Origin of the sequence: Nocardia sp. NPDC058633 (assembly GCF_042717045.1) — a bacterium.
Taxonomy (GTDB): Bacteria; Actinomycetota; Actinomycetes; order Mycobacteriales; family Mycobacteriaceae; genus Nocardia.
The window spans coordinates 115,344-171,581 of sequence record NZ_JBHXRA010000003.1; the positions used below are offsets into that span (position 1 = coordinate 115,344).

Annotated in this window: 56 protein-coding genes and 1 pseudogene (2 of these 57 running past the window's edge); 21 read left to right on the forward strand and 36 right to left on the reverse strand. The window is 66.5% G+C overall.

The features are described 5' to 3' along the window. The 5 genes from ACFWUR_RS04420 to mftA form a co-directional block, all read right to left on the reverse strand. Positions 1 to 439, reverse strand: partial view of a GAF domain-containing protein gene (locus ACFWUR_RS04420; RefSeq protein ID WP_378901753.1) — the start only. It extends 926 nt beyond the left edge of the window; only the first 439 of its 1,365 coding nucleotides appear in the window; the start codon lies at positions 437 to 439; its stop codon lies off the left edge, out of view. A gap of 105 nt (positions 440 to 544) precedes the next feature. Then, entirely contained in the window at positions 545 to 2,062 is a 1,518-nt protein-coding gene (locus tag ACFWUR_RS04425) for a GMC family oxidoreductase N-terminal domain-containing protein (RefSeq protein WP_378901756.1), read from the reverse strand. Positions 2,063 to 2,072: 10 nt separating this feature from the next. Continuing rightward, the gene (mftF, locus tag ACFWUR_RS04430; protein WP_378901759.1) at positions 2,073 to 3,470 is read right to left on the reverse strand and encodes a mycofactocin biosynthesis glycosyltransferase MftF; all 1,398 of its coding nucleotides are present in this window, start codon (positions 3,468 to 3,470) and stop codon (positions 2,073 to 2,075) included. A gap of 140 nt (positions 3,471 to 3,610) precedes the next feature. Beyond that, entirely contained in the window at positions 3,611 to 5,086 is a 1,476-nt protein-coding gene (mftC, locus tag ACFWUR_RS04435) for a mycofactocin radical SAM maturase (protein ID WP_378902486.1), read from the reverse strand. A 2-nt stretch (positions 5,087 to 5,088) separates the two neighbouring features. Continuing rightward, positions 5,089 to 5,193: a mycofactocin precursor MftA gene (mftA, locus tag ACFWUR_RS04440; RefSeq protein ID WP_101468422.1), complete on the reverse strand. Its 105-nt coding sequence runs from the start codon at positions 5,191 to 5,193 to the stop codon at positions 5,089 to 5,091. A gap of 328 nt (positions 5,194 to 5,521) precedes the next feature. Between mftA and mftR2 the strand changes: the two genes are divergently transcribed. Together mftR2 and ACFWUR_RS04450 are read left to right on the forward strand one after the other, a co-directional pair. Further along, the gene (mftR2, locus tag ACFWUR_RS04445; RefSeq protein WP_378901762.1) at positions 5,522 to 6,160 is read left to right on the forward strand and encodes a mycofactocin system transcriptional regulator MftR2; all 639 of its coding nucleotides are present in this window, start codon (positions 5,522 to 5,524) and stop codon (positions 6,158 to 6,160) included. A gap of 48 nt (positions 6,161 to 6,208) precedes the next feature. Next, positions 6,209 to 7,264 carry a 2Fe-2S iron-sulfur cluster-binding protein gene (locus ACFWUR_RS04450; protein WP_378901765.1) on the forward strand — a complete coding sequence of 352 codons (1,056 nt, stop codon included), beginning with the start codon at positions 6,209 to 6,211 and terminating at the stop codon, positions 7,262 to 7,264. Here ACFWUR_RS04450 and ACFWUR_RS04455 read toward each other — a convergent pair. From ACFWUR_RS04455 to ACFWUR_RS04465, 3 genes are all read right to left on the reverse strand, one after another. Beyond that, positions 7,261 to 8,001, reverse strand: coding sequence for a DNA alkylation repair protein (locus ACFWUR_RS04455; protein ID WP_378901768.1), 741 nt, complete (start codon positions 7,999 to 8,001; stop codon positions 7,261 to 7,263). The genes ACFWUR_RS04450 and ACFWUR_RS04455 overlap by 4 nt on opposite strands. A gap of 119 nt (positions 8,002 to 8,120) precedes the next feature. Further along, positions 8,121 to 8,885, reverse strand: a complete 765-nt coding sequence (locus tag ACFWUR_RS04460; RefSeq protein WP_378901771.1) for a glutamate racemase — start codon at positions 8,883 to 8,885, stop codon at positions 8,121 to 8,123. Between the two features lie 126 nt (positions 8,886 to 9,011). After that, positions 9,012 to 10,211 (reverse strand): NAD(P)/FAD-dependent oxidoreductase, encoded by a 1,200-nt coding sequence (locus tag ACFWUR_RS04465; protein WP_378901774.1) that lies wholly within the window; start codon positions 10,209 to 10,211, stop codon positions 9,012 to 9,014. A 214-nt stretch (positions 10,212 to 10,425) separates the two neighbouring features. On the opposite strand from ACFWUR_RS04465, the gene ACFWUR_RS04470 reads away from it, so the two are divergent. Then, positions 10,426 to 10,782, forward strand: coding sequence for an SPW repeat protein (locus ACFWUR_RS04470; RefSeq protein ID WP_378901777.1), 357 nt, complete (start codon positions 10,426 to 10,428; stop codon positions 10,780 to 10,782). Then, positions 10,782 to 11,399, forward strand: coding sequence for a TetR/AcrR family transcriptional regulator (locus ACFWUR_RS04475; protein WP_378901779.1), 618 nt, complete (start codon positions 10,782 to 10,784; stop codon positions 11,397 to 11,399). Before ACFWUR_RS04470 ends, ACFWUR_RS04475 begins: the two co-directional genes overlap by 1 nt. A gap of 6 nt (positions 11,400 to 11,405) precedes the next feature. Here ACFWUR_RS04475 and ACFWUR_RS04480 read toward each other — a convergent pair whose 3' ends face one another. Continuing rightward, the gene (locus ACFWUR_RS04480; protein WP_378901782.1) at positions 11,406 to 12,932 is read right to left on the reverse strand and encodes an MFS transporter; all 1,527 of its coding nucleotides are present in this window, start codon (positions 12,930 to 12,932) and stop codon (positions 11,406 to 11,408) included. A gap of 104 nt (positions 12,933 to 13,036) precedes the next feature. Here ACFWUR_RS04480 and ACFWUR_RS04485 point away from each other — a divergent pair, with 104 nt between their 5' ends. Next, positions 13,037 to 13,930, forward strand: coding sequence for a helix-turn-helix transcriptional regulator (locus ACFWUR_RS04485; protein WP_378901785.1), 894 nt, complete (start codon positions 13,037 to 13,039; stop codon positions 13,928 to 13,930). Positions 13,931 to 13,975: 45 nt separating this feature from the next. On the opposite strand, the gene fusA (ACFWUR_RS04490) is transcribed toward ACFWUR_RS04485, so the two are convergent. Beyond that, positions 13,976 to 16,054, reverse strand: a complete 2,079-nt coding sequence (gene fusA / locus ACFWUR_RS04490) for an elongation factor G (RefSeq protein WP_378901788.1) — start codon at positions 16,052 to 16,054, stop codon at positions 13,976 to 13,978. A 273-nt stretch (positions 16,055 to 16,327) separates the two neighbouring features. Here fusA (ACFWUR_RS04490) and ACFWUR_RS04495 point away from each other — a divergent pair, with 273 nt between their 5' ends. Then, positions 16,328 to 16,759 (forward strand): PPOX class F420-dependent oxidoreductase, encoded by a 432-nt coding sequence (locus ACFWUR_RS04495; RefSeq protein WP_378901791.1) that lies wholly within the window; start codon positions 16,328 to 16,330, stop codon positions 16,757 to 16,759. Between the two features lies 1 nt (position 16,760). On the opposite strand, the gene ACFWUR_RS04500 is transcribed toward ACFWUR_RS04495, so the two are convergent. The 12 genes and pseudogenes from ACFWUR_RS04500 to hppD all read right to left on the reverse strand — a co-directional run bounded on the left by ACFWUR_RS04500 (position 16,761) and on the right by hppD (position 26,257). Then, positions 16,761 to 17,582, reverse strand: coding sequence for an alpha/beta fold hydrolase (locus tag ACFWUR_RS04500; protein WP_378901794.1), 822 nt, complete (start codon positions 17,580 to 17,582; stop codon positions 16,761 to 16,763). A gap of 101 nt (positions 17,583 to 17,683) precedes the next feature. Next, on the reverse strand, positions 17,684 to 18,238 hold the full coding sequence (locus ACFWUR_RS04505; protein ID WP_378901797.1) for a hypothetical protein: 555 nt from the start codon (positions 18,236 to 18,238) through the stop codon (positions 17,684 to 17,686). Positions 18,239 to 18,455: 217 nt separating this feature from the next. Continuing rightward, positions 18,456 to 18,581: pseudogene (locus ACFWUR_RS04510) on the reverse strand (elongation factor Tu); the annotation flags it as partial. 58 nt (positions 18,582 to 18,639) lie between these two features. Continuing rightward, on the reverse strand, positions 18,640 to 18,975 hold the full coding sequence (locus ACFWUR_RS04515; protein ID WP_378901800.1) for a DUF5615 family PIN-like protein: 336 nt from the start codon (positions 18,973 to 18,975) through the stop codon (positions 18,640 to 18,642). Beyond that, positions 18,972 to 19,226, reverse strand: coding sequence for a DUF433 domain-containing protein (locus tag ACFWUR_RS04520; protein ID WP_378901803.1), 255 nt, complete (start codon positions 19,224 to 19,226; stop codon positions 18,972 to 18,974). The genes ACFWUR_RS04515 and ACFWUR_RS04520 overlap by 4 nt, the downstream gene beginning before the upstream one ends. An 88-nt stretch (positions 19,227 to 19,314) precedes the next feature. Further along, positions 19,315 to 20,505: an elongation factor Tu gene (gene tuf, locus ACFWUR_RS04525; protein WP_358109020.1), complete on the reverse strand. Its 1,191-nt coding sequence runs from the start codon at positions 20,503 to 20,505 to the stop codon at positions 19,315 to 19,317. A gap of 136 nt (positions 20,506 to 20,641) precedes the next feature. Beyond that, positions 20,642 to 22,744, reverse strand: coding sequence for an elongation factor G (gene fusA / locus ACFWUR_RS04530; RefSeq protein WP_378901806.1), 2,103 nt, complete (start codon positions 22,742 to 22,744; stop codon positions 20,642 to 20,644). 33 nt (positions 22,745 to 22,777) lie between these two features. After that, on the reverse strand, positions 22,778 to 23,248 hold the full coding sequence (gene rpsG / locus ACFWUR_RS04535) for a 30S ribosomal protein S7 (RefSeq protein ID WP_056814216.1): 471 nt from the start codon (positions 23,246 to 23,248) through the stop codon (positions 22,778 to 22,780). A 1-nt stretch (position 23,249) separates the two neighbouring features. Next, entirely contained in the window at positions 23,250 to 23,624 is a 375-nt protein-coding gene (gene rpsL, locus ACFWUR_RS04540; RefSeq protein ID WP_056814220.1) for a 30S ribosomal protein S12, read from the reverse strand. Positions 23,625 to 23,895: 271 nt separating this feature from the next. Next, the gene (locus ACFWUR_RS04545; RefSeq protein WP_378901809.1) at positions 23,896 to 24,477 is read right to left on the reverse strand and encodes a DUF3558 domain-containing protein; all 582 of its coding nucleotides are present in this window, start codon (positions 24,475 to 24,477) and stop codon (positions 23,896 to 23,898) included. Next, positions 24,474 to 25,001, reverse strand: a complete 528-nt coding sequence (locus ACFWUR_RS04550) for a DUF3558 domain-containing protein (RefSeq protein WP_378901812.1) — start codon at positions 24,999 to 25,001, stop codon at positions 24,474 to 24,476. Before ACFWUR_RS04550 ends, ACFWUR_RS04545 begins: the two co-directional genes overlap by 4 nt. A gap of 113 nt (positions 25,002 to 25,114) precedes the next feature. Then, entirely contained in the window at positions 25,115 to 26,257 is a 1,143-nt protein-coding gene (gene hppD, locus ACFWUR_RS04555; protein ID WP_378901815.1) for a 4-hydroxyphenylpyruvate dioxygenase, read from the reverse strand. Between the two features lie 132 nt (positions 26,258 to 26,389). Between hppD and ACFWUR_RS04560 the strand changes: the two genes are divergently transcribed. Then, a complete protein-coding gene (locus ACFWUR_RS04560; protein ID WP_378901818.1) occupies positions 26,390 to 26,905 on the forward strand; it encodes an Lrp/AsnC family transcriptional regulator in 516 nt (171 codons plus the stop codon). Positions 26,906 to 26,941: 36 nt separating this feature from the next. On the opposite strand, the gene ACFWUR_RS04565 is transcribed toward ACFWUR_RS04560, so the two are convergent. The 3 genes from ACFWUR_RS04565 to ACFWUR_RS04575 form a co-directional block, all read right to left on the reverse strand. Then, the gene (locus ACFWUR_RS04565) at positions 26,942 to 28,072 is read right to left on the reverse strand and encodes a winged helix DNA-binding domain-containing protein (RefSeq protein ID WP_378901821.1); all 1,131 of its coding nucleotides are present in this window, start codon (positions 28,070 to 28,072) and stop codon (positions 26,942 to 26,944) included. Positions 28,073 to 28,161: 89 nt separating this feature from the next. Beyond that, positions 28,162 to 29,136 (reverse strand): NADPH:quinone oxidoreductase family protein, encoded by a 975-nt coding sequence (locus ACFWUR_RS04570; RefSeq protein WP_378901824.1) that lies wholly within the window; start codon positions 29,134 to 29,136, stop codon positions 28,162 to 28,164. 54 nt (positions 29,137 to 29,190) lie between these two features. Beyond that, positions 29,191 to 31,233, reverse strand: a complete 2,043-nt coding sequence (locus ACFWUR_RS04575; protein WP_378901827.1) for a protein kinase — start codon at positions 31,231 to 31,233, stop codon at positions 29,191 to 29,193. A gap of 190 nt (positions 31,234 to 31,423) precedes the next feature. On the opposite strand from ACFWUR_RS04575, the gene ACFWUR_RS04580 reads away from it, so the two are divergent. Further along, positions 31,424 to 32,197 (forward strand): acyl-[acyl-carrier-protein] thioesterase, encoded by a 774-nt coding sequence (locus ACFWUR_RS04580; RefSeq protein ID WP_378901830.1) that lies wholly within the window; start codon positions 31,424 to 31,426, stop codon positions 32,195 to 32,197. A gap of 77 nt (positions 32,198 to 32,274) precedes the next feature. Here the strand turns inward: ACFWUR_RS04580 and ACFWUR_RS04585 are convergent, their stop codons facing one another. Next, positions 32,275 to 33,942 (reverse strand): FAD-dependent oxidoreductase, encoded by a 1,668-nt coding sequence (locus ACFWUR_RS04585; RefSeq protein ID WP_378901833.1) that lies wholly within the window; start codon positions 33,940 to 33,942, stop codon positions 32,275 to 32,277. A gap of 154 nt (positions 33,943 to 34,096) precedes the next feature. Between ACFWUR_RS04585 and ACFWUR_RS04590 the strand changes: the two genes are divergently transcribed. Further along, positions 34,097 to 34,588: a SixA phosphatase family protein gene (locus ACFWUR_RS04590; protein WP_378901836.1), complete on the forward strand. Its 492-nt coding sequence runs from the start codon at positions 34,097 to 34,099 to the stop codon at positions 34,586 to 34,588. Between the two features lie 20 nt (positions 34,589 to 34,608). Here the strand turns inward: ACFWUR_RS04590 and ACFWUR_RS04595 are convergent, their stop codons facing one another. Next, positions 34,609 to 34,812 carry a hypothetical protein gene (locus tag ACFWUR_RS04595; RefSeq protein WP_378901839.1) on the reverse strand — a complete coding sequence of 68 codons (204 nt, stop codon included), beginning with the start codon at positions 34,810 to 34,812 and terminating at the stop codon, positions 34,609 to 34,611. Between the two features lie 106 nt (positions 34,813 to 34,918). Between ACFWUR_RS04595 and ACFWUR_RS04600 the strand changes: the two genes are divergently transcribed. The 5 genes from ACFWUR_RS04600 (at position 34,919) to ACFWUR_RS04620 (ending at position 38,706) form a co-directional block, all read left to right on the forward strand. Further along, entirely contained in the window at positions 34,919 to 35,287 is a 369-nt protein-coding gene (locus ACFWUR_RS04600; RefSeq protein ID WP_378901841.1) for a VOC family protein, read from the forward strand. 88 nt (positions 35,288 to 35,375) lie between these two features. After that, on the forward strand, positions 35,376 to 35,840 hold the full coding sequence (locus tag ACFWUR_RS04605; protein WP_378901844.1) for a MerR family transcriptional regulator: 465 nt from the start codon (positions 35,376 to 35,378) through the stop codon (positions 35,838 to 35,840). Further along, the gene (locus tag ACFWUR_RS04610) at positions 35,837 to 36,853 is read left to right on the forward strand and encodes an aldo/keto reductase (RefSeq protein WP_378901847.1); all 1,017 of its coding nucleotides are present in this window, start codon (positions 35,837 to 35,839) and stop codon (positions 36,851 to 36,853) included. The genes ACFWUR_RS04605 and ACFWUR_RS04610 overlap by 4 nt, the downstream gene beginning before the upstream one ends. 55 nt (positions 36,854 to 36,908) lie before the next feature. Continuing rightward, complete coding sequence (locus ACFWUR_RS04615; protein ID WP_378901850.1) at positions 36,909 to 37,724, forward strand: N-acetyltransferase; 816 nt, start codon at positions 36,909 to 36,911, stop codon at positions 37,722 to 37,724. Then, entirely contained in the window at positions 37,717 to 38,706 is a 990-nt protein-coding gene (locus ACFWUR_RS04620; RefSeq protein WP_378901853.1) for a pirin family protein, read from the forward strand. The genes ACFWUR_RS04615 and ACFWUR_RS04620 overlap by 8 nt, the downstream gene beginning before the upstream one ends. An 11-nt stretch (positions 38,707 to 38,717) precedes the next feature. On the opposite strand, the gene ACFWUR_RS04625 is transcribed toward ACFWUR_RS04620, so the two are convergent. Together ACFWUR_RS04625 and ACFWUR_RS04630 are read right to left on the reverse strand one after the other, a co-directional pair. Continuing rightward, on the reverse strand, positions 38,718 to 39,200 hold the full coding sequence (locus ACFWUR_RS04625) for an SRPBCC family protein (protein ID WP_378901856.1): 483 nt from the start codon (positions 39,198 to 39,200) through the stop codon (positions 38,718 to 38,720). Beyond that, complete coding sequence (locus ACFWUR_RS04630; RefSeq protein ID WP_378901859.1) at positions 39,197 to 39,529, reverse strand: ArsR/SmtB family transcription factor; 333 nt, start codon at positions 39,527 to 39,529, stop codon at positions 39,197 to 39,199. The genes ACFWUR_RS04625 and ACFWUR_RS04630 overlap by 4 nt, the downstream gene beginning before the upstream one ends. Before the next feature lie 125 nt (positions 39,530 to 39,654). On the opposite strand from ACFWUR_RS04630, the gene ACFWUR_RS04635 reads away from it, so the two are divergent. Continuing rightward, positions 39,655 to 40,911, forward strand: a complete 1,257-nt coding sequence (locus ACFWUR_RS04635) for an FAD-dependent oxidoreductase (protein ID WP_378901862.1) — start codon at positions 39,655 to 39,657, stop codon at positions 40,909 to 40,911. Positions 40,912 to 41,021: 110 nt separating this feature from the next. Then, positions 41,022 to 41,663 (forward strand): hypothetical protein, encoded by a 642-nt coding sequence (locus ACFWUR_RS04640; RefSeq protein ID WP_378901865.1) that lies wholly within the window; start codon positions 41,022 to 41,024, stop codon positions 41,661 to 41,663. On the opposite strand, the gene ACFWUR_RS04645 is transcribed toward ACFWUR_RS04640, so the two are convergent. Further along, positions 41,664 to 41,831 carry a hypothetical protein gene (locus tag ACFWUR_RS04645; protein ID WP_378901867.1) on the reverse strand — a complete coding sequence of 56 codons (168 nt, stop codon included), beginning with the start codon at positions 41,829 to 41,831 and terminating at the stop codon, positions 41,664 to 41,666. Between the two features lie 65 nt (positions 41,832 to 41,896). Here ACFWUR_RS04645 and ACFWUR_RS04650 point away from each other — a divergent pair, with 65 nt between their 5' ends. Beyond that, entirely contained in the window at positions 41,897 to 42,565 is a 669-nt protein-coding gene (locus tag ACFWUR_RS04650; RefSeq protein WP_378901869.1) for a hypothetical protein, read from the forward strand. Positions 42,566 to 42,782: 217 nt separating this feature from the next. On the opposite strand, the gene ACFWUR_RS04655 is transcribed toward ACFWUR_RS04650, so the two are convergent. Further along, positions 42,783 to 43,313, reverse strand: a complete 531-nt coding sequence (locus ACFWUR_RS04655; RefSeq protein WP_378901871.1) for a CGNR zinc finger domain-containing protein — start codon at positions 43,311 to 43,313, stop codon at positions 42,783 to 42,785. A 38-nt stretch (positions 43,314 to 43,351) separates the two neighbouring features. On the opposite strand from ACFWUR_RS04655, the gene ACFWUR_RS04660 reads away from it, so the two are divergent. The 4 genes from ACFWUR_RS04660 (at position 43,352) to ACFWUR_RS04675 (ending at position 46,197) form a co-directional block, all read left to right on the forward strand. Further along, positions 43,352 to 44,353 carry a DMT family transporter gene (locus tag ACFWUR_RS04660; RefSeq protein WP_378901874.1) on the forward strand — a complete coding sequence of 334 codons (1,002 nt, stop codon included), beginning with the start codon at positions 43,352 to 43,354 and terminating at the stop codon, positions 44,351 to 44,353. A gap of 42 nt (positions 44,354 to 44,395) precedes the next feature. After that, the gene (locus ACFWUR_RS04665) at positions 44,396 to 44,764 is read left to right on the forward strand and encodes a type II toxin-antitoxin system RelE/ParE family toxin (RefSeq protein WP_378901877.1); all 369 of its coding nucleotides are present in this window, start codon (positions 44,396 to 44,398) and stop codon (positions 44,762 to 44,764) included. After that, a complete protein-coding gene (locus ACFWUR_RS04670) occupies positions 44,764 to 45,093 on the forward strand; it encodes a helix-turn-helix domain-containing protein (RefSeq protein WP_378901880.1) in 330 nt (109 codons plus the stop codon). Before ACFWUR_RS04665 ends, ACFWUR_RS04670 begins: the two co-directional genes overlap by 1 nt. A 240-nt stretch (positions 45,094 to 45,333) precedes the next feature. After that, on the forward strand, positions 45,334 to 46,197 hold the full coding sequence (locus tag ACFWUR_RS04675) for a formate/nitrite transporter family protein (protein WP_378901883.1): 864 nt from the start codon (positions 45,334 to 45,336) through the stop codon (positions 46,195 to 46,197). A gap of 87 nt (positions 46,198 to 46,284) precedes the next feature. Here the strand turns inward: ACFWUR_RS04675 and ACFWUR_RS04680 are convergent, their stop codons facing one another. The 5 genes from ACFWUR_RS04680 to rplJ form a co-directional block, all read right to left on the reverse strand. Beyond that, positions 46,285 to 50,238, reverse strand: coding sequence for a DNA-directed RNA polymerase subunit beta' (locus ACFWUR_RS04680; RefSeq protein WP_378901886.1), 3,954 nt, complete (start codon positions 50,236 to 50,238; stop codon positions 46,285 to 46,287). Positions 50,239 to 50,352: 114 nt separating this feature from the next. Next, positions 50,353 to 53,853: a DNA-directed RNA polymerase subunit beta gene (locus tag ACFWUR_RS04685; protein WP_378901889.1), complete on the reverse strand. Its 3,501-nt coding sequence runs from the start codon at positions 53,851 to 53,853 to the stop codon at positions 50,353 to 50,355. 555 nt (positions 53,854 to 54,408) lie between these two features. Then, positions 54,409 to 55,488: an ABC transporter ATP-binding protein gene (locus ACFWUR_RS04690; RefSeq protein WP_378901892.1), complete on the reverse strand. Its 1,080-nt coding sequence runs from the start codon at positions 55,486 to 55,488 to the stop codon at positions 54,409 to 54,411. A gap of 234 nt (positions 55,489 to 55,722) precedes the next feature. Next, on the reverse strand, positions 55,723 to 56,106 hold the full coding sequence (gene rplL / locus ACFWUR_RS04695) for a 50S ribosomal protein L7/L12 (protein ID WP_378901895.1): 384 nt from the start codon (positions 56,104 to 56,106) through the stop codon (positions 55,723 to 55,725). Positions 56,107 to 56,166: 60 nt separating this feature from the next. Then, positions 56,167 to 56,238: the final stretch of a 50S ribosomal protein L10 gene (gene rplJ, locus ACFWUR_RS04700; RefSeq protein ID WP_378901898.1), read on the reverse strand. 462 nt of this gene lie beyond the right edge of the window; only the last 72 of its 534 coding nucleotides appear in the window; the start codon falls outside the window, past its right edge; the stop codon is at positions 56,167 to 56,169.

Sequence of the window (56,238 nt, forward strand, 5' to 3'; positions counted from 1 at the left end):
CGCTGAGATCGTCGCCCTCGCGCACGCCGATCTCGGCGGCGGCGGCAACCTGCTCGGGATGACCGTGTACCGACAGCACGCGACCGAACTGGTCGGCCACGGTCACGATCAATCCAGCCTGCGATGCGTCCTGGACCAGCAGTTTGTCGATCAACGGCATGAGCGCGGCGATGGGATGGGCATCGCGATACCGCGCCAAATCGGCACCACGCAGCCCGCGGCCGTCGATGACGTCGGTCGGATCGACACCGCCGCGCACACTGCGCAGCCATGATTCGAGCACGAGCGGACGTAAGAGGCCGGCCAGCTGAGTCAGCTGTTCACCACCGGCACTGAGATATCCATGGGCCTGTGCGGCATAGGCTTCCAGAGCTCCGAGCTGTGCGCCCGACTCCGATGCCTGCCGTGGGGGCCTCCCACCTGCAAGATTGCTGACCATTTGCCTTTCTTTCCCGCTACAAACTGTACCGGGCAGATATCGGGCAAAACGCCATAAGTCAGGGTTTGTCCCGCAGGTCACATCGTGGTATCGGACGTCACTTCGTCACACGACCATTAGGTCCGCTATGGCTGCGGCGAGCATCACCGTGGTGGCTTGCGGACCGCGGCGCAGCGAGACCGGCACTGTCGACAGATCGGCGACCATCAGCGCTTCGATGCCGTGGACACGGCCCCGCGCGTCGACCACCGCTCGCTCGTCGCGCTCGGGGCCCATGCGGCAGGTACCACAAAGATGCTGGGAGGTGGCGAGGTTGGCGTGCAGCCAGGCGTCGTCCACGGGGCCGATTCGTCGACCGAACAGGTCCGCTGCGACCTCCACTCCGGCCCGCGAACGTGCCCTGTCTCGCGCACTGCGCAGGTAGCGCTGGTCGACCCGAGCGGGGACGGTCGGATCTGTCGAGACCAGTGTCAGCTCACCGGTCGACTCGGGATGCATCAGGGCGACCCCGATTCGACGACGACCCGGTGTGAACATCTGGGTGTACGGGCGGAGTTCGAGGTCGTCGATCTCGAGGACGTACTCGAGCGGGGCGGCGGGTTCCTCGGGCCCGTCGTCGGCGAATTCGACGCCGACCTCCGGGTGATCGGTGCACCACGCACCGACCGGAGAAGGCCGCACGATCGGTACACCGAGTGAGCGCAGCAGCGGCTCGGGGCCGATCCCGGAGCGGATCAGCAGTGCGGCCGACTCCACCGCACCCGCGCACAACACCGTCTGATCGGCATAGGTACGTCCGCGCTCACGACCCCGCGACCACTCCACTCCGATCACCCGGGTCCCGCGCAGCAGTAACCGGGTCACCATGGTGTCGCTGGTGACACAGAGGTTGGGTCGCTCCATCGCTGGATAGAGATGAGTGAGAGCCGGCCCCGATCTGAACCCGTGCGACACGGTCAACGGCACTCGGCCGTAACCGTCCGTGTGGTCGGCTCCCGACCGCGAGCGGATGTCGACGAATCTCGCCGGGTCGACGTCGGGCACTCCGGGGAATTCGAGGATCGGCGGGCGTTGGCTCCGTAGGGCGCCGCGGCCCTCGGCCGACGTGGATCGTGGCTGTTGCGACCCGGCCGGTGCGTTGAGGTCGGAGATCTCGGTGAATCCCGCTGCCGCGCAGCGTTGCGCGAATTCGACGCTGAACTCGGTGCAGTGGTTGGTTCGCTCGATCGGGATCGGGCCGCCGACGCCGTGGCCGGGTGCCGTGCCGAAATCCCTGTCATCTTCCAGGGCGCAGAAAATGGGCAGGACCGATTCGAAGGACCACTGTGGGCCTGCCACCGCACTCCATGCCGCGAAGTCGGTGGCCGGTGGGCGGATGAAGTAGCTGCCGTTGATCGCACCGGAGCCGCCGACCAGCTTGCCGCGCAACAGGTTTCCCGGATAACGCCACACGACTCGCGACGCTGGGCCGACCGGGAGGTGACTCGGGTCGGTCATCTCCCCTACTGTCCGGACAACTGGTCCGGCTTCGAACACACGCACCGAACGCGCCGGATCCGCGCTGAGCCGGGCGGCGAGCACACACCCCGCCGACCCTGCCCCGACGATGAGAGTGCTCGTCACGTGACCGTTTTCAGCGGGGTGGCACGCTCGGCTTGAGCGCTTCGAAGCTGCGTGCGCGGATGACGCCGAGCCACAGGCCCGTGCCGTAGGCCACGTCGTCGAGACGTTTGTAGGCCACGTAGCGCAGCGGGTCGAGGCCGCCGGAGTCGCGATGGGTGAACCAGTCGGCCAGCCCGTCGGCGAGTGCCATGGTGATGGCGATCTTGCGGATCCGGCTCGACGCGATGACCGCCAGTAACGTCACCGGCCAGTAGTCGCGGCACATCGCCGAGGCCAGCCGCCACATCCCGGCGAAGTAACCGCGCGCGAGATAGACCGCGGCGATCCGCGTCGGGTTGTCGAGTTCGGTGAAGACCCGGCGCAAGCGAACCAGCGCCATGGCCAGGGTGACGAGTCCGCCGAGCAGACCCCACTTCGACAGGGTCGCGAACAGCAGACTGGCCAGCACGGTCCAGGTCGGTACCGACAGCGGCGAGACCAGGCCCGAGTGCCGTTTCCCGAGCGGTGCGGCGCCGGTGCCGTAGAACAGCTTTCGCCCGAACCAGGCCCGGAAGGCGACTCGGTGATCGTGGGCGACGTGGGCGGCGGGCTCGTAGCGCAACCGCCAGCCCGCGCGTTCGAGCCGCCAGCACAGGTCGACATCCTCGGCCACCTGCATCGATTCGTCGAATCCGCCTTCGCCGAGCAGTGCGGCGCGCCTGGCCAGCAGCGCGGCGCTCGGGACATAGGACACGATGCCGCGCGCGTGCACCGCCGACTCGCGACGGCCCAGGTCGAGCGAGGAGCGGGTGTGTTCGTAGCGGGCGAGTGCGTTGGATTCGGTGTCGAGTGCGACGATGCGCGGCGCGACCAACGCCACCTGCGGATCGCTGAAATGGCCCAGCATCACTTCGAGCCACCCGCTGCGCGGCACCACATCGGAGTCGAGGAACGCCACGAAGCCCGTTGTCGCGGCCTGTAATCCGGCATTACGGGCGGCCGCGGGGCCGAGCGGGCTTTCGTGCCGCAGCACCGTCACCTGGCCGCGACCCGATCGCGGCGGGATACGGACCGGCTCGTCGGAACCGTCGTCGACGACGATCACATTGTGCCCGCGCAGCACCGCCAACAGACGTAACAGCCCGTCGGCGTTGTTGTAGAGCGGGATGACGACGGTGACGTCGTCGAGGGACGGTTCGAGCCGCGGTCGCGGGTTGGCCACGCCGGAATCGAGCAGCCGGCGGGCGACGATCGCGGACTTGGTGTCGGTCACCTCCAGGTATCCGTCGCCGATCAACTCGGCGGCCTCCGGGGCCAAGCGCAGCATCCGTGCGGGCGATCCTCCGATCAGGATCCGACCCCCGGAAAATGCGCGTACCCGTGGATCGATCCGTACCCCGAAGCCGTCGGGCAGACGATCATGGCGCATTCCTCGCATGCTATGCGCAGTTGGGCTCTCAGACATCATCACCCCACAAAAAAGGAGGAAAGTCTGCCTGAAATGCGGCCCTGACCGGTTGCCGGACGTGTCAACAAGATCGGCAGCGCATTTTCGGCAACCGGCCTCGTTCAGCCGAGCGGACTCTCGTTGCACGCCTTGGCAGGTGGACGCTTCACGGTCAGCGGCAGCGACACTCTGGCACGGCTGCGAACCGGGCGTGAGTGGTCCACGGCAGGGCGCGGAATGGTGCGACCCGGCGCTGTCAATGCCGCTTCACCGTAGCCCTGCACGCATTCCGGATCGGGTCCGTTGGCGGGCAGACCGGTGAAGAACTTCGCCGCCATGCAGCCGCCGCGGCAGGAGTCGTAGTGCGAGCACTTCGTGCACGCGCCGCCGTCGACCGGTTCGCGCAGCTCGGCGAAGAGCTCCGAGTCGGTCCAGACCGCGTCGAAACCACCGTCGGCGACGATGTTTCCGGCCTTGAAGCGGTCGTGGATGGCGAAGGGGCAGGCATAGACGTCGCCGACCGGGTCGACCAGGCAGACCACCCGGCCCGCGCCACACATGTTCAAACCCGGTAGCGCCGAGCCGAATGCGGACAGGTGGAAGAACGAATCGCCGGTGAGCACGCCCTCTCCGTTGCGGACGAGCCAGTCGTAGAGCTCGCGTTGCTGTTCGGGCAGTGGGTGCAGTTCGTCCCACACGTCCGCGCCACGGCCCGAGGGCCGAAGGCGGGTCAGTCGCAAGGTGGCGCCGTACTTGTCGGCGATGGCCTTGAACTCGTCGAGCTGGGAGATGTTGTGGCGGGTGGCGACCACGGAGAGCTTCGCGTCCTTGAAACCCGCCGCCGACAGGTTCGACAGTGCCTTGATCGCGGTGTCGTAGGAGCCGGGTCCGCGCACGGCATCGTTGACCGCGGCGTCGGCGCCGTCGAGGGAGATCTGCACATCGACGTAATCGCTGGCGGCCAGGCGCGCGGCGACCTCTTCGTTGATGCGAACGCCGTTGGTGGAGAACTTGACCCCCACATTGTGCGCGGTGGCGTAGTCGACGAGTTCCCAGAAGTCCGGGCGCACGGTCGGTTCACCGCCGCCGATGTTGACGTAGAAGATCTGCATGCGCTCGAACTCGTCGATCAGCGCCTTGCACTGTTCGGTGCTCAGTTCGTTCGGGTCGCGGCGGCCCGAGGACGACAGGCAGTGCACGCACGACAGATTGCAGGCGTAGGTGAGTTCCCAGGTGAGGCAGATCGGTGCGGCCAGACCCGACTCGAAACGGTCGATCAGCCTGCCGCCCTGGGTCGCGTCACCCGCGGCCAAGGCTTGCGGTGCGGCGGTGACCGGGCCGGGCGTCGCCACGATCATGTCGGTGTCGGCCAGCTGCGCGAGGGCTTTGACGTGCGCGTCGGAGGCGTCGATGCCGTTGGCACGCAGCGCGTCGCGCACCGAGGGGTGCGCGGGCAGCGACCGGACCACGTCGACGAGATCGCGGCTCTTGAGGAACGAGAGCTTGCGGGTCCCGAAGTGGTACAGCAGCGCGCCGAAGGATTCCGGGCGCAACGAGACCCGAGGGTGCAGCGTCCAACGGGTGTCGAGATCGAGCATGGTCAGTACACGCCGCACATGCCGTCGATGCTGACCTCTTCGATCAGCGTCTCGGTGACCAGGTCCTCGTCGGATTCGACGGTCGCGGGCGTGGTGTTTTCAGGCATGACTACCTCCATTGTGTTTCCGGTCACCGCCAACCTTAACGTCAGTGACTGCCATAAAGGACGGAATCGGAAAATCTTTCTCTGAGCACACCCCGCCCCCTCGGGTGCGAACCCCTCTAGACTTCCGGGGGCAGAACGGGAAAGGGCTGATGGCCCGTAGCAGCTACAGGTGAGGCAGAGGCGTGCGTAACCATGGTGGGGCGGGCGTTGGTTCGACGGTGCGCCGCGAGTCCGGGCCCCAGAGGAGGAAGCTTGCGTAACCACGGAGGGGCGGGGAGCGGCGCGAGTTCGACAGGGCGCCGCGAGCTTCAGCCCCGGAGGAGGAAGCTTGCGTAACCACGGAGGGGCGGGGAGCGGCGCGAGTTCAACACTGTCCGAGGCCGAGATCGTCGACGCGGCGCTGAAGGTAGTACGCGAGGACGGGGTCGAGAAGCTATCGATGCGGCGACTCTCGCGCGAGCTCGGGGTGTCGCCGATGGCCCCGTACTACTACGTGGCCGACAAGCGCGAGCTGCTCGACCTCGTCGCCAGTGCCGCACTGGCCGGGGTGCGCAAGCCGCCGCGCGAGTCCGGTCCGTGGCAGCAGCGCCTGCGCGATCTGATCGACCAGATAGACGATAAACTCCGCACGCATCCCGGCCTGGGCGACATCCTGCTCGAGCAGATGCTCGGCAAGCAACTCGACCTGATCGACGCCGTGATGGAGATCTTGTTCGACGCGGGCTTCAACGACCGCAACGTACTGGCCGCCTACGCGACCATCCACACCTACCTGTTCGGCCGCAGCAGAGTGAACCCGCGCGACCGTTCCGCGCCGGCGGACGTGCTGCTGCCCGAGGCGGTGGCCCGAGCCACGAAGTACATGTCCGACCTGCGCGGCAAGTACTCCTACGACTTCGGGATGGAGGTGCTGGTCGCCGGACTCGAGGCGCAGCTTGCCTTGCAGGCGCGTCCCGGCCTAGCATGAAACTGAAACACGTTCTAGTTTTTGGCTGGTTCTGCTCGAGAGGACGACATGACCACAGTCGAGGTTCCGCACGGCTCGCGATCGGTAGTGCTGCGCGTCGCCGCGGTGATCGCCGAAACGGCCGACACCCACTCCGTGGTCTTCGAGGTGCCCGCCGAACTGCGCGAGCGCTTCAGCTACTCCCCCGGCCAGTTCCTCACGCTGCGCATCCCGAGTGAACAGACCGGATCGGTCGCGCGCTGCTATTCGCTGGCCAGCTCGCCGTTCACCGACGATCTGCCGAAGGTGACCGTCAAGCGCACCGAGGGTGGGTACGGCTCGAACTGGCTGTGCGACAACATCGCCGCAGGCGACCAGCTCGAGGTGCTGCCGCCGTCGGGGGTGTTCACCCCCAAGAGCCTCGACGAGAACATGATGCTGTTCGGGGCGGGCAGCGGGATCACGCCGGTGATGTCGATTCTGAAATCGGCGCTGTCGCAGGGGTCGGGCAAGGTCGTGTTGGTCTACGCCAACCGCGACGCGAACTCGGTGATCTTCGCCGACGAACTCCGCGATCTCGTGGGCAAGCATCCCCAGCGCCTCACCGTCATCCACTGGCTCGAACCGCTGCTCGGCCTGCCGACCGCGGACATGCTGGCCACTCTGGTCGCGCCCTACACCAGCTACGAAGCGTTCATGTGTGGGCCGAAGCCGTTCATGGATCTGGTGCACGACGCATTGGCCTCGCTCGAGGTGCCACGCAACCGGACCCATGCCGAGGTGTTCAACTCCCTCGCGGGCGACCCGTTCGCCGACCACGCACCGGTCGCGGTGTCCGAAGCCGAGGCCGCCGACGCGGCTACGGTCGAGGTGGAACTCGACGGGCAGGTGCACGAAATGTCGTGGCCGCGCAAGCAGACGCTGGTCGACATCATGCTCGACAAGGGTCTCGACGTGCCGTATTCCTGCCAGGAGGGCGAGTGCGGGTCGTGTGCCTGCACGGTGCTGGAAGGCAAAGTGGAGATGGCCAATTCGGAGATCCTGGATCCCGAGGACATCGAGAACGGCTACATCCTCGGCTGCCAGGCGCGGCCGGTGACCGATCGGTTGCGGATCCAGTTCTAGCGCATCGCCCGGTAGGCGGCGCGTTGCTCCGGATCGAGATGTTCGGTCGCGTAGCTCAGCGCGGTACGGCCCAATTCGGGGGCGTTGACGTTGAGGTAGTCGGTGAGCGCGGTCGGGTCGACGCGTTTGCCGATCTCACGCAGCATCCAGCCGAGAGCCTTTTGGATGAGATCTCGGCGGTCTTCTTTGAGGATGTCGGCGAGTTCGAGAGTGGTGCTCGGGTCGCCTGCCTTGATGAAAGCGAAGGTGGACAGCAGGGCCACTCTTCGCTCCCACAGTGAATCCTGTTGGGCCAGCTCGAAAAGCAGGGTGCGATCCCTGTCGAGCAGCCAGGGACCGATGATGTTCTCGGCGGAGGCGTCGACCAGATCCCAGTTGTTGACCCGGCCTCGCCTGACCGCGGCGAGATAGAGGTCGACCATGTCCGCGCGGGCCTTGTCGTCGCGGGTGCGTGGTTTCGACGCGTCGGCGAAGCGGGCGTTGAGGATGAACAGGGCGGCCAGGCGCTCCTCGTGCAGGGGGCTGTCGAGGAGTTCGTCGATCTGCGACAGCGCGAGCGTGGCGAACTGTTTCGCCACTTTCCTGGTGACGGGCACTCGGATGCCGAGAAAGATGTCGCCCTCGCCGTATTCGCCGGGGCCGGATTTGAAGAAGCGCTGGAGATGATGGGCATCAGTGGGGTTCGCCAGGTCGGCGAGGACCTTGCGTACTTGCGCAGCGGTAGGGAGTTCGGACACACGCACCTCCGGATCGACGGATTCCCCCGCATTCAACACGGGTGCGGTGACATGTTCACGCAGGCTTTCGCCGCGGCGCGGCCGCCGATGCACTGCTCGATCGCCGGGCTGCCCGCCGATCAGGCAGGAAGCGCGCCGAGCAGGCGGCCCGACTCGAAGGCGGCGGCACCGGAGGGCAATTCGCCGGGCCTTCCGCTGGTGCGCACGGTGACGGTGCCGGTGCCGGTGGTGGGTCGACCCAGTTCGTCCATCTTGCGCACGGTTTGCGCGGCGACGGCCTGGGCGCTGTCGAACAGGCGAACGCCGTCGGGCAGGGCCGCGACGATCGCGTCGACCACCAGCGGGTAGTGGGTGCAGCCGAGGACCACACCCTCGACATCGGCCGGGGTGCGGGCCGCCGAGTCGGCGATCGACGCGCGGATCGCCGGGATGTCACCGCGGTCGATCGCATCGGCCAGCCCGTGGCAGGCGACCCCCACGACTTTCGCGTCACCGCCGAAGCGGGCGATCAGGTCGGCTTGGTAGCGACTCGCGGTGGTCGCCGCCGTCGCCCAGACGGCCACCGAATTGCATTGCGCGGCAGCAGGTTTGATGGCGGGAACCGTCCCGATCACCGGCACCGACGGCCCCACCTGCGCACGCACGTGATCCAACGCGGTGACACTGGCGGTATTGCACGGCAGCACGATCACCTCGGCCCCCGCCTCGACCGCCTGCCGCGCCGCCCCGACGACTCGCTCGATCACCCACGGCTCGGGCTTGGGTCCCCACGGCGCGCCATCGGGGTCGAGCAGCAGCAGCAGGTCGACATCGGGCCGCAGTTTGCGCAACCACGAAGCCGTCGGCAGGAGGCCGAGGCCGGAATCGATGAGCGCGACGATCACAAGCCCACCGTATTACAACGCCGCACAGCGACCACCATTAGCGCACTCGGTCAGACGATCACCAGGCCATGAGGGATTTTCGCTCTCGGGCGATGCCTCCCTGTGGGCCTGGTGATCAATTGACCATCAACCGGTGACAGTGAGGAGGTCGGCTACGGGGGTGGGAGTGGCCAGCTTCGCGCGCAGTTTCATCACCTGGGCGGTCATGCCCGCGCCGAGGACGGCGGTGAGGATGCCGTCGCGGGAGTAGTAGGCGAGGAACTTGCGGCCGTCGTCGGTGACGATGGTGACGTCGTCGTCGGGTGACGGGGTGCCGAGGGCCTGGATCTTGACGTCGTACTGGTCGCTCCAGAAGTACGGGACGCGGGCCATCGTGGGAGGTGCGCCGCCGAGCAGGGCGGTGACCAGGAGTTTGGCCTGTTCACCCGCACTGGTCCAGTGTTCTACCCGCTTGCGGACGCCGGTGTCGTGCTGCCAGGCGGCGACGTCGCCGACGGCCCAGACAGCGTCGGCGGAGGTGCGGCCGACTTCGTCGGCGAGGACGCCACCGCCCGCGGTCCGGTCGGCCAGTTCGATGCCGGACTCCGCCAGCCAATCGGTGACCGGAACCGAGCCGACGCCGACCACGACCAGGTCGGCGTCGATTTCGGTGCCGTCGGTGAAGACCGCGCCACGCACCCGGCCGGAGTCGTCGGCACGCAAGGTGTCGACGCCGACGCCGCAGCGCAGGTCGACGCCTTCGTCGCGGTGCATCCGCGCCACCATGCCCCCGATCTGCTCGCCGAGAACCGAGGCCAGCGGGGTCGGCTGCGGTTCGACGAGGGTCACCTCGACTCCGGCGGCGCGGAAGCTGGCGGCGAGTTCGCAGCCGATGAAGCCGGCGCCGATGATCAGGGCGCGGTTCGCGCCGTCGAGTTCGCTGCGCAGGGTCTGGGCGTCCTCGTGCGCGCGCAGCACGTGTACACCCTCGACCGCGGGCAGGCCGGGAAGGCGGCGGGGGCGCAGACCGGTCGCGATGACGAGCTGGTCGTAAGCGAGGGTGCTGCCGTCGGCCAGGGTGATCGTGCGGGCGGCGGTGTCGACGCCGGTGACCGCGGTACCGAGGCGCAGTTCGATGTTCTTGTCCGCGAAGAACTCCGGCGGGCGGAGAGTGGTGTCGTCGGTCTCGCCGCGCACGAACTGCTTCGACAGCGGCGGTCGATCGTAGGGCGGGCGCGTCTCGTCACCGAGCAGCAGTACACCGCCCTCGTACCCGGCCCGACGCAGTTCCTCGGCCGTGCGCAGTCCTGCCAGACCCGCTCCGACGATCACGATGGGCGCGCTCATGTTGTGTCCTCTCGGCCTGCGCGGTCACCGACCGCACCCCGCCATGTTCTGCTGTGTCGCGGACCACTACGGCCCCCCGATGTTTGTACCAGTGCGCCGAGCGCCTGTGATACCCACGTCGCAACCCAACCGTGCCGATTTCGATGTCGACCGGGCGGTCAATCAGGAGTAGACCGAGGTCAGAGGTATTTTCGTCTCAACGAGGAGGCTTTCCATGTTCACCAACAGTCGCGCACAAGATTTCCTGGCTGTCGTGCTCGGCGCGTTCACCGCACTGTCGCCCCTGTGGCTCGCCACCAACGACAACGCCCGCTGGACTCTCATCGTGCTCGGTGTGCTCATCGCCGCGACCGGTCTGATCCAGATGGCCAGGCACGATCTGGCCGTCGCGGACTACGCGATGGGCGTGTTCGGCGTGCTGCTGTTCATCTCGCCGTGGGCCATGGACTTCACCGCTTACCGCGGCGCATCCTGGACCGCATGGGTGGTCGGAGTGGTGACGGCGGTGGTGGCGGTCGCCGCACTACCCGCGATGAACCAGCGCCTGCACAACATGGCTCCCCATCACTGATGCCGGGCCGACGAGTCGGGCGCCGCAACGCGAAACGCGATGGCGACGCCCGGCAACTCATTCTGGATGCCGCCGAGAACCTGTTCGCCGCGCAGGGATTCGATGCCACGCCCACAGCTGCCCTCGCCGCCGCCGCGGGGGTGCCGAAAGGACTGGTCTTCTACTACTTCCCCACCAAGAACGCGATCCTGTCCGCGCTCATCCGCGAACGCGTCCCGGAACACCCGTTCGACGATCTCGCCGCGGTGGTCGCTCCGGGCGATCCGGCAGCCAGCCTCGTCAACCTCGACACCGCGATCAACCTGCGCGACCACCATTCGTCGGTGCTGCGGGTGATCATGTGGCGTGAGGCCGACACCCACCCCGACGTCCGCCACAAGCTCCGCAATCTGCGCGACCAACTCCTCGACGTCACCACCCGCGTCCTGCAGGCCAGCACGCCGGTGCCCGTTCGGCCCGGCACCCTGCACGCCTGCGCCGCCGCCTGGGTGTCGGCGATGTTCGCCATCGCCAGTACCGACCGTCTGCATGCCCTCGACGGCCTCCCCGTTCCCACCACCGACGACCTGATGAACGTCGCCCAGGTGGTCGCGGCGGGGATGACCCAACTCGGCTGAGGACCGTCAGCTTCGGATGTCCGCCGGGCGCCGTCGACGAGATGGCGTTGCGGTCGGCGTCGAGTCCGATTTCCCCGGGGCCGGCGCCCCGCTGCGGAGAAGGCGGATCGCCACCGCGCCGAGGATGCCGTGCAGGGCGGCCGCGGTGCCGGCGACGACGTGCAATCCGCTGACGAAGGCGCTGCGGGCGTCGTCGAGCGCGGCGGTGGCGAGACCGGGCAGGTGCAGGGTTTCGGTGAGGGTGGGGGCGAGGTCGGGGCCGTTGACGCGGAACAGGGCGGCGGCCAGGGAGCCGAACAGGGCGATGCCGAGTGCGTTGCCGAGTTCGTTGCCGGTTTCCGCCAACGCGGCGGCGGAGCCCGCGCGTTCGGCGGGGACCGCGGCGACGGCGATGTCGGCGACCACGCTGAACGAGATGCCGTAGCCGATCCCCGCTACCGCGGTCGCCGCGATGTACCAGCCGATACCGGCGCCGATACCGGTCGGCAACAGCAGCAACAGGCCTGCCGCGATGGTGAAGTGGGCGGTGATCAGGGCCGCCGAGCGGCCGATGCGGGTGACGACGGCCGGGGTGACGACGGCGGCGACGGTGAGGACGAGGGCGCCGGGGACCGCGAGCAGTGCGGCGTCGGCGATGGACAGGCCGAGCACGGATTGCAGGTAGGTCGCTGCCAGGTATGCCGTCGCCGACCAGGCTGCCAGTGGCAGGAATCCGGTGATGATCGCGATGGTGAAGACGGGATTGGCGAACAAGGTGAAGTCGACGAGCGGGTTGTCGATGCGCCGCTGCCTGCGGCCGAACGCCACGAGCACCACCACACCGGCCGAACCGACAACCAACGATCCGACCGAAACACCGTCCGCGGCGCTGTGCTTCACGGCATACATGCTCAGCAGCAGTCCGGATGCCGAGGTCACCACGCTGGCGATATCGACACCGACGCCCCCGCTGGAGCGCACCTCACCGAGCAGAATCGGCGCGAGAATCAGGAACACCAGCACCACGGGCACGTTGATCAGCAGTACCGAACCCCACCAGAAGTGGCTCAGCAGCTGACCGGCGACGATCGGGCCGATCGCGAAACCGGCGGCGAAGGTGGCGGCGAAGATACCGATGGCCTGCGCGCGGCGGCGCGGATCGGTGAACAGGGTACCGAGCACGGCCAGCGCCGACGGCAACAGCGTCGCACCGGCCACACCCATCAGGACCCGGAAAGCGATCAGCAGTTCGGGGCTCGTGGCGAAGGCCGCGCCCACCGAGCCGAGGCCGAACAGCGCCGCGCCGATCATCAGCAGGCGCTTGCGGCCGTAACGGTCGCCGATGGTGCCGAACGCGATCAGCAGCGAGCCGACCGCGAAGCCGTAGCTGTCCAGGATCCAGAGGGATTGGTCGGCCGAGGGTGACAGCGCCTCGGTGAGGGCGGGCATCGCCAGGAACAGCACCGAGCCGTCCATCGCGACGAGCAGCACGGGGCCGAGCACCACCAGCAGTCCCAGCCAGGACCGCACTTCGGTGTTGTGGATTCGATTCATGCCACCCACCTTGCGATCCGCCCGCGGGGGGCAACCAGACCTCTGACGTGGGTACACCCGGCAGGGGTACGCACGACCACGAGCGGGTGCCTACGATCGGAAGGATGGAGTTGGAAAGCCTCGGAACGTTCCTCAAGTCCCGCCGCGACCGAACCACCCCCGAACGGATCGGCCTGCGCACTTTCGGCGTCACCCGGCGCGTGCCCGGACTGCGTCGCGAGGAACTCGCTCAGCTCGCCGGCGTGAGTGCCGGGTATTACACGCGCCTCGAACAGGACCAGGCGGGAACCGTCTCCGCGCAGGTCATCGACGCTCTCGCCCGGGTGCTCCAGCTCGACCCCGCCGAAACGACCCACCTGCACAACCTCGCGGGCCAACCGTCCGTTCCCCGCATGGTCAGAGACGAACCGGAGCAACCCCACCCTCGGGTCCTCACGCTGCTCACCTCACTCGGTGACACCATGCCCGCCGTGGTCCTCGGTCGCCGCGGCGATGTGCTCGCCTGGAATCGGGCCGGACACGCGCTCGTCGGCGAGCACCTCGACTTCACCTCGCCCGACGACCCCGAGCGGCGCCCGTCGATTCCGCGCCTGTTCTTCCTCGATCCGCACGCCAGGGATCTGTACCGGAACTGGGACGAACTCGCCCGCGTCCACGTCGGCTACCTGCGGCTCACCGCCGGACGGCACCCCACCGACGCGCGTCTGGCCGAACTGATCGGCGAACTCGCGATGCGCAGCTCTACGTTCGCCACGTTGTGGGCCGCGGCGGAGGTCGCCGACTGCACTGTCGGACCGATGGATCTGCGGCATCCGACTGTGGGCCGCGTCGATATCGACTATCAGGTGTGGCTGCAGCCCGACAGCCCTGATCACCGGCTCGAGGTCTACACCGCGCGCGACGCGAGTTCGGCGGATGCGCTGCGGCTGCTGACCACCGGGACTCGACACACGCCGGCGATGGTCGAATCCGACACGGCGGAGGAAACCCGCGCCTAGGCCGCCGAACCGGTGGCGCCGCCCTGGCGACGCCACCGGTTTCGCTCAGCTGCTCGCGATGATCGACGCCGCCACACCCGGTGGCACCGGGGCGTAGGAGTCGAACACCATCGAGTAGTTGGCTCGGCCACGGGTTTTCGAGCGCAGGTCCCCGATGTAGCCGAACATCTCCTGGAGCGGGGTCAGCGCGCGCACGACATGCGCGCCGCCACGTTCGGTGAGGTCGGTGACCCGCCCGCGGCGGGCGTTGAGGTCACCGATCACCTCGCCGACGTACTCCTCCGGTGTGACGACCTCGACGGCCATCACCGGTTCGAGCAGTACCGGTTTCGCTGTCGCGACAGCTCCCCGCACCGCTGCCGCGCCTGCCGACCGGAAGGCCAGTTCCGACGAATCCTGCACGTGGGCGGTGCCGTCGAGCAGCGTCACCTTCACGTTCACCAGGGGGAAGCCGGCGAGCGTGCCGACGCGCAGCGCGTCTTGCGCGCCCGCGTCGACCGCGGGGATGTACTCCCGCGGTACGCGCCCGCCGGTGACCCGGTTGTCGAATTCGTAGATCGCGCCGTCGTCGGCCACGTGCGGTTCCAGCGCGATCACCACCTTGGCGAACTGCCCGTGTCCACCCTGCTGCTTGCGGTGGGTGTATTCGAACAGATCGACCACGGCGGTGATGGTTTCGCGATAGGCCACCCGTGGGGCGCCGATCTCGGCGTCGACCCGGAACTCCCGTTTCATCCGGTCGACCAGAATCTCGAGGTGCAGTTCGCCCATGCCACCGATGACCGTCTGGCCGGTTTCGGCGTCCACGCGCACGGTGAACGTGGGGTCCTCGTCGGCCAGGCGAGCCAGGGCGGTGCCCAGCTTGTCCCGGTCGGCGCGGGTCCTCGGTTCGATCGAGACGGCGAGTACGGGATCGGGGAACGTCATCGACTCCAGCACGACAGGAGCTCCCCGGTCGCACAGGGTGTCGCCGGTTCCCGTCGCCTTCAGGCCGATCACGGCACAGATCTGCCCGGCCTGCACCCGCTCGACGGCGATCTCGGTGCTCGAGTGCATCTGGAACAGCTTGCCGAGGCGCTCCTTTCGTCCGTTGGTCGAATTCAGTACGGTCGCACCGGGTTCGGCGGTGCCGGAGTACACCCGCAGGTAGACGAGCTTGCCGAAGAACGGGTGCAGCGCCACCTTGAACGCCAGCGCCGCGAACGGCTCGGCGACATCGGGTGCGCGGTGGATGTGCGCACCGTCGGGCGAGAAACCGTGTACAGCCACGACATCCAGCGGCGACGGCAGATAGTCGGCGACGGCATCCAGCAGCGGTTGCACGCCGATATTGGCCAGCGCCGAGCCACACAGAACCGGGTAGGCCTGCGCGTCTATCGTCATCCGCCGGATGGCAGCCTTCAGGATGTCGACGGTGATCGGCTTGCCCGCGAGGTAGCGCTCCAGCACGTCCTCGTCGGCTTCGGCGACCGCCGCCTCCAGCGCCTCGCGATGCTGGAAAGCTCTGGTACGCAGGTCTTCCGGGATCGCGATGGTCTCGAAGTGCGTGCCACGGTCGGTGTCGCCCCGCCACACCTTCGCGGTCATCTCGACCAGGTCGATGATCCCCTCGAACTCACGTTCGGCACCGATCGGCAACTGGATGACCAAGGGGCGCACCCGCAGTCGCTCCGCGATGGTCCGCACGGTGAACGCGAAGTCGGCACCGAGCTTGTCCATCTTGTTCACGAAACAGATCCGTGGGACGCCGTACTTGTCGGCTTGGCGCCACACCTGCTCCGACTGGGGCTCCACACCCTCCTTGGCATCGAACACCGCGACCGCACCGTCGAGCACCCGCAGCGACCGCTCCACCTCGGCGGTGAAGTCGACGTGGCCAGGGGTGTCGAGGATGGTGATCTGATGCTCGTTCCACCAGCAGGTGGTCGCCGCCGCCGCGATGGTGATGCCGTGTTCGCGCTCCTGGATCATGCGATCCATCACCGCGGTGCCGTCGTGCACCTCGCCGAGCGTGCGAGTGACGCCGGTGTAGAACAGCATCCGTTCGGTGGTGGTGGTCTTGCCCGCGTCGATGTGCGCGGCGATGCCGATATTGCGTATTCGGGCGAGATCGATTCTGGTCATGGGAATCCCCCAGGCTGGTTCGGTCGATGAATCGACGCTCGCCTGTCAGGCGTTCCGGGAACGGCACGGGCGTCGGATCACGCGGCGCCGCACCGGCGCCTTCATGACCCGATGCGAGCTAGAACCGCGACTGCGGAAGTGCTGTAACCATGGGACAAGTTCTACACGCGCAGATCACAGGCTGTCGACGGGATTTCCGGCGACCAGGCATAAACGGGCGACCACCGCGGTTCGTCACAACGAGCAGCCCCGCCACCCCCAAGGAGCCGACCGATGCCCGAAACCCCACTCGACCTGCACGCGCTCATCGCCGACTCCCGCATCGGCATCCTGGCCACCATCAAGTCCGACGGCCGCCCCCAGCTCTCCCCCGTCACCCCGTACTACGACCGTGCGGCGGGCATCATCTATGTCTCCATCACCGAGGGGCGCGCCAAGACGGCCAACCTACGACGCGATCCGCGCGCCGCCCTCGAGGTCACCAGTGCCGACGGTTGGTCCTGGGCCACCGCCGAAGGCACCGCGACCCTGATCGGTCCCGGTACGGATCCGAACGGACCCGAAGTCGAGGCACTGGTCGACTACTACCGGGCGGCGGCGGGCGAACATCCCGACTGGAACGAATACCGCGAGGTCATGGTCTCCGACCGTCGCGTCCTCATGGCATTGTCCGTCGAGCACGTCTATGGAGCCCAGATTCGCTGAGTCAGCTCGTCGCGGAAAGGAACTCGGTGACGTCGGGGGCGAATCGGGCGTGTTTGATAGCGCCCAGGTGGCTGGTGTCCGGGTAGACGATCAGACGGGAATCGGGGATGCCTTCGGCGGTGTAGCGGAACGAGGATTGGTCGTAGAACTCGTCGCGTTCACCGGCGACGACCAGGGTGGGCGCGGTGATGTCGGCGAGGCGGTCGGTCAGGTCGAAGCCATCTTCGGCCTGAACGAAGGCGAGCGTGTCGGCGGGATTCTTCGGGCGCAGGAGCGGGTCGGCCAGCCAGGCCGCGGCACCGACGAGTCGCGCCTTCAGCGGCGACTCGATGCCTTGGGTCGCCAGGTGGTGCAGGGAGCGTTTGCCCGCGGCGGCGGCCCCGGCGTAGTTCATCTGCGATGTGCGCGCGGCCCGGTCGAGTCGGTAGGCCGAGGACGCGATCACCAATCGGCGCACCGCTGAGGGATGGTCGGCGGCGAGTTGCAGCGCTACCGAGCCCCCCGAGGAAATGCCGAGAACGTCTACGGGAGCACCGAATTCGGCCCGCAGGGCTTCCGCGTGCTCGCGCGCGATATCGGCCATCGAGGTGCCGGCCGCCATCCCCGGCGCGCGGTTGACCGCGTACACCCGGAAGTTCCTCGCCAGCGGCGCCATCGTCTTGATCTCGCTGGATCGCAGCCAGCCACGCGGATTGGCATGGTCGGGCATGAACCACCGCAAGAACACCAGCGGACGCCCCGACCCGAACGCGAGATAGGGCATCCCGTGTTCGAGCACCCCTTCGCTGACATCCAATTCCCGTTCGAGCGCAGCCCTACCCACGAGGTACTCCATCCTCTCGAATGCGTTAGTGCCCGCAACGCTACCGAGCCGCACCGACAACCACGATGACCTGCGAGGTCATACGAAGTACTCGACGCAGTTCACGACCCACTTCCGCCACCACGTCCGAGACCACCGCGCTGGATCACCGCCCCGCTCTTGGTTCTTATCTCGACATTCTTCGGGCGGATGGTGGTGCCGCCGGAGGGCGCTCGGCCGATTGTCGCGTCGCCACCGTAGTAGTAGCTGTACTGCGGCCAGGTGCGGCTGCCACGGAACGAACCGCCGGCGCCCGAACTCGAGCAGTTGCTGTCGGCGACGACGGTCTGGGAACCGTTGCGATCGGTGCCGACGCACGATGCGACAACGGGGTCCGGATCGCTCGGCCGAGAGACGAGGTAGCCACCGCCGATCAGCGCGGCGATACCGACGACCGCGATGGTCCCGATCTTCCGTTTGAGCGCGCGGTCTTCTTTCTCAGCGGCCCACCGCATCTCACGCTGAAACCGCTCGTGCTCGATATTCTCCCGGCGCCGCTGCGCCGAGAACAGCAAGGGTTCCGGCGGCGGGCGAGTAGGCCAGCGCTTCGGCTCCGGCACGCGATACGGCGTGGGCGCGGACCGCTCATCACCCGAATTCGATTCTTCCCCAACCATTTACACCACCCCCGTGTGTCGATCGCTCCCCATCGTGCCACGCGAGGGCCGAGAGGCTGGACCGACTATCACCGGGCGCGCTTGGAAAATCCTTGCCACGCAACAACATAAGGTCCGTGTACGCCACGTCCGCGACCGCCTGATCCCCTCCCCGGAAACGCCGAACGGCGCCGCTCCCGGAGGAGCGACGCCATTGCGGTGTCAGCGAGTCAGAGACTCACTTGATGATCTTCGTGACGCGACCGGCACCGACGGTGCGGCCACCTTCGCGGATCGCGAAGCGCAGGCCTTCGTCCATGGCGACCGGCTGGATCAGCTTGACCAGCATCTCGGTGTTGTCGCCGGCATGCAACCTTCACGCGATAACCGCGGGTATATCCGACTGACAGAGCTCATAACGGTTAACGAACTTCTATTACTATTTCTCCAGCGTCAAGCATCTCGACAATTGTCGACAGGATAGGCAAAACCGCCGCAAGAAGCGCCTTCCGCGAACAGTTTCCGATCCGGATCCACACGACGGCGGGAACGTCCGCTGTACCCTTCGCGCGACCGAGCAGGATGAAGTCTTCGTCCTTGGTGACTATCGCGGCGCCTCGAAGTATCGCCGCATTCCAGACTTCGGAGTCAGGAGCGGAGGTCATGTCCAGATCGCAGACATGCACCGCGTCGTGCCCTTCGTTCGCTATGGCGCGTGCCAGTGCAGGCGGTAGCTGTGCGTCGACGAGGAATTTCAAGAAGCGGTCCGCAGGATCGGATGATCAGCCTCAGCAGCGGCGAATGCGAGGCAGGCGCGGATGTCCTCGCGCTCGAGGTAAGGGTAGTCCTCGAGAATCGCGTCTTCGCTCTCACCCTCGGCCAAGAGTTCGAGGACATCTTTCACCCTGATTCGCATACCGCGGATGCACGGCCTACCGCCTAGTTGGGCTGGGTCGAAGGTAATCCTCGAGTGGCTGGACACAGCGCGATTATATCCGGCAGTGGACACTCACCGGAGAAACTGGCCGCTTCCGGAAACGCCGAACGGCGCCGCTCCCGGAGGAGCGACGCCGTTGCGGTGTCAGCGAGTCAGAGACTCACTTGATGATCTTCGTGACGCGACCGGCACCGACGGTGCGGCCACCTTCGCGGATCGCGAAGCGCAGGCCTTCGTCCATGGCGACCGGCTGGATCAGCTTGACCAGCATCTCGGTGTTGTCGCCGGGCATGACCATCTCGGTGCCCTCGGGGAGGGTAACGACGCCGGTCACGTCCGTGGTACGGAAGTAGAACTGCGGGCGGTAGTTGTTGAAGAACGGGGTGTGGCGGCCGCCCTCGTCCTTCGACAGGATGTACGCCTGGCCCTCGAACTCCGTGTGGGGAGTCGTGGTGCCCGGCTTGACGACAACCTGGCCACGCTCGACATCTTCGCGCTTGATGCCACGAACCAGCAGGCCGACGTTGTCGCCCGCCTGGCCCTGGTCGAGCAGCTTGCGGAACATCTCGATACCGGTGACGGTGGTCTTGGTCGACTTCTCCTTGATGCCGACGATTTCCACCTCCTCGTTCACGTTGACGATGCCGCGCTCGACACGACCGGTGACGACGGTGCCACGACCGGTGATCGTGAAGACGTCCTCAACGGGCATCAGGAACGGGAGCTCGGTCTCGCGGACCGGGTCCGGGATCGAGTCGTCGACGGCCTGCATGAGCTCGACGATGGCCTCGGCCCACTTCTCGTCGCCCTCGAGGGCCTTCAGACCGGAGACGCGCACGACCGGCGCGTCCTCGTCGAATTCCTGCGAGGCCAGCAGTTCGCGGACCTCCATCTCGACGAGCTCGAGGATTTCCTCGTCATCGACCATGTCCGACTTGTTCAGCGCGACCAGGATGTAAGGCACGCCGACCTGACGGGCGAGCAGCACGTGCTCGCGAGTCTGCGGCATCGGACCATCGGTGGCCGCGACGACCAGGATGGCGCCGTCCATCTGGGCCGCACCGGTGATCATGTTCTTGATGTAGTCCGCGTGGCCCGGGGCGTCGACGTGCGCGTAGTGGCGCTTATCGGTCTGGTACTCGACGTGGGAGATGTTGATCGTGATACCACGAGCCTTCTCCTCCGGCGCCTTGTCGATCTGATCGAACGCGAACGCGTCGTTCAGATCCGGGAACTTGTCAGCCAGCACCTTGGTGATCGCTGCAGTCAGCGTGGTCTTGCCATGGTCGACGTGACCGATGGTGCCGATGTTGACGTGCGGCTTCGTCCGCTCGAACTTCGCCTTCGCCACTTTTGGGTCCTCCTGGACTTGTTGGTGCGTGCATTTGCAGCAGTGCGTGTGTCATCCCCGCTGGAGGCGGGGACCGGGGGTATTACTTGACGCCCGGCACTTGCGGTCCAGTGTGCCACTGGACCGCAAGAGGGTTTTATTCGCCGGTCGCCTTGGCGATGATCTCCTTGGACACATTGGCCGGAACCTCTGCGTACTGGGCGAACACCATGGAGTAGTTCGCGCGACCCTGGGTCTTGGACCGCAGGTCACCGATGTAACCGAACATCTCCGAGAGCGGAACCAGCGCCTTGACGACACGGGCACCACTGCGTTCCTCCATGGCCTGAATCTGGCCACGGCGGGAGTTGAGGTCGCCGATCACATCGCCCATGTATTCCTCGGGCGTGATGACCTCGACCGCCATGAGCGGCTCGAGGATCACCGGACCGGCCTTACGGGCCGCTTCCTTGAGGGCCTGCGAACCCGCGATCTTGAACGCCATTTCCGAGGAGTCGACGTCGTGGTACGCGCCGTCGAGCAGGCTGACCTTCAGGTTCACCAGCGGGTAGCCGGCGAGCACGCCGTACTGCATGGCATCCTGGGCGCCCGCGTCGACCGACGGGATGTACTCACGGGGCACGCGACCGCCGGAGACCTTGTTCTCGAACTCGTAGGTCGCGCCGTCTTCGCCGACGAACGGCTCGAGGGCGATGATGACCTTCGCGAACTGGCCGGAGCCACCCGTCTGCTTCTTGTGGGTGAACTCGTGCTTTTCGACCTTCTTGGTGATGGTCTCGCGGTAGGCCACCTGCGGCTTGCCGACGTTGGCCTCGACCTTGAACTCGCGACGCATACGGTCGACGAGGATGTCGAGGTGGAGCTCGCCCATGCCGCCGATGACGGTCTGGCCGGTCTCCTGGTCGAGCTTCACCGAGAACGTCGGGTCTTCGCGCGCCAGCTTCTGGATCGCGGTGCCGAGCTTCTCCTGGTCGGACTTGGTCTTGGGCTCGATCGAGACCTCGATGACCGGATCCGGGAAGGTCATCGACTCGAGCACGACCTGGTTCTGCGCGTCGGACAGGGTGTCACCGGTGGTGGTGTCCTTCAGTCCGATGACCGCGTAGATGTGGCCCGCCGAAGCCGTGGCGACCGGCATCTCCTTGTTGGAGTGCATCTGGAACAGCTTGCCCAGACGCTCCTTCTTGCCCTTGGTCGAGTTGACGACCTGGGCGCCGGAGGCAACCTGACCCGAGTACACGCGCACGTAGGTGAGTTCACCGAAGAACGGGTGCACCGCGATCTTGAACGCCAGGGCCGCGAACGGCTCGTCGACGTTGGGCTTGCGGGTGACCAGCTCTTCTTCCTTGTTGGGCACGTGGCCGGTGGTGGCCTCGACGTCCAGCGGGGAAGGGAGGTAGTCGATGACCGCGTCGAGCATGGGCTGAACGCCCTTGTTCTTGAACGCGGAACCACACAGCACCGGGTACAGCTCGGAGTTGACCGTCATCTTGCGGATGGCGCCCTTGATCTCCTCGATGGTGAGCTCGTCGCCACCGAAGAACTTCTCGAGCAGTGCCTCGTCGGACTCGGCGACGGTCTCGAGCAGTTCCTGACGGTACTGCTCGGCCTTCTCCTTGAGCTCGGCCGGAATCTCGACGACTTCGTACTCTTCGCCGAGCTTGGTCTCGCCCTTCCAGACCTTGGCGTTGTTCTCGACCAGGTCGACGATGCCCTCGAAGTCGTTCTCAGCGCCGATCGGCAGCTGGATCACGAGCGGACGAGCGCCGAGACGGTCCTTGATGGTCTGCACGGTGAAGTAGAAATCCGCACCGAGCTTGTCCATCTTGTTCACGAAGCAGATACGCGGCACGTCGTACTTGTCGGCCTGACGCCACACCTGCTCGGACTGGGGCTCGACACCCTCTTTGCCGTCGAACACCGCGACCGCACCGTCGAGCACGCGCAGCGAACGCTCCACCTCGACGGTGAAGTCGACGTGCCCGGGGGTGTCGATGATGTTGATCTGGTTGTCTTTCCAGAAGCAGGTGGTAGCCGCGGAGGTGATGGTGATACCACGCTCCTGCTCCTGCTCCATCCAGTCCATCGTGGCCGCGCCATCGTGAACTTCACCGATCTTGTACGTGATACCGGTGTAGAACAGGATGCGTTCGGTCGTGGTGGTCTTGCCCGCATCGATGTGGGCCATGATGCCGATGTTGCGGACCTTGTTCAGGTCGGTGAGCACGTCCTGTGCCACGAAATTCTCCCTTTTAAGTGACGGGCCGGGCAATCACCAGCGGTAGTGCGCGAAGGCCCGGTTCGACTCGGCCATCTTGTGGGTGTCTTCGCGACGCTTCACAGCGGCACCGAGGCCGTTGCTGGCATCGAGGAGCTCGTTGGCGAGACGCTCGACCATGGTCTTCTCGCGACGGGCGCGGGAGTAGCTGACCAGCCAGCGCAGCGCGAGGGTGTTGGCGCGGCCCGGACGGACCTCGACCGGCACCTGGTAGGTGGCGCCACCGACACGGCGGGGCTTCACCTCGAGGGCGGGCTTGACGTTGTCCAGCGCGCGCTTGAGGGTGACGACCGGATCGGTGCCGGTCTTCTCACGCGCCTGCTCGAGTGCGCCGTAGACGATGCGCTCGGCGGTGGACTTCTTGCCGTCCATCAGGATCTTGTTGACCAGCTGAGTGACCAGCGGGGACCCGTAGACCGGGTCGTTGATCAGCGGACGCTTGGGTGCGGGGCCCTTGCGTGGCATATCAGCTCTTCTCCTTCTTGGCGCCGTAGCGGCTGCGCGCCTGCTTGCGGTTCTTCACGCCCTGGGTGTCGAGCGAGCCACGGATGATCTTGTAACGGACACCCGGAAGGTCCTTCACACGACCGCCGCGCACGAGCACCATCGAGTGCTCCTGCAGGTTGTGACCCTCACCGGGGATGTACGCCGTGACCTCGATCGCACTGGTCAGGCGAACACGCGCGACCTTACGGAGCGCGGAGTTCGGCTTCTTGGGGGTGGTGGTGTACACGCGAGTGCACACGCCACGACGCTGCGGGCTCCCCTTCAGGGCCGCAGTCTTGGTCTTGGTGACCTTGTCGCGGCGACCCTTGCGGACCAGCTGGTTGATGGTTGGCATAGACCGGCTTTCCTTATTGGTAATTGCGCTTGGTGTGCAGTGTCTTGCAGTTCATCGAGCTTTCACTCGCACGTCAGACCACGTTTCCCTTAACCCGTGGTCGGGCGTGTCGCCGTGGCGCTCAGTGCCCTTTTCAAGGCACGCTGGAACGTGTCGGCCGCTTTCGCTGGCCTACGTTCACACACGAACTTGCCCGCAGTAATCCGGGCACAGGGATCCACGATACCCGTGCGGACACCAGGGGGCAAAGCGGGGTCGCTGGTCAAGGGTTCTATCGGGCCCGATTCAAGGTGAGCTCGACCAGCTTGGCCGCTACCGGGCACGGATCGGGATGCGCGGATCCCGCGCGGTAGTTGATCCACCAACCCACCACACCCGCGTCGGCGGCCTTCGCGCTCACCCCGCATGAGTCCGAATCGCCGGGGCGGCGGATCTCCAGGGCCGACGCCCCTTGGATCGAGGTGATCGCCGAGGTGTAGCCGAGCTTCTGGTAGGTCTGGCGCTCGACGTTGAGCGATCCGTTCTCGTACCAGTTCAAGGTGAGCTTCGCACCGCCGCCGGGCGCATCGGGAACATCCCACATGCACACCGCCCCCACGAACGAGGCGATGAAACTCGCGTCCGTACCCACCGCCTGGCCCATCTGGGTCTCGGTGAGCACCTCGCACTCACGCAACAGCTTGTCGAAATCGACATTGACCGGGCCACTCCCGCTGCCGCCGCCCTCACCGACCGGCGCCGCCCTGCCGGGGACAGTCTGGCCACAGCCGGCGAGCACCGCCACCGAGGCGAGCGCGAGCACCGCCGCCCCGAAGCGCCGCTTCCCCGAGTGTGTTGTCCGCGTGTCGATCACTGCATCCGCTCCAGCGTCAATTCGGCCAGTTGTCTCGCCGAGCCGCACGGCTCAAGACCGATCACGGTGTATCCGAATGTGGACCACTCGAAGAAGTCGTCGCCGAGCCCGATCGCGAAATCGCAGGTGGTGCCACCGAAATTGGTGCCGTAGGACTGGAAACCCGTGCGCCCCTGCACTGTTATCGATTCCACCGTGCGGTCCTTTGACTCCACCCACGCGCGTTCCCGATCGATCGGACTGCCGCGATAGGAGGCGAAGGTGACCACGGCCGAATCGATTCCGGCGGATTGCCAGTTGCAGCCGACCGCGTTGCGGAACACCGCCGACACGCTGGGCAACCCGGCGATGGCGCGAACCTCGGCATCGGTCACATGTCCGCACTCGCCGACGAACGGCCCCAGTTCCGACACCTTGGGTGGAGTGCGCGCCGAACCGGAGGACTCGGCATCGTCGCCTGATCCGCACGCAGCCGATAGCACTACACACGCCAGACCGACCACCACCGCAGGTTTGAACCGCATGGGCCCGACTCTACCCAGTGGACAAGACGCGAGCGGCAGTCGAGCGTCCGCGATCACATCATCGGATCGGTGGGCGCCCGCTGCACCGCGATCGAGCCGACGCCGTGCGCGGATCACAAGTTCCCGCGGGCCTTCTGTTCGCGTTCGATGGCCTGGAAAAGGGCCTTGAAGTTGCCTTTTCCGAAACCGAGTGAGCCGTGTCGCTCGATGAGCTCGAAGAAGACGGTGGGGCGATCGGTGAGGGGGCGGGTGAAGATCTGCAGGAGGTAGCCGTCTTCGTCGCGGTCGACCAGGATGCCGCGACGTTGGAGTTCGTCGACCGGGACGCGCACGGCACCGATGCGGGCGCGCAGTTCGGGATCCTCGTAATAGGCGTCGGGGGTTGCGAGGAATTCGACGCCCTCGGCGCGCAGGGCGTCGACCGTGGCGAGGATGTCGCCGGTGGCCAGGGCGATGTGCTGTACACCGGGGCCGCGGTAGAACTCGAGATACTCGTCGATCTGAGAACGCTTGCGCCCCACCGCCGGTTCGTTGAGGGGGAACTTCACGCGGTGGTTACCGTTGGCGACGACCTTGCTCATCAGCGCGGAGTATTCGGTGGCGATGTCGTCGCCGACGAACTCGGCCATGTTCGTGAACCCCATGACGCCGCGGTAGAAGTCGACCCAGCGATCCATCATGCCGAGCTCGACGTTGCCGACCACGTGGTCGATCGCCTGGAACACGCGCGGGCCCGGCTCACGGGTGGAGGTGCGAGCGATATAGCCGGGCAGGTAGGGGCCGACGTAGTCGGAGCGGTCGACGAGGGTGTGCCTGGTGTCGCCGTAGGTGGCCAGCGCGGCCGAGCGGACCGTGCCGAATCGATCGGTCTCGTCGTGGGGTTCGGTGAGGATCGTCGCGCCGTGGTCCCGAGCCCAGGCGATGCAGCGGTCCACGTCGGGGACCTCGAGGGCGATGTCGACGATGCCGTCGCCGTGGCGGTCGTGGTGGGCGACGAGCGGGCTGTCGGGGTCGACCGCGCCGGTGATCACGAACCGCGCTCCCCCGCTGCGCAGCACGAACGATTTGTGGTCACGGTTGCCGGTCTCGGGGCCCGAGTAGGCCTCGAGTCGCATGCCGAACGCCGATTGCAGGAAGTGGGCGCTCTGGGTGGCGTTGCCGACGACCCAGACGAGTGCGTCCCACCCGATCACCGGAAACGGATCGACACTGTCGTCGTGCTCGATCAGCCCGACGAGCTGCTGCTCAATGGTCATGACCTAGGAAATCGTGTCGCCCGGCAGCTGAGCAACTACTCCATCTCCGCCTGAACAGGCTGGCTCGAGAAGCCACCGATTGCGCACAAATGGTGGACAATTTGAATAGCAACCGGATGTGGAGGTCTTCGTATGCGTACGCCCGCGAAACTGGATGAGCTCGACCTGGCGATCCTCACCGCGATGCACCAGTTCCAGAAGGCCGGAATCCTCGAGCTGTCGCGACGAACGAAGGTCGCGCGGGCGACGGTGCAGGCGCGGATCAACCGGATGGAGGAGTCCGGCGTGATCGCCTCCTACGATCCCCAGATCGATGTCACCGCGGCGGGTTTCGATGTGCAGGCCTTCGTGACCTTGGAGATCGCGCAGGGGGCGCTGGATCAGGTGAGCGAGGAACTCGCGGCCATTCCGGGGGTGGTCGAGGCGTACGCGACGACCGGGTCCGGTGACGTGCTGTGCCGGATCGGGGCCGACTCGCATGCCGGGTTGCAGGCGGTGTTGCTGAGCATCGATCGAACAGGGTCGGTGGCGCGGTCGCACAGCGTGATCGTGTTGTCGACGGTCGTGGCGCATCGCACGATGCCGCTGCTGCGCACACTGACCCCGGCGGGCACCACGAAGGCGCCCGCGTACCGGGATCAACGCTGAGCACTCACGGCCGGGATTTGCGGCCCTGAACTTTCGTCATCGGGGAGAACCGGGCGGAGCTGTCATGTCCGCGCCGGGTGCCAGGATCTCCACCGCGGGCTCGGATTCGGGTTCGAGGTAGGCCAGGAGCGCCGCTGCCTCATCCTCTACTTGCGCCGCTTCGGTTTTCGTCCACGGACGGGTCGGACTGATCCGCAGTCGTGCGGTGCCGGACCCGACGAAGATCTTGTAGAACCCGGCCAGGTAACCGTCGAGCAGGATCGGGGAGACGTTGGCGGTGAAGGTGCGCAGCGATGTGGCCGAGGTGTCGCCGATGATGCGGGAGCGATCCCGGTGCGACAGCAGGGCGTTGTCGTACCAGCCGAGCAGCCGGACGGGGGCGGGCAGGTCGGGATCGGCGAGTTCGAGGTCGGCCGCGTCGTAGAAGGTGCGGCCGCGCGCGTCGGTATAGGTGCGGACCCGGTCGCCCAGGTCGCTGACTGCCTTCTTCATGGCGGGCAGGCGCGACCAGGCCTGCATGTCCATCGTGCTCGCCGGACCGAAGGCGCGCAGATACCGCAGGATCAATTCCGACACCGGGTAGCTCGGATCGAGCGGTGCGCCGAGCCAGGGTTGCACGCGCGACCACACCGGCCTGCTGTTGTCGCGCCAGCGGCCACGCGGTGGTGTCTGCAGGACGGGCAGTTGGTACAGCCAGGTCTGCACGACCGCTCCGGCGTCGCGGTCGGGGTAGCGGCGGGAGGCCTCGGAGCGCAGGTCCGCCGCCGACATCGGCTCGTCACCGAGAGCCGCCTCCCCGTGCGCGCGCACCTCGTCGGGATCGAGGCCGACCATCGCGCCGTAGTTGAACCCCTTCCGGAACGGCGCCTTCTCGAGCTCGGGCTGAATGTGGGGCGCGATCCGCAACGCGTCCAGCGCCGTGACGAGATGAATCGTGCCGCGCATCAGAGTGATCCGCACGAGCGAACGGTCGTCGAGGCCCGTCGACACCGTTGCCGGATCGAAATCGGCTATCCGACTCCACAACCCGACGAACGGAGGCGCGACGTCTTGAGCCTGCAAGCCGACCAGGTGCTCACACATCCGGGCGGCGGTCAGCGTGGAACGCTCCAGCAGGTGCTGCCGAGCCAGCAAGGTCCGGTTGAGCGTTCTGTTCGACAGCTGCATTCGACTCCCTCCGTCGACCCGCGATGATCCGGCGACCGTACCGCCGACCTGTGACAACCTGACCCGGACCACAGGCGGGCGTGCGGCGGTCAGCGCAGCTGCACGACCACCTTGCCGGTGGCGGTCCGGTTGTCCAGTGCCGCAACGGCTTCAGCGGTGCTCTCCAGCGGGTACAGCACCGGATCGGGAGCGGCGATCGCGCCGGAGGCGAGCAGCGGTTCGATCTCGGCCCACTGCTCGGCGAGGTAGGTGGGGTGGGTCATCACCCATTCACCCCAGGCCGCGCCGACGACCTCGACGTTCTTGAGCAGCAGTCGGTTCACCTTCACCGTCGGGATCTCCCCCGCGGTGAAGCCGACGACCAGCAGCCGACCGCCGCCCGCCAAGGAGCGGATGCTGTCGGTGAAACGGTCGCCGCCGACCGGGTCGAGGACGATGTCGACCCCGCGCCCCTCGGTCAGTTCCTTCACCGCGGCGAGCCAGCCCTCGGTCAGCACCACATCGGTGGCGCCGTTGGCCTTGGCCACCTGGGCTTTCGCTTCGGTGCTGACCACCGCGACCACCCGGCCCGCGCCGAGCGCCTTGGCCATCCGCAGGGTGGAGGTCCCGATGCCGCCCGCCGCACCGTGCACCAGGACGGTTTCGCCCTCGGCCAACCTGCCGCGCTTCGTCAGGCAGAAGTGGACGGTGAGGTCGTTGAACAGGATGCCCGCGCCCGCCTCGAGGGAGACATTGTCGGGCAGCCGGAACACCGCGTGCTCGGGCGACACCGCCACCTCGGCGACACCGTTGCCGAGCATGGTCAGCGCGGCGACCCGGTCACCCGGGCGCAGCGACGAACCCTGCGGCGCCTCGCGCACGACACCGGCCACCTCGCCGCCGACGACGAAGGGCAGGCCCGGCTTCATCTGGTAGAGACCGCGCGTCATCAGCACGTCGGGGAAGGCGATGCCCGCGGCGTGCACGTCGATCAGCACACCGCCCGGGTAGGCCACCGGCTCCGGCAGATCGACGATCTCGATCGCCGACGGACCGTCCAACTTGCCGACCTGGGCTGCGCGCATTTTCCGACACCTCTCTCGATGACATTCACCCGCGAACATAACCCGGCGACGGGATCAACGATGGGCGAACTCGGTCACCGGTTCACTGGCGAGCACCGAACCGGCCTTGGTGATCGTCAGCCCGTACGCGTCGAGCAGGTATTGCGTGCCGTCGGTCGGGTTGGTCGCGGTGAACGCGCCCCCGCCGTTGGGTACAGGATCGTCGAGTTCGATCCCGGCGCCGTCGCTGACGCGCACGCCCTTGTAGTAGTAGCGCTGATCGCCGGTGTGGCAGATGACGACCCGCGATTTGGTGGTGCGCGCGATCGACATCGCGGCGTCGTTGTCGTTGCACCGTGGACCCACCGAGAGAAAGCCCTGGCCGTCGGCGCCGGAGACGGTCGACTGCAGCGGTGCGACGGTGGTCGTGGTCGGCGAGGGTGCCGTGGTGGGGACCGTTCGGCTCACGGTCACCACCACGGGAGGTTCGTCGATGCTGGATCCGGGCGGTGGTGGCACCGCCACATTGTCGCGATCCTTGTCGATGCCGAGCATGAACCACACCGCGATGCCGACCACGGCCAACACGATCAGCGAACCCAGCGCGCCGGCCAGGACCGGCGTCGCCGAATTACGTTGCGGAGGAAGCGGTATCGGCGCCGACGGATGGGTATAACCACTCCTCTGGTCGAGGCCGGTCACACCGGATGACGCCCGCAGGAGGGTGGGGTCGTGCTCGGCTGCCCGGTACGCACCCGCGGATTGGGGTCCGGTCACCCGACGCGTCGGCTGCGCGGATTGTGGGCCGGTCACGCGCCGCGTCGCATTCGGTTCGGCGGGTGGCGGACCCGTGACCCGATGCGTCGGACCGACGGGCCTGGCGCCGGTCACCGGGCGGGCCTGTTGCGGGCCCCGAGTCGGCGGAGAGGACCGCGAGTCGGCGGAGAGAGCCGCCGAACCGCGCGTGGCCGGCGACGACTCGACTGACAGGGCCGCGGAGTCGCGAGTCGGCGGGGTGTGCGAGTCCGCCGATCCGACCGCCGGACGACGGGCTGTCGGGGGCGAGTGCGAGTCGCGCGACAAGGCCGCGGAGTCCCGGGTCGCGGGCGCCTGCGAATCCGACGAAAGGGCCGCCGAGTCCCGCGTCGGTGGGGGCGGTGAGTCGGCTGGGACGACAGCGGAGCCACGGGTCGTCGGCGGGGACGGCGCTGCGTCGGGACGAGGCAGCGCCGTCTGCGGGCCGGTGATCTCGATACGAGGGCCGGAGACCGTTGCGGGAGTGGAGCGCTCGGCTTGGACCAGTGCGGCTCTGGCCGCGCGGGCCAGGTCGATGGGCGAGGCGTAGCGCTGGTCGGGACGTTTGGCCATGCCACGCTCGACGACCGGGTCGAAGGTGCTCAGCGTGGGATCGGCGGCGCTGGGGCGTGGGGCGGGCGCCATCTGATGCGAGCCGATCGCGCCCGCGAGGCTGTTCACCGGGAACGGCACCCGGCCGACCAGGCATTCGTAGAGCACACAGGTGAGCGCGTAGGTGTCCACCGACGGCGACATCGGCACACTGTCGAACCGTTCCGGCGCCATGTACGCCATCGAGCCGACGGCACTGCCCGCGCTGGTGAGCTGCGGATCGGTGGCGGTGTGGGCGATGCCGAAGTCGACCAGGTACGCGAACAGGTTGCCGGTGAGCAGGATGTTGCCCGGTTTCACGTCGCGGTGGACCAGACCGACCTCGTGCGCGGCGTCGAGCGCGAACGCGATCTGCTCGACCACCTGCACCGCCTCGACGGGCGTGAGCCTGCCGTACTGCTGCAGCCGCTCCTTGAGATCGACGCCCTTGACCAGGCGCATGTCGATGTAGAGCACGCCGTCGACCTCGCCCCAGTCGTGTACCGGGATGACGTGCGGTTCCTGCACACTCGCCATGGCGTGCGATTCGCGGCGGAAGCGCTGCACGAAGGTGGGGTCGGTCGCGAGTTCGCGGTTGAGCATCTTGAGGGCGACGACACGATTCTTGGAAGTGTCGTAGGCCTCGTAGACCTCCCCCATACCGCCGACTCCGAGAAGTCTGCGAATCTCATAGCGCCCGAACATCGAGCCCGCCAATGCTCCGCCGGCCATTACTGCAGGCTACCTGGGCGCGGACAGGTCTGTCATGTGGGACAACCGCGTCGGCGCCCCCTTGGTGACCCACACCTGGTACCGCTAGTCCCGACTCGGCGCGAAGGTGTGATCTGCGACCCGTAAAGTCGTCTACAGAACTACGCGCAAGAAGTCGCGGCGCACCCGGTGTGCCGTGCAAGGAGCACACGTGTCACTCGATCAGCCACTGGCCCCGCTTCCCGAGGAGGGCACGGGTTTCGCCACGGCGTGGCCCGTCCGGGCCGGCGACGTGGATCCTTATCAACGACTGCGCCTGGATGCCGTGGCGCGCTACCTCTCCGATATCGCGTGGGACGAGCTGAATCAGACGGCCCTGCATCTCACCGACCCCACCTGGATCGTGCGCCGCACCGTCATCGACGTGATCCGCCCGGTCGTCTGGCCCGATCACGTCCATCTCGAGCGCTGGTGTTCGTCGATGTCGACCCGGTGGACGAATATGCGCACGCGGATCACCAGCGAACGCGGCGGGCTGATCGAGACCGAGGGATTCTGGATCAACCTCAGCGAATCGAGCAATCTCCCCGCTCGGATCAGCGACGACGGCCTCGCCTACCTGGCCCGCTCCACCGACGAGCACCGCCTGCGCTGGCGGCCCTATCTCACCGATCCGGCACCACGCGAGTCCGACACCGACCTGCCGTTCCCGGTGCGCGCGACCGATATCGACCAGTACAACCACGTCAACAACGCCTGCTACTGGCAAGCCGTCGAGCAGTTCCTCGTCGACTTCCCCAAACTCGTCGCCGGACCGCATCGCGCGGTGATCGAGTACGTGGCACCGGTGCTGGCCCGCGAGCACATCACCGTGCGCGCGCGCCACGAACCGGGCGACCGCACCGGTCAGATGGTGCTACGGCTGTGGTTCGTGGTCGGCGGCGTCACGACGACCGTCGTACGGATCATGCCGCTGCCTGTGTAATTCGGCGCCGGCGCCGTATCCGCCGGGGCGGCGGGTGCCGAGCCCGGCAGGGGCGGGTTCCCCTGCCGGATCCACGGCTAGCCCTTGGCTGCTTTCAGCAGGTCGGCGCGGGTGGTGAACTTGACCCGTGGCCTACCTGCCGCCTTGCCCGCGGTCTTCTCGGCCTGGTCGATGGTCTTCCAGCCCTTACGGTCGACCAGCTCGGGCTGACGTTCGGCGAGCAGGGCGCGCAGAGCGGCCCGGTCGCCGGTCGGCGCGGTGAGCTTGCCCGCGATGAAGTCGGCGATCAGCGCTTCGACGGTTTCCTCGGCGTCGACGCGGTTGGAGCCGATCACCCCGCGCGGGCCGCGCTTGATCCAGCCGGAGACATAGACACCGGGTACGGGCTCGGTCGCCTCGATGACCCGACCGTGCTCGCTGGGCACGGTGCCGCGGCGCTCGTCGAAGGGCAGGCCCGCGATGGGTTCGCCGCGGTAGCCGATGGAGCGCAGCACCAGCCCGGCGTCGATGGTTTCGGTGCGGTCGGTGGCGGTGGCCACCAATTGCCCGTTCTCCTCGGTCAGTTCGTTGTGCACGAACTCGAGCGCGGTGACCGCGTCGGTCCCGTGCACGGCCGTCGGCGTGGCGAGGTAGCGGAAGACGATCCGCTTGTTCGAAAGGTCCGGTTTCGCCGTCGAATACTCCTGCGCGAGTTCGTACTTCAAGCGCAGCGAGGGCTCGATGTTCGGATCGTCGAGGATGGCGCGGCTGTGCGGGTCGAGTTCGATATCGGCGGGATCGACGATCACATCGACATTGTTTCGATGCGTGAGCGCGAGGAACTCCGGCGAGCTGTACGCGGCTTGCAGCGGGCCGCGTCGACCGAGGACCACGACCTCACGAATATTGCTGCGACGGAGGGCGTCCAGCGCGTGGTCGGCGATGTCGGTCTTGGCGAGCTCGTCCGGGTCGCCGGTGAGCACGCGCGCCACGTCGAGGGCGACGTTGCCGTTGCCGACGATCACCGCGCGCTCGCCGGACAGGTCGAACTCGCGGTCGGCGAAATCGGGGTGACCGTTGTACCAGGCCACGAACTCGGTCGCCGAATGGCTGCCGGGCAGATCCTCGCCGGGGATGTCGAGCGAGCGGTCGCTGGAGGCCCCGACGGCGTAGATCACCGCGTGGTGGTGCGCCAGCAGTTCCTGGTGATCGATGTGTTCACCGACCTCGACATTGAGGTAGTACTGCAGGGTGTCGCGGCGGAATGCCGACTCGAACATCTCGGCGACGCCCTTGGTCCCCGCGTGATCGGGGGCGACGCCCGCGCGGACCAGACCCCATGGAGTCGGCAGCCGGTCGAACATCTCGACCTCGACATCGCTGCGCCGCAGCAGTTCGTCGGCGGCATAGCAGGCCGCCGGGCCGGCGCCGACGATCGCGACGCGCAGCGTACCCAGACTCTTGGGCGGGCGGGTCGGGGTACTCAGTGGGTCGAAGTTCGACTCGAGCGGGTGGCGCTGGAAGTAGGCCGCGTTGATCTCGCGGTACCTGGACAGCGAGGCGAGCAGATCGTCTTCGGAGAAGATCGCGTCCACCGGGCACGCGTCGACGCAGGCACCACAGTCGATGCAGGTGTCAGGGTCGATGTACAGCATCTCCGCCGTGGCGAACTCTGGTTGATCCGGAGTCGGGCGGATGCAGTCGACCGGGCATTCGGTGACGCAGCTGGCGTCGTTGCAACAACGCTGCGTGATGACGTAGGCCATAGGTGCAGATCCTCGAAATGTGTGGTCGGTGGCTCGAGGCGTCTCCGCGACGGCCCGCGGCGGGTAAGCCGCGAACGCATCATCGGTGACGCAGCTTTCAGTGTGCCTCGAGTGTGACCGCGACCTCACCGCTGCCCACGATTACGGTGGTCACATGGTGGCGACCCTGATTCTGATGCGGCACGGAAAATCGGCCTATCCCGACAATGTCGACGACCACGCGCGCCCGCTGGCACCGCGTGGCGAACGGGAGGCGGCGCTGGCCGGGGACTGGCTGCGCGCCACCGTGGCGCCGATCGACGCCGTGCGCTGCTCGACCGCCGAGCGCACCAGGCAGACGCTGGCCGCCAGCGGCATCACCGCGCCGGTCGAGTACACCGACGACATCTACGAAGCGAACCCGCACACCCTCATGGAGCTGATCGGGCTCACCGACGACTCGGTGTCGACGCTGCTCGTCGTCGGCCATGTGCCCGGAATCCCCTGGACGGCTTGGGAACTGGCAGGCAACCGCGAGTCCGACCAGGCGACCGAACTCAGCCGCAAGTTCCCCACCTCGGCGCTGGCAGTGCTCGAATTCGACCGACCGTGGGCACAGCTCGGTCCCGGCACGGGCGAACTCGTCTCGTTCCACGTGCCGCGCTGAAGCGCCCCGGCACGGCCGGGTCATTTCAGCAACTTGCCTCCGACGAGGATGCCCACACCGAGCAGCACGAGGAGCACGAAGGCGACGAACCCGTTCGTCAGCGCCCACACCACCCCTAGCACCAGTACCACCGGAGCCACCGCGATGGCGGTGATCACCGGGCTCTCCTTGACCGTTTCCCAAGCCGAGCGGGCCCTGACGCGGTCGATGTCCTTACCAGCCATGTGATCCACACTACGTTTACGTAGGACCCCGGCACACCGGCTTGCGCGCAACGGACATGTGATCCGCACCTTGTTTCTGTCGGACACCACAACGATGCTTGACCGCATGGATTGGAAAATCGAACTCGTTGCCATCCCGGTCACCGATGTCGACCGGGCCAAGGATTTCTACACCAGCATCGGCTTCAACGCCGATCACGACCACACTCCGAGCCCGGATATCCGGTTCGTCCAGCTCACCCCGCCGGGGTCGGGATGTTCGATCTGCATCGGGCGTGGGCTCACCAGCGCCGCGCCGGGCAGCGTCGAGGGTATGCAGATGGTCGTGGCCAGCGCCGACAAGGCCTATGAACAGCTGATCGCCGCGGGCGTGCAGGCCACTCCCGTCGAGGACATGGGCTGGGGCCGGTTCACGTTCTTCGCCGACCCCGACGGCAACAAGTGGGCCGTCCAGGAGCTGCCGAACTACAGCTGACTTCTCCCTTCCCGTGCGAACAGGTATTGCTTGGAGTGCACTCCAGGTCGATACCGTCTAGAAAGTTCCACGGGAAGGGACGAGCACGATGGATCAGGACGCGGCACCGCACGCCGACAGCGACGCCGACGAGCGCGAGCGGCCCAGGTATTCGATCGGCCAGGTGGCGCAACGCTCGGGGCTCAGCCGCGACACTCTGCGCTGGTACGAGCGGATCGGGCTGATGGGCTACATCGGTCGCGACCACACCGGCAACCGCCGGTTCAGCGACCGCGACCTCGAATGGCTGGCGCTGATCGGTCGACTGCGACTCACCGGCATGCCGGTGGCCGACATGATCCGCTACGCCGAACTGGTGCGGGCCGGTGAACAGACCTACCCGCAGCGGCTGGAGATGTTTCGGCAGACCAGATCCGACGTGCTCGACAAGATCGCGGAGCTGCAACAGACCGTGGCTGTTCTCGACTACAAGATCGGCGTCTACGAAGGCCGATCCGATGTGGTCCGTCCCGCCACGATCACCGTGCACACGAGCGAAGGAAGCGACACATGAGCACCACCGCGACACTGCCGACCACCACTCTCGGCGCCGACGGACCGACGGTCGGCACCCAGGGGCTCGGCTGCATGGGCATCAGTGAGTTCTACGGCGACACCGACGCGGCCGAATCGCGGGCCACCCTCGACCACGCGCTCGAACTCGGCGTCTCCCTGTTCGACACCGCCGATGTGTACGGCTCGGGCCACAACGAGCGATTCCTGGCCGATTTCGTGCGCGCCAACCGCGACAACCTGGTGATCGCCACGAAATTCGGTCTCGTGCGCAAAGCCGACGACCCGACCTACCGCGGCTTCGACAACTCCCCCGCCTACATCCGCGCGTCGGTCGAGGCCAGCCTGCGCAGGCTCGGCGTCGACACCATCGATCTGTACTACATGCACCGACGCGACCCCGCGGTGCCGATCGAGGAGACGGTCGCCGCGATGGCCGAACTCGTCGCGGCGGGCAAGGTGCGCGCGCTCGGGCTCTCCGAGGTGACCGGTGACGAGTTGCGCGCCGCGCACGCGGTGCACCCGATCGCGGCGGTGCAGTCGGAGTGGTCGCTGTTCTCCCGCGACGTGGAACGCACGGCGGTGCCCGCGGCGGCCGAGCTGGGTGTGGCGTTCGTTCCGTACTCGCCGCTGGGTCGCGGTTTCCTCACCGGCGCCTTCCGGTCGGCGAAAGACTTGGGCGCCGAGGACTTCCGCCGGTTCCAGCCGCGCTTCACCGGCGACAACGCCGAGCACAACGCCGCATTGCTCGCGCCGCTGGCCGCGATCGCGGCGGCACACGACATCACCCAGGCCCAGGTCGCGCTCGCCTGGGTGCACTCGAGGGCGTCCGCGCACAACCTGTCCGTGGTGCCGATCCCCGGTACCCGCAAGCGGACCCGGTTGACCGAAAACGTCGCCGCGGCGTCCGTAGGACTCTCGGCCGACGACCTCGCGGCGCTGGCCCCGATCGCCGGCGAGGTGGCGGGCGACCGGTACACCGACATGTCGTTCACCTCCGCCGGGCGCGAATAGCTGACGGTGTGCCGGGGCTCGGCGGCCCACCGCGCGCGGCGCTACTATCGCGAAGGTGACCGAAAGCCGTGACCGTGTGTGGATCGACAAGCAACACCCGGCTGTTTTCAGGGCACTCAGTGCGGTCGCCGCCGAAGTACGCGCGGCCGCCACGGCCGCGGGGATCGATCGGCGGCTGATCGAGCTGATCAACCTGCGGGTGTCGCAGATCAACGGCTGCCCGTACTGTCTGGCGGTCCATGAGCGCGCCGCGCTCGGCGCCGGCCTGTCGGCCCAGGAGATCACCGTGCTGCCCGCGTGGCGTCGCGGCGGGGCCTACTCCGCCGCCGACCGCGCCGCACTCGGACTCGCGGAAGCGGTCACCACCCTGCCCGCCGAGGAGAACACCGACCGCGAATACGAGATCGCGCGCGAGTACTGGTCCGAGGAACAGATTTCGGTGATCGTGTGGATCGCCGTGACGATCGGCGCGTTCAACCGCGTGTCGATCCTGAGTGCGCACCCCGTCCCGGTGCGTAAGGAGCGTAAGAAGATGTCCGAGACAACCCCCGCGCAGCCGGCCTCTACCGAACCGGAGCGCCGCGTGGCACGCAACGAGGCCCAGAACCGCTACGACGTGTTCCTCGACGGCGAACCCGCCGGCTTCGCCGAGTACGTCGAGCGTGGCAACGACACCGACTTCGTCCACACCGAGATCGACGGCGCTTTCGCGGGCAAAGGGCTGGGCGGAGTACTGGCCAAGCAGGCGATCGAGGACGTGATCGCGCGCGGGCGCACCATCACCGCGCACTGCCCGTTCATCCGCGGCTACCTGGACAAGCATCCCGAGTACGACGCTCACGTGGTGGGCAAGGGCATCCCTCGTGAGTGACCTGGAGGCGCATCCCACCGAGGCGCTGTGCGAGCCTTCACCGGGCCCCGGGCCGGTCGCCGAGCTGTATCCGGCCAGGGAGGTGCCGCTCGGCGGGGTGCGCGGGGTGTATGTGGAACGCACACTGCCGCAACGGGATCTGCCGACCGTCGGCGCGTGGTGTTTTCTCGACCGGTTCGGGTCGCCGACCGTCACACAGACCGGCGCCTCCCCCGACATCCTGCCGCACCCACACATCGGGTTGCAGACGGTGACCTGGCCGCTCGACGGCCGGATCCGGCATCGAGATTCCGTGGGCTCCGATGTGGAGATCGAGCCGGGTCAGCTGAACCTGATGACCTCCGGTCGCGGCATCGCGCATTCGGAGTTCGCCGTGCCGGGAGCGCCCGCGGGCAACGGCCTGCAGCTGTGGATCGCGTTGCCCGGCACCGCGACCGGCGTCGAGCCGCATTTCGAGCAGCATCGCGAACTGCCCGTCTACGAGCAGCCCGGGCTGCGAGCCACCGTACTGATCGGCTCACTGGGCGGTGTCACCTCACCGGCGCACGCCTACACCCCCATCGTCGGGGCCGATATCGTGCTCGATCCCGGTGCCGAGGTCCGGCTTCCGCTGGCGAGCGAGTTCGAGCACGCGGTCCTGGTGATCGAGGGCTCGCTGGAAGTCGAGGGCATCGAGCTCACCGCGGGCCCGCTGCTGTACCTGGGCACCGACCGCGCCGAGCTGCGGCTCTCGACCGCCGCGGGCGCGCATTTCGCGCTGATCGGCGGCGCCTCGTTCACCGAGGAATTGGTGATGTGGTGGAACTTCGTCGCCCGCAGCCACGAGGAGATCGTCGACGCGCGCGAGGCCTGGGAAGCCCACGACACCAACCGCTTCGGCGGGGTCGCGGGCCACGCTCACCAGGAGCGCATCCCCGCGCCACCACTACCGCCCTTGCGTCTGAAGCCGCGCAAACGCGCCACCGGCGGCGACCGCCACTGACCGAGCCGGGTTCAGCCTGCCAGCAGGGCGTCCAGCGCCCGATAGCTGTCGTTGAGGCCGACCTCCATGCCCGAGGCGAGCATGCCCGCGCATTCCTCGGCGGTATGGAAGATGCTGTCGGTGGCGACCCGGGTGCGGCCGTCACCGAGGTCGGTGAAGGTGGTCGAGTCGATGCAGATATGGGCGGGCATGCCGTCCCACTCGAAGGACTGCACGATGCGCTCCTTCGGGGTGATCTCGCGGAAGCGGCCTTCGAAACCGTGGGACTGGTCGCCGTCGTGTTCGACGAAACGCCAGTGCCCGCCCTTGCGGAACTCCCAGCGCTCGACGTCGACCACGTGGCCGCGTCCCCACCAGCGCGAGAGCTGCTCGATGCGGCTGTAGGCGTCCCAGACCCGGTCCAGCGGCGCGTCGAAATCGCGTTCGATGTGGAGTTCGCGGTCCGAGGTGGAGGTGATGACGGCGTTGTCGGTGGACTTGGTGGTTGTGCTCATTGCTCTGGCTCCGTTCGTTGCAGGAATTCACCGAGACGGTCCATCCGGGCTTCGAGCATCTGCCGATAACCCTGCATCCAGGCCACCTCACGATCGAAAACGCGCTCGGAGATCCGGCAGTACCGGACCCGCCCGCGCTTCTCGGTGACCACCATGCCCGCGTCCTCGAGCAACCCGATGTGCTTGGAGATGCCGGTCAGGGTCATCTCGAACCGCTCGGCCAACTCGCTGATACTCGCGGGCCCACGCCCGAGTTGCTCGAGGATGCCCCGCCTGGTGGGGTCCGCGAGCGCCCCGAACGAGGCATCCAGGAAGTCATACTGAACCATCTAGTTCAGTATTGCTCGACGAGGTCGTCCGGTCAAGGCTTTTCACCAAACCCTGGACGCGCCCCCGAATCGACTACTACGCTTTGTCGTAGAAATCGGGCGGGCATTCATCGAGGGGGATACTCATGGAAAAGACCACCTGCTGCGTCGTCGGCGGTGGCCCCGCGGGCACCATGGTCGGCCTGCTGCTGGCCAGAGCCGGAGTCGACGTCGTTGTGCTCGAAAAACACGCCGACTTCCTCCGAGATTTCCGCGGCGACACCGTGCACCCGTCGACGGTGCGACTGATCGACGAATTGGGCCTGGGCGCCGAGTTCGCCAGGTTGCCGCGCTCCGAGCTCACCCGGATGTGCATGTACGCGGGCGACCGCATGGTGGTCGCCGCCGATCTCACGAGGATTCCCGGCAAGTACCGACACATCGCCATGGTGCCCCAATGGGACTTCCTCGACCTGCTCACCAGCGCCGCGGCCGAAGAACCGAGCTTCACGTTGCGCATGCGCTCGACCGCGACCGGACTGATCGACGAGGCGGGCAAGGTGGCCGGTGTGCGCTACCTCGATGCCGACGGCGTCGAACACGCACTGCGCGCCGATCTCGTGATCGCCTGCGATGGACGCGATTCCGTGGTGCGTGAGGCCGCGGGCCTGCGCCAACGGATGGAAGACGTGCCGATGGACATGTGGTTCTTCCGTATTCCGAAGGCGACCGACGACGTCGACGGCGGCGCTGTGCAAGCCCGCTTCACCAGCGGCAACTCCGCGGTCGCCATCGACCGCGGCGACTACTACCAGACCGGCTACATCATCGAAAAAGGCTGCGACGCGCAGCTTCGCGCCGCGCACGACGTGCGATGGCTGCGTGATCGCGTCACTGAACTCTTCGGCTGGTCCAGCGAAGCGACGGCGGCGATCCAGACCTGGGACGACGTCGCGCTGCTCGAGGTCACGGTGGGCATGCTCGACCGATGGCATGTGCCCGGCCTGCTGTGCATCGGCGATGCCGCGCACACGATGTCACCGGTCGGCGGAGTCGGCGTCAACCTGGCGGTGCAGGACGCCGTGGCGGCCGCGCGCATCCTGGCGCAACCGCTGCTCGACGGCACCGTGCATTGCGCCGACCTGGAAAAGGTGCAGCGCAGGCGAATGCTGCCGGCGAGCTTCACCCAACGATCCCAGCGTGGCGAGCACGAGATGCTCATCGCGCCCGCGTTGCGCGGCACCCTGCACACCGCGCCCCTGCCGCTGCGCGTGGTCGACGCCGTGCCCGCGCTCGCCGGACTCACCGCCTACCTCGGCGGCATCGGCCTGCGCCCCGAACACGCACCGGAGTTCGCGCGACGTCCACGGATCGGCGTCGAACCATCGGATGCGCGGCGCTGATTTTCCCGCCCCTGCCGATCGCCGACTTTTCGAAAAGTGGGCGCAACGGCTAGGTTTGCCGCGACGAACGGGCGATCGAGGCCCGGATGAGGCAGCAGGAGGCTTGCGGGATGAGGATCGGCACTGGGGTCGGGGCGGCGCTGCTCGCCATGGGGGTCATCGTGGCGGCGGCCGGGAACGGGCACGCCGAGCCCGCTCCGGTTGTCGCCGAACAGCCTGCCGAGGCACCTTCGCTGCGCGGGGTGGACAAGGGCGTGACCTACCAGGTGAGCGCGACCGATGATCGACGCTCGGTGGTCACCAGCGTCGACACCGGCCGGTTCCACCTCGTCCACGACGCGAAAGTCGTGACGCTGACCGACGAATCGGGTGCCGTACTCGCGGCGCTGCCGATGCTCGTGCGCGTCGGCGAGCACACCGTGCCGCTCACGCCGTCGATCGACGAGAAGGGCACCAGCCTGACCCTCACCCCGGTCAGCGAATCCGCCACCCCGGTGCGCGACATCAGCGCTCAGGAACGTTTCTTCGCCGAAACCCAACGGCTGCAACCGAAGATCATCGAGGGCGCCGCGATCGGAGCCGCCATCGGTTTCGTCCTCGGCTTCCCGCTCGGCCTGTTCGTCCTCGACTTCATCACCGTCCCGGTCGCCACGGTCGCAGGCGCGGCGATCGGCGCTCTCGCCGGGTACGCGTTGGCCGGTGGTCAACCCGCGATCGACACCGCGCTGGCCTATGTCACCGGGGCGCCCTGATTACTCTTGCACTGCGGACCGAGGAGTTGAGTACCGATCACGCAGGTAGGCGAGTAGTCGCTGCGCCGCGTTCGAGGTGAGCAGGGTTTCACAGATCGTGCCGATCGAGGACACCGTCGGCGCCATCGCCGAGGTGGCGACGCTCGCCGCGCGAACGCTCGAGATCATCGACGGCGGGTTGTCGCCGGTCTCCGCTACCGTTGACTGCAGTACGTCCGCACGGGTGGGTGGTGATGAGAGTGGTGTTCGACCCGCTGGCCGATATCGAACGCGCCCTGGCCGAACAGGCCGGGTGGACGTGGTTCGACGATTACCTGCTGTACACGTGCGGAGTGGCCGATCTCCTCGCACGCGGCGAAGTGGCGCTGGTCCCCCACACCGCCACACGAGTCCGGACCGAGCCCGGGGAAGTCGCGCTGGCCGAGGGCGCGGTCAATTGGTACGCGTGGCGGGCGACGGGCGACAGTAGCCGAGTCCCCGCCGTCGGCCCGAACCCGATCGTCACGGCCGCGCAGTTGGGCAATGCCGTCGTGAACCGAACGCGCCGCACGCAGGCAGCGGCCGCCGCGCAACCACGCTGGGTGGCGGAGCGAGCCGGGACAGTGATGATCTCGAACCGGCGCCTGCATCTCACCAATCCCGACCGATCGTTCTCGCTGCACTGGCCCGCGCTCGAGTCCATCGACCTCACGGCGCCGGATCGGGTCGGCTGCCGGTTCCCCGACCGAGACGGCAAACTCCAGCAGATACAAATCCAAACCCCTTGGGCAGCATTGCTTTTCGTCAGTGCTGCCCTGCAGTACTTCCCGCATCACCCGCAGCTGAGGGACGGGACCTGGCTGCCCGCGGGCTTCGAGGACAAGTGTCATCTGGCGGGAAAGAAGTGCCCGAAGGTGCGGTAGCCGCACTCTCGTACCGCCAGGCACTACCCGGCGGTCTGCCCGACGTGAGCCGGCCGATGCGCGTGAACAACCGGCCGGCCGAGTCGACTCCGATCACCTCGCCGATCATGCTGATGTGGAAACTCTCACTGCCGTAAGGAATTTCGAGTTCGGGCTCTGCTCGATGGACTCACGGACAGGCTGTCGAGCTGGTTACTCCCCACGGCGTTGCGGCGGGCTACTTCTGGCGCGCGCGATAGGCCGCGACGGCATTGCGATTACCACAGGCGGTACTGCAGTAGCGGCGTGAACGGTTGCGCGACAGATCGAGCACCAAGCCGTCGCAGGTGTCGTCGGCGCAGACCGTCAGACGGCTCAGGTCGTCGGCGCGGATCAGGTCGATCATGGCCATGGCGGTTTCGACGGCGATGCGGACCGGCAACGCGGCCTCGGGGGGCACCGCGTGGACGTGATAGTCGATATCACCGTGGCGGACGAGCTGCGGCACGGCGCGATGCTCGGCGAGCGTGTCGTTGACCAGGATGACGGCCGCGTCCCGGTCGCTGGTGAGCAGCCGGCGCAACGGCGCGCGGATGGCCCGCACGGCCGCCAGTTCCGCGGCGTCGTCGGCGTGCGCGCCGGTATAGACGTGCCGGTGCAGGAACTCCGCGAGTTGGGCGGTCTCGGTGAGCGTGTCCGGATCTTCCGCGGAGTTGACCAGCTCGACCGCCGCCAGCAGCGCCGCCTCGGTGTCATGAGCAAAAACCACGTTGACATATTACCGCAGCCTACTTACCGTCATTAGTCATGGAGACTTTGACTCATGACGGCGCGGCGAGTCGGATCCGAACCGGGCTGTTCTTCGCCCTCGCCTCCGCGACCTCGTTCGGGCTGTCGGGGCCCCTCGCGCGCGGGCTCATGGATGCGGGTTGGAGTGCGGCCGCGGTAGTGGCCGCACGCGTCCTGCTCGCCGGAGTTGTCCTGTTGCCCTTGGCGATTCACCAACTGAAGCGAAATTGGCAACTGGTGCGCGCCAACGCGAGCCTGATCGCCTTCTACGGCCTGGTCGCCGTGGCGGGCACCCAGCTCGCGTACTTCAACGCGGTCGCGCGCATGGAGGTCGGCACCGCGCTGCTGATCGAGTTCGCCGCCCCGATCGCCGTCGTCGGCTGGCTGTGGGCGCGCCATCGACAGCAGCCGGGAGCCGCCACCGTCGCGGGCGCCGCCCTCGGCATCACCGGCCTCATGCTGGTCCTCGATGTACTGTCCGGGGTTTCCACCGACCCGATCGGCATCGTGTGGGCGCTGGGCTCGATGGTCGGCGCCGCCGCCTATTTCCTGCTGTCGGCCGAGGGCGTCGCACTGCCCGGCACGGTGCTGGCCGCGGGCGGCCTGCTGATCGGCGGCCTGGCTCTGCTCCTCGCGGGCGCCGTCGGCATCGTCCCCCTCCACGCCACCACCGACCCCGCCGTCTTCGAGGACTTCACCACCCCCTGGTGGATCCCCATCCTTCTCATCGGCATCGTCACCGCCGCGATCGCCTACGTCACCGGCATCGCCGCCACCCGCCGCCTCGGCTCCCGCCTGGCCTCCTTCGTAGCCCTCACCGAAGTCCTCGCCGCCCTCATCTTCGCCTGGGCCCTCCTCGGCGAAGCCCCCCGCCCGATCCAATTGCTCGGCGGCGCACTGATTCTCATCGGCGTCATCACCGTCCGCCTCGGCGAACCCACGACCACCGCACTCGGCGACCCCGAAACACCGGCCGACACCCTCGAAGAGCTCGACACACCTTCCCAACCCGGAGCTTGAAAAACCAACCAGCGCCATAAGCTCTGACTTATACTCGAGAGCGTGGAATGGGAGATCGTGCTACTGGAGCCAGTCGACCACTGGTTCATCAAGCTGTGCGAGTCCGACCCTGCCTCGGCAGCCTTGATCGAGCAAGCGCTGGACCAACTCGCCGCCGTTGGTCCGGCACTGGGCAGACCTCTGGTCGATACCCTCGAACACAGTCGGTTGAAGAACCTGAAGGAGTTGCGTCCAGGTTCGAGTGGTCGGTCGGAAATCCGAATGCTGTTCGTGTTCGATCCGGATCGCCATGCGATCATCCTGGTCAGCGGCGACAAAACAGGCCGCTGGTCCAAGTGGTACGACGACGCGATTCCGCTGGCCGAGCTCCGGTACGCCGACTATCGCGCCGATAGCGAGAAGGAGATCTGATGACTGGTGCACGAAGCTGGCGCGAAGTGAAAGAAGAAGCTCACCGGCTGCACCCTGAGCTGGACGATCCGAAGGTCCAGGCAGCCGCAGCCGAGCAGTTGGCAGGCCGCATCGCCGGACACCATCTCAAGGAGCTCCGACAGACCGTGGGAAAGACACAGGCCGAACTCGCAGCTGCCCTCGGAGTAAGTCAGGCCCGTATATCCCAGATCGAGAACGGCGACCTGGCGGCCATGGAACTCGACACCCTCCGCGCCTACGCCCGCGCACTCGGCGGTCACGTCGACATCAGTGTGAGCGTCGGCCCGCACACCATCAAGGTCGCCTGACTTCTCGGACTTATCACGAGAAATCGATCTCTGCTCCCGGAAAAGCCCGAACCCGCACTACACAATCAGTATGCCGGTCCGCAGACGGCGGCGGCTTGTTCCTCGGTCATGGGATGCCTGCCGAGCAGGGCCGCTGTTGTCCAGACCAGAGTGCTGTAGACGCGAGGGCAACCCCCGGTGATCGCGTGGCAACCCCGACAGCGAAAACTTTTGCGCTGGAAGTACTACGAAGGGGTTTCCATGTCCTATCTCACACCGGCGAATTTCGTCGAGAAGATGATCGACGCCGGCGAGGCCAAAGCGTTCATGTCCACCCGCGACACCATGATTCGCGCCTACATGGCAGGCGCGATCCTCGCCCTCTCCGCTGCGTTCGCGGTGACCATCACCGTGAACACCGGCGAACCACTGCTCGGCGCCGTGCTCTTTCCGGTCGGCTTCTGCATGCTCTACCTGCTCGGATTCGATCTACTCACCGGCGTTTTCACGCTGGTTCCCCTGGCCTTGATCGACAAGCGCCGTGGAGTCACCGTGCGCGCGATGCTGCGCAACTGGGGACTGGTCTTCGTCGGCAACTTCGCCGGGGCGTTCACCGTCGCGGTGATGATGGCGATCACCCTCACCATGGGATTCTCGGTCGACCCCAGCATCGTCGGCGAAAAGCTCGGCCACATCGGCGAATCCAGGACCCTCGGATACGCCGAGCACGGCGCCGCGGGCATGCTCACACTGTTCATCCGGGCCGTGCTGTGCAACTGGATGGTCTCCACCGGCGTGGTCGCCGCGATGATGTCGACCTCGGTGTCGGGCAAGGTGATCGCGATGTGGATGCCGATCATGCTGTTCTTCTACATGGGTTTCGAACATTCCATCGTCAACATGTTCCTGTTCCCTTCAGGCCTCCTCCTCGGCGGTGACTTCTCGGTCGGCGACTACCTGATCTGGAACGAAATCCCCACCATCGTCGGCAATCTCGTCGGCGGGCTCACCTTCGTAGGCCTCACCCTCTACGCCACCCACGCCCGCACAGCGCCCTCCCGCCCCCGCCCCGAACCCGCCGAAGCCCCAGAATCGCCTACCGGTCGGGATACTCCCCTTCAGTGATCGTCAGCGTTGTGCCGGGCACCAACTCATGAAAACGGCCCCCGCTCTCGAAAGAGCGGGGGCCGAAATCTATTGCCTACCTACTGCTCAGCGGTAGTCGCTGAAGCCGTAGTCGTCCAGCGGCACCGCTGCGCCGGTGGAGGAGCCGAAGCTGTCCGGGGAGTAGTAGGTGTCGTCGTAGGACGGCACCGCGTACGCCGCGGCACGGGCTTCTTCGGTCGGCTGCACCTGGATGTTGCGGTAACGGTTGATACCGGTACCGGCCGGGATGAGCTTACCGATGATCACGTTCTCCTTCAGGCCGATCAGCTTGTCGGAGCGGCAGTTGATGGCCGCGTCCGTCAGCACTCGGGTGGTCTCCTGGAAGGAAGCCGCCGACAGCCACGAATCGGTGGCCAGCGACGCCTTGGTGATACCCATCAGCACGGGACGGCCCGAAGCCGGCTCGCGGCCTTCGGCCACCACGCGACGGTTCGAGTTCTCGAACTCGGCACGCTCGGTGAGCGAACCGGGCAGGAACTCGGTCGCACCCGAATCGATGATCGTCACGCGACGCAGCATCTGGCGAACGATGACCTCGATGTGCTTGTCGTGGATCGACACACCCTGCGAGCGGTAGACCTCCTGGACCTCGTGGACCAGGTGGACCTGCACCTGACGGGGACCCATCACGCGCAGCACCTCGTGCGGATCGGCAGCGCCCTCGAGCAACTGCTGACCCACCTCCACGTGGTCACCGTCGGCCAGCAGACGCTCGGAGCCGTCGTCGTGCTTGAAAACACGCAGACGTTGACGCTTCGAGAGCTTGTCGTAGACGACTTCCTCGGACCCGTCATCAGGGATGATCGTGATCTTGTAGAAGCGGTCGTCGTCCTCGAGACGCACCCGACCCGAGACCTCCGCGATCGGCGCCTTGCCCTTGGGGACACGGGCCTCGAAGAGCTCCTGAACACGCGGCAGACCACCGGTGATGTCGTCGCCGGCGACGCCACCCTGGTGGAAGGTACGCATGGTCAGCTGGGTACCGGGCTCACCGATGGACTGGGCCGCGACGATGCCGACGGCCTCGCCGATATCGACCAGCTTGCCGGTGGCCATCGAACGGCCGTAGCAGGTGGCGCAGACGCCGGTGCCGGTGGTGCAGGTCAGCACGGAGCGAACCTTCACCTCGGTGATACCGGCCTCGAGCAGCGCCTCCAGCGCGGGGTCGCCGAGGTCGGCGCCCTTCGCCACGATGACGTTGCCCTTGGCGTCGACCGCGTCGGACGCCAGGGTCCGAGCGAAGGTCGAGGTCTCGACGTGCGCGTCACGAATGATCGTGCCGTCGGCCAGCTTCTCCGCGATCGGCACCACGATGCCGCGCTCGGTGCCACAGTCCTCTTCGCGGACGATGACGTCCTGCGACACGTCCACCAGACGACGGGTCAGGTAACCCGAGTCGGCGGTACGCAGCGCGGTGTCGGCAAGACCCTTACGAGCACCGTGGGTGTTGATGAAGTACTCGAGCACGGTCAGGCCCTCACGGAACGAGGACTTGATCGGGCGCGGGATGAACTCACCCTTCGGGTTCGTCACCAGGCCCTTCATACCCGCGAGGGTACGGGTCTGGGTGAAGTTACCCGTGGCGCCGGAGTCGACGATCGTGATGATCGGGTTGTCCGGCGGGTAGTGGGTGCGCAGCGCGGCGCCCACTTCCTCGGTGGCTTCCTGCCAGATCTTGACGAGCGCGTTGTTGCGCTCGGCGTGATCGAGCGCACCACGCTGGTACTTCTTCTCGATCAGGTCCGCCATGGCCTCGTAGCGTTCCATGATCTCGGGCTTCTCCGGCGGAACGAGCACGTCCGACATGGAGACGGTGACACCCGAACGCGTGGCCCAGTAGAAACCGGCGTCCTTGAGCTTGTCGACGGTCTGCGCGACGACGATCATCGGGTAACGCTCAGCGAGATCGTTGATGATCGTGGCCTGACGCTTCTTCGGCATCGGCTCGTTGATGAACGCGTAGTCCGCCGGGAGCAGATCGTTGAAGATCACGCGACCCAGCGTGGTCTCGGCCAGCCAGGCCTCGCCACGCTTCCAGCCGTCCGGGAACAGCTCGCTTTCGATGTCACGCGGCGGGCGCTGCTCGGTCAGTCGCACCTTGATGGTGGACCGCACGGTCAGCTCGCCACGATCGACGGCCATCTGCGCCTCGGCGGGCGAGGAGTACACGCCGTACTCCGGCACATCCTTGGCGGAGGCCCGGTAGGTGCCCGCACCGTCCTCGTCGAGACGGGTCAGGTAGAACAGGCCCGTCACCATGTCCAGACGCGGCATCGCCAGCGGGCGACCCGACGCCGGGGACAGGATGTTGTTCGACGACAGCATCAGGATGCGCGCCTCGGCCTGCGCCTCCGCGGACAGCGGAAGGTGCACGGCCATCTGGTCACCGTCGAAGTCGGCGTTGAACGCCTCACACACGAGCGGGTGCAGCTGGATGGCCTTGCCTTCGACCAGCTGGGGCTCGAAGGCCTGGATACCCAGGCGGTGCAGGGTGGGCGCGCGGTTCAGCATCACCGGGTGCTCGGCGATGACCTCTTCGAGGACATCCCACACCTGGGCACGCTGACGCTCGACCATCCGCTTGGCGGACTTGATGTTCTGCGCGTGGTTGAGATCGACCAGACGCTTCATGACGAACGGCTTGAACAGCTCGAGCGCCATCAGCTTCGGCAGACCACACTGGTGCAGCTTCAGCTGCGGACCGACGACAATGACCGAACGGCCCGAGTAGTCGACGCGCTTGCCGAGCAGGTTCTGACGGAAACGACCCTGCTTGCCCTTGAGCAGATCGCTCAGCGACTTCAGCGGGCGGTTACCCGGTCCGGTGACCGGACGGCCACGACGGCCGTTGTCGAACAGTGCGTCGACCGACTCCTGCAGCATCCGCTTCTCGTTGTTGACGATGATCTCGGGGGCACCGAGATCGATCAGTCGCTTGAGGCGGTTGTTGCGGTTGATCACGCGGCGGTACAGGTCGTTCAGGTCGGAGGTGGCGAACCGGCCACCGTCGAGCTGAACCATCGGACGCAGCTCCGGCGGGATCACCGGGACAGCGTCGAGCACCATGCCCATGGGCGAGTTGCCGTTGGTCTGGAAGGCCGCGACGACCTTCAGACGCTTGAGCGCACGCAGCTTCTTCTGGCCCTTGCCACTGCGAATGGTCTCGCGCAGCTTCTCGGCCTCGGCGTTGATGTCGAAGTTCTCCATCAGCTTCTGGATGGACTCCGCACCCATGGCGCCGGTGAAGTACTCGCCGTAACGGTCGACGAGCTCGCGGTAGAGCACCTCGTCGACGATGAGCTGCTGAACCGACAGCTTGGTGAAGGTGGTCCAGATCTCGTCGAGACGGTCCAGCTCACGCTGCGAGCGGTCGCGCAGCTGACGCATTTCGCGCTCGCCGCCGTCCTTGACCTTGCGACGCACGTCGGACTTGGCGCCCTCGGCTTCCAGCTCGGCCAGGTCGGCTTCGAGCTTCTGCGCGCGGGCCTCGAGGTCGGCGTCGCGCTGATCGGCGACAGCCTTCTTCTCGACCTCCATCTCGGCTTCGAGCGTGGAGAGCTCGTTGTGACGCAGCTCCTCGTCGACACCGACGATGACGTAGGCGGCGAAGTAGATGATCTTCTCGAGATCCTTCGGCGCCAGGTCGAGCAGGTAACCCAAGCGCGACGGAACGCCCTTGAAGTACCAGATGTGAGTAACCGGAGCGGCCAACTCGATGTGGCCCATCCGCTCGCGACGCACCTTGGCGCGAGTTACCTCGACGCCACAGCGCTCACAGATGATGCCCTTGAAGCGGACACGCTTGTACTTGCCGCAGTAGCACTCCCAGTCCCGGGTAGGACCGAAGATCTTCTCGCAGAAGAGCCCGTCCTTTTCCGGCTTGAGCGTGCGGTAGTTGATGGTCTCCGGCTTCTTCACCTCGCCGAAAGACCACTGGCGGATGTCATCGGCGGAGGCAAGGCCGATCCGGAGTTCATCGAAGAAGTTGACGTCTAGCACGTAACTTCCTTTCCCCTATTCGGGTCGAATTCGAGCAAAAGTTCACTAGTTTGGTCGAGCGCGGGGCGCGGTGCGACTGCCCTTTCCACGGGACAGCCGCACCGCGCTTACCACCTAGTTCGCCAGATCGTCGATGGTTGCTGCTTCGTTCCTGGACAGGTTGATGCCCAGGTTCGCCGCAGCGCGCTCCAGATCCTCGTCTTCGCCGCCACCCATCTCGATCGCGGCGCCGTCCGAAGACAGCACCTCGACGTTGAGGCACAGTGACTGGAGTTCCTTGAGGAGCACCTTGAACGACTCCGGAATGCCCGGCTCCGGAATGTTCTCGCCCTTGACGATGGCCTCGTAGACCTTCACGCGGCCGACGACGTCGTCGGACTTGATGGTCAGGAGTTCCTGCAGCGTGTACGCCGCACCGTAGGCCTGCATGGCCCAGCACTCCATCTCACCGAATCGCTGACCACCGAACTGCGCCTTACCACCCAGCGGCTGCTGGGTGATCATCGAGTACGGACCGGTCGAACGGGCGTGGATCTTGTCGTCGACCAGGTGGTGCAGCTTCAGGATGTACATGTAACCGACCGCGACCGGGTACGGGAACGGCTCACCCGAACGACCGTCGAACAGCGTCGACTTACCGTCGGCGTTGACCATTCGCTCACCGTCACGGTTGGGCAGGGTCGAGCCGAGCAGACCGGTCAGCTCGTCATCCTTGGCACCGTCGAAGACGGGCGTGGCGATGTTCGAGTCGGCGGGTGCCGACAGCATCTCCTCGGGCAGCGTGGCCGCCCAATCGGGACGCGTACCGTCCGTGGCCACGTCGATGTTCCAGCCGGCCTTACCGATCCACCCGAGATGGGTTTCCAGGATCTGGCCGATGTTCATACGACGGGGCACACCGTGGGTGTTCAGGATGATGTCGACCGGCGTGCCGTCGGGCATGAACGGCATGTCCTCGATGGGGAGGATCTTGCCGATGACGCCCTTGTTGCCGTGGCGACCGGCGAGCTTGTCGCCGTCCTGGATCTTGCGCTTCTGGGCCACGTAGACGCGGACCAGCTCGTTCACACCGGGAGGCAGATCGTCGTCGTCTTCACGCGAGAACACGCGAATGCCGATGACCTTGCCGGACTCACCGTGGGGCACCTTCAGCGAGGTGTCGCGAACTTCGCGAGCCTTCTCGCCGAAGATGGCGCGCAGCAGACGCTCTTCCGGGGTGAGCTCGGTCTCGCCCTTGGGCGTGACCTTGCCGACCAGGATGTCGCCGTCGCGAACCTCGGCACCGATGCGGATGATGCCGCGCTCGTCGAGGTCGGCCAGGACCTCGTCGGAGACGTTCGGGATATCCCGAGTGATCTCCTCGGCACCGAGCTTGGTGTCGCGGGCATCGATCTCGTGCTCTTCGATGTGGATCGAGGTGAGAACGTCCTCTTCCACGAGGCGCTGCGACAAGATGATCGCGTCCTCGTAGTTGTGGCCTTCCCACGGCATGATCGCGACGAGCAAGTTCTTGCCCAGCGCCATCTCACCGTTCTCGGTGCAGGGGCCGTCCGCGAGGACCTGCCCCTTCTCTACCCGATCGCCCTCGTCCACGATCGGACGCTGGTTCGAGCAGGTGCCCTGGTTCGACCGGTTGAACTTGCGCATCCGGTAGGACTTGCGGCTGCCGTCGTCGGCCATCACCGTGACGTAATCGGCCGAGACCTCTTCGACCACACCGGGCTTCTCGTTGATGACAACGTCGCCGGCGTCGACGGCAGCGCGCAGCTCCATACCGGTGCCCACGATCGGGGACTCGGAACGGATCAGCGGCACGGCCTGACGCTGCATGTTCGCGCCCATGAGGGCACGGTTGGCATCGTCGTGCTCGAGGAACGGGATCATGGCCGTCGCGACCGACACCATCTGGCGCGGCGAGATGTCCATGAAGTCGACCTGCGCCGGCGACACGAACTCGACCTCTTCGCCCTGACGGCGGACGAGCACCTTCTCCTCGAGGAAGCGACCTTCGGCGTCGACCGGGGAGTTGGCCTGCGCGCGAACGTAGCGGTCTTCCTCGTCGGCGGTCAGGTACTTGACCACGTCGGTGACCTTGCCGTCGACGACCTTCTGGTACGGGGTCTCGATGAAGCCGAACGGGTTGACCCGCGCGTACACCGACAGCGAACCGATCAGGCCGATGTTCGGGCCTTCCGGGGTCTCGATCGGGCACATGCGGCCGTAGTGCGACGGGTGGACGTCACGAACTTCCAGACCCGCACGCTCACGGGACAGACCACCGGGGCCCAGCGCCGACAGGCGGCGCTTGTGGGTCAGACCCGACAGCGGGTTGTTCTGGTCCATGAACTGCGACAGCTGCGAAGTTCCGAAGAACTCCTTGATCGCCGCGACAACCGGGCGGATGTTGATCAGGGTCTGCGGCGTGATCGCCTCGACGTCCTGAGTCGTCATCCGCTCACGAACGACACGCTCCATGCGGGACAGGCCCACGCGGATCTGGTTCTGGATGAGCTCACCGACGGTGCGCAGACGACGGTTACCGAAGTGGTCGATGTCGTCGATCTCGACGGGGACCTCTTCACCGCCGGGGGCGGTCATCGTGCGGTCACCGGCGTGCAGGCGCACCAGGTACTCGATGGTGTCGACGATGTCTTCCTTGGTGAGAACCGAGGAGGTCACCGGCTCGTGCACGTGGATGCCGAGCTTCTTGTTGATCTTGTAACGACCCACGCGAGCCAGGTCGTAGCGCTTCTCCTTGAAGAACAGGTTCTCCAGCAGAGTCTGCGCGGACTCCTTGGTCGGCGGCTCGCCCGGACGCAGCTTGCGGTAGATATCGAGCAGCGCCTCGTCCTGGCCGGGCGTGCTGTCCTTCTCCAGGGTGGACATCATGATCTCGGAGAAGCCGAAACGCTCGACGATCTCCTCGGTCGTCCAACCCAGCGCCTTGAGCAGCACGGTAACCGGCTGACGACGCTTGCGGTCGATACGGACACCGACGGTGTCGCGCTTGTCGACGTCGAACTCCAGCCACGCGCCGCGCGACGGAATCACGCGCACGCTGTGCAGGTCCTTCTCGGTGGTCTTGTCGATGTTGTGATCGAAGTAGACGCCCGGGGAACGGACCAGCTGAGAGACGACGACACGCTCGGTGCCGTTGATGATGAAGGTGCCCTTGTCGGTCATCATGGGGAAATCGCCCATGAACACCGTCTGGCTCTTGATCTCGCCGGTGTTGTTGTTGATGAACTCCGCGGTGACGAACAACGGCGCCGCGTAGGTCATGTCCTTCTCTTTGCACTCGTCGATGGAGGCCTTGACCTCTTCGAAGCGCGGATCAGAGAACGACAGGGACATGGAACCGGAGAAGTCCTCGATCGGAGAGAGCTCTTCGAGCACCTCCTCGAGGCCGCCTGCGAGACCGACATCGCCGCGAGCGGCTGCCTTCTCGCGCCAGTCGGGTGTACCGACCAACCAGGCGAACGAGTCCGTTTGTAGGTCGAGAAGTCCGGGCACCTCCAAGGGCTCTCGGATCTTCGCGAACGAAACCCTCAACGGGGCTCCGGGGATACCAGCCTTGGTCTGGGTGGAGACTGCCAAGATGCGTCCTTCCAGCACCTCACGCGCGTCGCGTGGTGGTCCGCGACCGTCGCTTGTCTGCTACGAGTTCCGCTGGTTACAACCCGAACGAAACCTGAACAGGCAGCAGCGGAAGTAACACCGGAAGGGTGGAACTCACGAGTGCGAATCAAGGTGTGGACAGGAGGCAGCCAGCGCAACGTCCAAACTTACACCCCTAGACAAGGGAGTGTCAACATACCATCCGTGTGACCGCTCGCACGGATAACGCGCCGAAGCCCGTGGACGCTGGCTGCGTCGGGTTCCTTCGGCGCCGGGCCAACTTCTAGCCGACCGCTGGTGCCCCTCAACAGCTCACGCTGTTGTGAATAGGGTGACGGTTCGCGCGCGCCTCGTCAAGTGCCGCGGGGCGGTCTGTTCGCGAAGTGAGATCGCCTGGGACGCTGGATATCCCCGGTCTCGAACCGCGGTCATTTTACCCGCGACACGCCGTGTACGCCAACCGTCGCAGCGGCCGGTCAGCAGCTGTTTTCCGGCCTGTCACGCAAATGAGCCCCGGCCGTGGCCGGGGCTCATCCGAGGTGCGAAAGTGGCTCAGCCGTTGATCTGGCCGTGCGGAACCGCCTTGAAGGTTTCGGTGGGCTGGTCGCTGCCGCCGTAGGCCGCCATCACCTGGGTGTCATCGGAGGAATCCAGTGACTCGCGGATCGCCACCTGCGCCGCGTGCGGCAGCGTGTGGATGATCTCGCGCACGCGCGCCTGACGACGGAACACCGCCTGGCGGGCGGGCATGCCCGGCTCGGCCTTCATCTGCGGGATGATGCCGTCGATCTCCTCGGCGCCACCGTGGTGGTGACCGGCGTCGACGAGCGCCTGCTCGCGCGCCATCTGCGCCTCGTCCTTCTCCTCGGACATACCGATCGGGCCGATCATGCGGCCGTTGAGGAACTGCTTGACCACCGGCTCCTCGCTGGTGAGCAGCACCTCACGGGGACCGAACATGACCAACTGGCGACGGAAGAGCATGCCGATGTTGTCCGGCACGGTACGGGCCAGGTTGATGTTGTGCGTCACGATGAGGATCGTCGCGTCGATCTGCGCGTTGATGTTGAGCAGCAGCTGGGCCAGGTACGAGGTACGCACCGGGTCCAGGCCCGAGTCGGGCTCGTCGACGAGGATGATCTGCGGGTCGAGAACCAGCGCGCGGGCCAGACCGGCGCGCTTGCGCATACCGCCGGAGATCTCACCGGGCAGCTTGTTCTCTGCGCCGAGCAGACCGGTCAGCTCGAGCTTCTCCATGACGACTCGGCGGATCTCGGATTCCGTCTTCTTCGTGTGCTCACGAAGCGGGAAAGCGATGTTGTCGTACAAATTCATCGAGCCGAACAGCGCGCCGTCCTGGAAAAGGACGCCGAACAGTTTGCGGATCTCGTAGAGCTCCTTGTTGGAGCAGGTCATGATGTCGGTGCCATCGATGAAGATGGACCCGCGCTCGGGTCGCAGCAGACCGATGAGCGACTTCAGGAAGACCGACTTACCCGTACCCGAGGGGCCGAGCAACGCACTGACCTCACCCGAAGGGAGCGTGATCGACACGTCCTGCCAAATTCGCTGTGAACCGAAGGATTTGGTTACACCCTCGGTTCTGACCTCGACGCCCACTGCTACCTCCATTGATCCCTGCGAGCACCCCACCCGCGTTCCCGCGCGCTCACATCACGGCGGTGCGCTACGACTCTTGTGGGTCCGGTCACTGTAACCCATCAGTGAGACGGGGCACACCCCTACATGACTGAAGAGTAACCTGCCGCGGTTCCTACGACCCGGATCACTTTCGCATGTCCGGACAAATAGCAAACGGGCGGCCCCGAGGGACCGCCCGTTCACAACAACAGCACTGGTTCCGAATTACTTGACGGAAACCTTGGCGCCGGCCTCTTCGAGCTTCGCCTTGGCGGCCTCGGCGGCATCCTTGGCGACCTTCTCCAGGATCGGCTTCGGGGCGCCCTCGACCAGGTCCTTGGCTTCCTTCAGGCCCAGGCCCGAGACGATCTCACGGACCACCTTGATGACCTGGATCTTCTTGTCGCCGGCACCCTCGAGGATGACGTCGAACTCGTCCTGCTCCTCAGCGGCCTCGGCCGGGGCAGCGCCACCGACGGCGGCAACGGCGACGGGGGCAGCAGCGGTGACCTCGAACTTGTCCTCGAACGCCTTCACGAAGGAGGACAGCTCCAGCAGGGTCATCTCGGAGAAAACGTCGAGCAGCTCTTCAGTGGACAGCTTGGCCATGATTTGTTCCTTTCGGTGGTGAATGTCTGTGCGCGCGGGCGTAATACCCGAGCGGGGGTATTACTCGGCAGCGCCTTCGGCAGCCTGCTTCTTCTCCTGCAGCGCGGCGGCCAGACGGGCCACCTGACCTGC

Coding starts and splice junctions, on each gene's coding strand:
- mftF (WP_378901759.1), bottom strand. CDS start 3,470: ATGCGCCATGATCGTCTGCCCGACGGCTTCGGGGTACGGATCGATCCA.
- mftC (WP_378902486.1), bottom strand. CDS start 5,086: ATGCTCGATCTCGACACCCGTTGGACGCTGCACCCTCGGGTCTCGTTG.
- mftA (WP_101468422.1), bottom strand. CDS start 5,193: ATGCCTGAAAACACCACGCCCGCGACCGTCGAATCCGACGAGGACCTG.
- ACFWUR_RS04450 (WP_378901765.1), top strand. CDS start 6,209: ATGACCACAGTCGAGGTTCCGCACGGCTCGCGATCGGTAGTGCTGCGC.
- ACFWUR_RS04465 (WP_378901774.1), bottom strand. CDS start 10,211: ATGAGCGCGCCCATCGTGATCGTCGGAGCGGGTCTGGCAGGACTGCGC.
- ACFWUR_RS04470 (WP_378901777.1), top strand. CDS start 10,426: ATGTTCACCAACAGTCGCGCACAAGATTTCCTGGCTGTCGTGCTCGGC.
- ACFWUR_RS04475 (WP_378901779.1), top strand. CDS start 10,782: ATGCCGGGCCGACGAGTCGGGCGCCGCAACGCGAAACGCGATGGCGAC.
- ACFWUR_RS04480 (WP_378901782.1), bottom strand. CDS start 12,932: ATGAATCGAATCCACAACACCGAAGTGCGGTCCTGGCTGGGACTGCTG.
- ACFWUR_RS04485 (WP_378901785.1), top strand. CDS start 13,037: ATGGAGTTGGAAAGCCTCGGAACGTTCCTCAAGTCCCGCCGCGACCGA.
- fusA (WP_378901788.1), bottom strand. CDS start 16,054: ATGACCAGAATCGATCTCGCCCGAATACGCAATATCGGCATCGCCGCG.
- ACFWUR_RS04495 (WP_378901791.1), top strand. CDS start 16,328: ATGCCCGAAACCCCACTCGACCTGCACGCGCTCATCGCCGACTCCCGC.
- ACFWUR_RS04505 (WP_378901797.1), bottom strand. CDS start 18,238: ATGGTTGGGGAAGAATCGAATTCGGGTGATGAGCGGTCCGCGCCCACG.
- rpsG (WP_056814216.1), bottom strand. CDS start 23,248: ATGCCACGCAAGGGCCCCGCACCCAAGCGTCCGCTGATCAACGACCCG.
- rpsL (WP_056814220.1), bottom strand. CDS start 23,624: ATGCCAACCATCAACCAGCTGGTCCGCAAGGGTCGCCGCGACAAGGTC.
- ACFWUR_RS04550 (WP_378901812.1), bottom strand. CDS start 25,001: ATGCGGTTCAAACCTGCGGTGGTGGTCGGTCTGGCGTGTGTAGTGCTA.
- hppD (WP_378901815.1), bottom strand. CDS start 26,257: ATGACCATTGAGCAGCAGCTCGTCGGGCTGATCGAGCACGACGACAGT.
- ACFWUR_RS04560 (WP_378901818.1), top strand. CDS start 26,390: ATGCGTACGCCCGCGAAACTGGATGAGCTCGACCTGGCGATCCTCACC.
- ACFWUR_RS04565 (WP_378901821.1), bottom strand. CDS start 28,072: ATGCAGCTGTCGAACAGAACGCTCAACCGGACCTTGCTGGCTCGGCAG.
- ACFWUR_RS04570 (WP_378901824.1), bottom strand. CDS start 29,136: ATGCGCGCAGCCCAGGTCGGCAAGTTGGACGGTCCGTCGGCGATCGAG.
- ACFWUR_RS04575 (WP_378901827.1), bottom strand. CDS start 31,233: ATGGCCGGCGGAGCATTGGCGGGCTCGATGTTCGGGCGCTATGAGATT.
- ACFWUR_RS04585 (WP_378901833.1), bottom strand. CDS start 33,942: ATGGCCTACGTCATCACGCAGCGTTGTTGCAACGACGCCAGCTGCGTC.
- ACFWUR_RS04590 (WP_378901836.1), top strand. CDS start 34,097: ATGGTGGCGACCCTGATTCTGATGCGGCACGGAAAATCGGCCTATCCC.
- ACFWUR_RS04595 (WP_378901839.1), bottom strand. CDS start 34,812: ATGGCTGGTAAGGACATCGACCGCGTCAGGGCCCGCTCGGCTTGGGAA.
- ACFWUR_RS04600 (WP_378901841.1), top strand. CDS start 34,919: ATGGATTGGAAAATCGAACTCGTTGCCATCCCGGTCACCGATGTCGAC.
- ACFWUR_RS04605 (WP_378901844.1), top strand. CDS start 35,376: ATGGATCAGGACGCGGCACCGCACGCCGACAGCGACGCCGACGAGCGC.
- ACFWUR_RS04610 (WP_378901847.1), top strand. CDS start 35,837: ATGAGCACCACCGCGACACTGCCGACCACCACTCTCGGCGCCGACGGA.
- ACFWUR_RS04625 (WP_378901856.1), bottom strand. CDS start 39,200: ATGAGCACAACCACCAAGTCCACCGACAACGCCGTCATCACCTCCACC.
- ACFWUR_RS04630 (WP_378901859.1), bottom strand. CDS start 39,529: ATGGTTCAGTATGACTTCCTGGATGCCTCGTTCGGGGCGCTCGCGGAC.
- ACFWUR_RS04635 (WP_378901862.1), top strand. CDS start 39,655: ATGGAAAAGACCACCTGCTGCGTCGTCGGCGGTGGCCCCGCGGGCACC.
- ACFWUR_RS04640 (WP_378901865.1), top strand. CDS start 41,022: ATGAGGATCGGCACTGGGGTCGGGGCGGCGCTGCTCGCCATGGGGGTC.
- ACFWUR_RS04645 (WP_378901867.1), bottom strand. CDS start 41,831: ATGATCTCGAGCGTTCGCGCGGCGAGCGTCGCCACCTCGGCGATGGCG.
- ACFWUR_RS04650 (WP_378901869.1), top strand. CDS start 41,897: ATGAGAGTGGTGTTCGACCCGCTGGCCGATATCGAACGCGCCCTGGCC.
- ACFWUR_RS04660 (WP_378901874.1), top strand. CDS start 43,352: ATGGAGACTTTGACTCATGACGGCGCGGCGAGTCGGATCCGAACCGGG.
- ACFWUR_RS04670 (WP_378901880.1), top strand. CDS start 44,764: ATGACTGGTGCACGAAGCTGGCGCGAAGTGAAAGAAGAAGCTCACCGG.
- ACFWUR_RS04675 (WP_378901883.1), top strand. CDS start 45,334: ATGTCCTATCTCACACCGGCGAATTTCGTCGAGAAGATGATCGACGCC.
- ACFWUR_RS04690 (WP_378901892.1), bottom strand. CDS start 55,488: ATGGAGGTAGCAGTGGGCGTCGAGGTCAGAACCGAGGGTGTAACCAAA.
- rplL (WP_378901895.1), bottom strand. CDS start 56,106: ATGGCCAAGCTGTCCACTGAAGAGCTGCTCGACGTTTTCTCCGAGATG.